Annotated in this window: 50 protein-coding genes (2 of these 50 cut by a window edge); 16 read left to right on the top strand and 34 right to left on the bottom strand. The window is 36.5% G+C overall.

Features of this window, described 5'->3' with window-relative positions:
* The 8 genes from AC4BB7_RS06380 to AC4BB7_RS06345 all read right to left on the bottom strand — a co-directional run.
* Positions 1-433: the beginning of a WxLIP family cell surface protein gene (locus AC4BB7_RS06380; protein ID WP_490484788.1), read on the bottom strand. 617 nt of this gene lie to the left of the window's left edge; 433 of the gene's 1,050 nt are visible here — the first part of the coding sequence; its start codon is at positions 431-433; its stop codon lies off the left edge, out of view.
* A 177-nt stretch (positions 434-610) separates the two neighbouring features.
* On the bottom strand, positions 611-1,411 hold the full coding sequence (locus tag AC4BB7_RS06375; protein WP_086312437.1) for a WxL domain-containing protein: 801 nt from the start codon (positions 1,409-1,411) through the stop codon (positions 611-613).
* Positions 1,412-1,441: 30 nt separating this feature from the next.
* The gene (locus tag AC4BB7_RS06370) at positions 1,442-2,239 is read right to left on the bottom strand and encodes a WxL domain-containing protein (protein ID WP_490484787.1); all 798 of its coding nucleotides are present in this window, start codon (positions 2,237-2,239) and stop codon (positions 1,442-1,444) included.
* A complete protein-coding gene (locus AC4BB7_RS06365; protein ID WP_490484786.1) occupies positions 2,236-2,577 on the bottom strand; it encodes an LPXTG cell wall anchor domain-containing protein in 342 nt (113 codons plus the stop codon). The genes AC4BB7_RS06370 and AC4BB7_RS06365 overlap by 4 nt, the downstream gene beginning before the upstream one ends.
* 21 nt (positions 2,578-2,598) lie before the next feature.
* A complete protein-coding gene (locus tag AC4BB7_RS06360) occupies positions 2,599-5,049 on the bottom strand; it encodes a hypothetical protein (RefSeq protein WP_490484785.1) in 2,451 nt (816 codons plus the stop codon).
* Between the two features lie 233 nt (positions 5,050-5,282).
* A complete protein-coding gene (locus tag AC4BB7_RS06355; protein ID WP_490484784.1) occupies positions 5,283-6,614 on the bottom strand; it encodes a pectate lyase-like adhesive domain-containing protein in 1,332 nt (443 codons plus the stop codon).
* Positions 6,615-6,797: 183 nt separating this feature from the next.
* Entirely contained in the window at positions 6,798-7,508 is a 711-nt protein-coding gene (locus tag AC4BB7_RS06350) for a winged helix-turn-helix transcriptional regulator (protein WP_490484783.1), read from the bottom strand.
* 367 nt (positions 7,509-7,875) lie between these two features.
* Positions 7,876-9,000, bottom strand: coding sequence for a tyrosine-type recombinase/integrase (locus AC4BB7_RS06345; protein ID WP_490484782.1), 1,125 nt, complete (start codon positions 8,998-9,000; stop codon positions 7,876-7,878).
* Positions 9,001-9,590: 590 nt separating this feature from the next.
* Between AC4BB7_RS06345 and AC4BB7_RS06340 the strand changes: the two genes are divergently transcribed.
* Positions 9,591-10,334 (top strand): TraX family protein, encoded by a 744-nt coding sequence (locus tag AC4BB7_RS06340; protein WP_490484781.1) that lies wholly within the window; start codon positions 9,591-9,593, stop codon positions 10,332-10,334.
* A gap of 135 nt (positions 10,335-10,469) precedes the next feature.
* On the opposite strand, the gene AC4BB7_RS06335 is transcribed toward AC4BB7_RS06340, so the two are convergent.
* The 3 genes from AC4BB7_RS06335 to groES all read right to left on the bottom strand — a co-directional run bounded on the left by AC4BB7_RS06335 (position 10,470) and on the right by groES (position 13,166).
* A complete protein-coding gene (locus tag AC4BB7_RS06335) occupies positions 10,470-10,856 on the bottom strand; it encodes a RidA family protein (RefSeq protein WP_490484780.1) in 387 nt (128 codons plus the stop codon).
* 334 nt (positions 10,857-11,190) lie between these two features.
* Positions 11,191-12,819 carry a chaperonin GroEL gene (gene groL, locus AC4BB7_RS06330; protein ID WP_490484779.1) on the bottom strand — a complete coding sequence of 543 codons (1,629 nt, stop codon included), beginning with the start codon at positions 12,817-12,819 and terminating at the stop codon, positions 11,191-11,193.
* Between the two features lie 62 nt (positions 12,820-12,881).
* Positions 12,882-13,166: a co-chaperone GroES gene (groES, locus tag AC4BB7_RS06325; protein WP_086312420.1), complete on the bottom strand. Its 285-nt coding sequence runs from the start codon at positions 13,164-13,166 to the stop codon at positions 12,882-12,884.
* A gap of 270 nt (positions 13,167-13,436) precedes the next feature.
* Between groES and AC4BB7_RS06320 the strand changes: the two genes are divergently transcribed.
* A complete protein-coding gene (locus AC4BB7_RS06320; RefSeq protein ID WP_086312418.1) occupies positions 13,437-13,619 on the top strand; it encodes a hypothetical protein in 183 nt (60 codons plus the stop codon).
* 87 nt (positions 13,620-13,706) lie between these two features.
* Complete coding sequence (locus AC4BB7_RS06315) at positions 13,707-14,375, top strand: CPBP family intramembrane glutamic endopeptidase (RefSeq protein ID WP_490485124.1); 669 nt, start codon at positions 13,707-13,709, stop codon at positions 14,373-14,375.
* Between the two features lie 71 nt (positions 14,376-14,446).
* Here AC4BB7_RS06315 and AC4BB7_RS06310 read toward each other — a convergent pair whose 3' ends face one another.
* The gene (locus AC4BB7_RS06310; protein ID WP_086312414.1) at positions 14,447-15,112 is read right to left on the bottom strand and encodes a redox-sensing transcriptional repressor Rex; all 666 of its coding nucleotides are present in this window, start codon (positions 15,110-15,112) and stop codon (positions 14,447-14,449) included.
* Positions 15,113-15,328: 216 nt separating this feature from the next.
* Here AC4BB7_RS06310 and AC4BB7_RS06305 point away from each other — a divergent pair, with 216 nt between their 5' ends.
* The 5 genes from AC4BB7_RS06305 to AC4BB7_RS06285 all read left to right on the top strand — a co-directional run bounded on the left by AC4BB7_RS06305 (position 15,329) and on the right by AC4BB7_RS06285 (position 22,141).
* A complete protein-coding gene (locus AC4BB7_RS06305; protein ID WP_490484778.1) occupies positions 15,329-17,269 on the top strand; it encodes an ABC-F family ATP-binding cassette domain-containing protein in 1,941 nt (646 codons plus the stop codon).
* Between the two features lie 20 nt (positions 17,270-17,289).
* Positions 17,290-17,925 carry a GntR family transcriptional regulator gene (locus tag AC4BB7_RS06300; RefSeq protein ID WP_086312410.1) on the top strand — a complete coding sequence of 212 codons (636 nt, stop codon included), beginning with the start codon at positions 17,290-17,292 and terminating at the stop codon, positions 17,923-17,925.
* A 583-nt stretch (positions 17,926-18,508) separates the two neighbouring features.
* Positions 18,509-19,699 carry a quaternary amine ABC transporter ATP-binding protein gene (locus tag AC4BB7_RS06295; RefSeq protein ID WP_490484777.1) on the top strand — a complete coding sequence of 397 codons (1,191 nt, stop codon included), beginning with the start codon at positions 18,509-18,511 and terminating at the stop codon, positions 19,697-19,699.
* Entirely contained in the window at positions 19,692-21,407 is a 1,716-nt protein-coding gene (locus AC4BB7_RS06290) for an ABC transporter permease/substrate binding protein (protein ID WP_490484776.1), read from the top strand. The genes AC4BB7_RS06295 and AC4BB7_RS06290 overlap by 8 nt, the downstream gene beginning before the upstream one ends.
* Positions 21,408-21,553: 146 nt before the next feature.
* Positions 21,554-22,141: a YcxB family protein gene (locus AC4BB7_RS06285; RefSeq protein ID WP_490484775.1), complete on the top strand. Its 588-nt coding sequence runs from the start codon at positions 21,554-21,556 to the stop codon at positions 22,139-22,141.
* A 275-nt stretch (positions 22,142-22,416) separates the two neighbouring features.
* Here AC4BB7_RS06285 and AC4BB7_RS06280 read toward each other — a convergent pair whose 3' ends face one another.
* From AC4BB7_RS06280 to AC4BB7_RS06255, 6 genes are all read right to left on the bottom strand, one after another.
* Positions 22,417-23,733, bottom strand: coding sequence for a glucosaminidase domain-containing protein (locus tag AC4BB7_RS06280; protein WP_490484774.1), 1,317 nt, complete (start codon positions 23,731-23,733; stop codon positions 22,417-22,419).
* 528 nt (positions 23,734-24,261) lie between these two features.
* Positions 24,262-24,969 (bottom strand): TasA family protein, encoded by a 708-nt coding sequence (locus AC4BB7_RS06275; RefSeq protein ID WP_490484773.1) that lies wholly within the window; start codon positions 24,967-24,969, stop codon positions 24,262-24,264.
* Position 24,970: 1 nt separating this feature from the next.
* On the bottom strand, positions 24,971-25,522 hold the full coding sequence (locus tag AC4BB7_RS06270; RefSeq protein WP_490484772.1) for a signal peptidase I: 552 nt from the start codon (positions 25,520-25,522) through the stop codon (positions 24,971-24,973).
* Positions 25,519-25,842, bottom strand: coding sequence for a hypothetical protein (locus AC4BB7_RS06265; protein ID WP_490484771.1), 324 nt, complete (start codon positions 25,840-25,842; stop codon positions 25,519-25,521). The genes AC4BB7_RS06270 and AC4BB7_RS06265 overlap by 4 nt, the downstream gene beginning before the upstream one ends.
* A 22-nt stretch (positions 25,843-25,864) precedes the next feature.
* Positions 25,865-28,912, bottom strand: a complete 3,048-nt coding sequence (locus AC4BB7_RS06260) for a family 43 glycosylhydrolase (protein ID WP_490484770.1) — start codon at positions 28,910-28,912, stop codon at positions 25,865-25,867.
* Between the two features lie 326 nt (positions 28,913-29,238).
* A complete protein-coding gene (locus AC4BB7_RS06255) occupies positions 29,239-30,057 on the bottom strand; it encodes a helix-turn-helix domain-containing protein (RefSeq protein WP_490484769.1) in 819 nt (272 codons plus the stop codon).
* A gap of 119 nt (positions 30,058-30,176) precedes the next feature.
* On the opposite strand from AC4BB7_RS06255, the gene AC4BB7_RS06250 reads away from it, so the two are divergent.
* Positions 30,177-31,931, top strand: a complete 1,755-nt coding sequence (locus AC4BB7_RS06250) for a glycoside hydrolase family 35 protein (protein WP_490484768.1) — start codon at positions 30,177-30,179, stop codon at positions 31,929-31,931.
* Positions 31,932-31,956: 25 nt separating this feature from the next.
* Here AC4BB7_RS06250 and AC4BB7_RS06245 read toward each other — a convergent pair whose 3' ends face one another.
* Both AC4BB7_RS06245 and AC4BB7_RS06240 read right to left on the bottom strand, forming a co-directional pair.
* The gene (locus AC4BB7_RS06245; protein ID WP_490484767.1) at positions 31,957-33,672 is read right to left on the bottom strand and encodes a sensor histidine kinase; all 1,716 of its coding nucleotides are present in this window, start codon (positions 33,670-33,672) and stop codon (positions 31,957-31,959) included.
* Positions 33,669-35,195, bottom strand: a complete 1,527-nt coding sequence (locus AC4BB7_RS06240; protein WP_490484766.1) for a response regulator transcription factor — start codon at positions 35,193-35,195, stop codon at positions 33,669-33,671. Before AC4BB7_RS06240 ends, AC4BB7_RS06245 begins: the two co-directional genes overlap by 4 nt.
* A 181-nt stretch (positions 35,196-35,376) precedes the next feature.
* Between AC4BB7_RS06240 and AC4BB7_RS06235 the strand changes: the two genes are divergently transcribed.
* From AC4BB7_RS06235 to AC4BB7_RS06225, 3 genes are all read left to right on the top strand, one after another.
* Positions 35,377-36,681, top strand: a complete 1,305-nt coding sequence (locus AC4BB7_RS06235) for an ABC transporter substrate-binding protein (protein ID WP_490484765.1) — start codon at positions 35,377-35,379, stop codon at positions 36,679-36,681.
* 86 nt (positions 36,682-36,767) lie between these two features.
* Positions 36,768-37,646, top strand: a complete 879-nt coding sequence (locus tag AC4BB7_RS06230) for a carbohydrate ABC transporter permease (RefSeq protein ID WP_490484764.1) — start codon at positions 36,768-36,770, stop codon at positions 37,644-37,646.
* Between the two features lies 1 nt (position 37,647).
* On the top strand, positions 37,648-38,469 hold the full coding sequence (locus AC4BB7_RS06225; RefSeq protein WP_490484763.1) for a carbohydrate ABC transporter permease: 822 nt from the start codon (positions 37,648-37,650) through the stop codon (positions 38,467-38,469).
* 249 nt (positions 38,470-38,718) lie between these two features.
* Here AC4BB7_RS06225 and AC4BB7_RS06220 read toward each other — a convergent pair whose 3' ends face one another.
* The 6 genes from AC4BB7_RS06220 to AC4BB7_RS06195 form a co-directional block, all read right to left on the bottom strand.
* The gene (locus tag AC4BB7_RS06220; RefSeq protein WP_490484762.1) at positions 38,719-39,792 is read right to left on the bottom strand and encodes an ABC transporter substrate-binding protein; all 1,074 of its coding nucleotides are present in this window, start codon (positions 39,790-39,792) and stop codon (positions 38,719-38,721) included.
* Positions 39,789-40,625: an ABC transporter permease gene (locus tag AC4BB7_RS06215; RefSeq protein WP_490484761.1), complete on the bottom strand. Its 837-nt coding sequence runs from the start codon at positions 40,623-40,625 to the stop codon at positions 39,789-39,791. The genes AC4BB7_RS06220 and AC4BB7_RS06215 overlap by 4 nt, the downstream gene beginning before the upstream one ends.
* Complete coding sequence (locus AC4BB7_RS06210; protein ID WP_490484760.1) at positions 40,622-41,431, bottom strand: ABC transporter permease; 810 nt, start codon at positions 41,429-41,431, stop codon at positions 40,622-40,624. The genes AC4BB7_RS06215 and AC4BB7_RS06210 overlap by 4 nt, the downstream gene beginning before the upstream one ends.
* Positions 41,432-41,442: 11 nt before the next feature.
* On the bottom strand, positions 41,443-42,528 hold the full coding sequence (locus AC4BB7_RS06205) for an ABC transporter ATP-binding protein (RefSeq protein WP_025868447.1): 1,086 nt from the start codon (positions 42,526-42,528) through the stop codon (positions 41,443-41,445).
* Between the two features lie 137 nt (positions 42,529-42,665).
* Positions 42,666-43,208 (bottom strand): helix-turn-helix domain-containing protein, encoded by a 543-nt coding sequence (locus tag AC4BB7_RS06200; protein WP_490484759.1) that lies wholly within the window; start codon positions 43,206-43,208, stop codon positions 42,666-42,668.
* Positions 43,209-43,401: 193 nt separating this feature from the next.
* The gene (locus tag AC4BB7_RS06195; RefSeq protein ID WP_086312368.1) at positions 43,402-43,920 is read right to left on the bottom strand and encodes an FUSC family protein; all 519 of its coding nucleotides are present in this window, start codon (positions 43,918-43,920) and stop codon (positions 43,402-43,404) included.
* A gap of 268 nt (positions 43,921-44,188) precedes the next feature.
* Between AC4BB7_RS06195 and AC4BB7_RS06190 the strand changes: the two genes are divergently transcribed.
* Genes AC4BB7_RS06190 through AC4BB7_RS06175 form a run of 4 tightly spaced genes read left to right on the top strand, consistent with a single transcriptional unit; the run spans position 44,189 to position 47,169 of the window.
* Positions 44,189-45,181, top strand: a complete 993-nt coding sequence (locus AC4BB7_RS06190; RefSeq protein ID WP_490484758.1) for an oxidoreductase — start codon at positions 44,189-44,191, stop codon at positions 45,179-45,181.
* A gap of 14 nt (positions 45,182-45,195) precedes the next feature.
* Positions 45,196-45,969: a phosphopantothenate--cysteine ligase gene (gene coaB, locus AC4BB7_RS06185; protein WP_490484757.1), complete on the top strand. Its 774-nt coding sequence runs from the start codon at positions 45,196-45,198 to the stop codon at positions 45,967-45,969.
* Positions 45,966-46,508, top strand: coding sequence for a phosphopantothenoylcysteine decarboxylase (gene coaC / locus AC4BB7_RS06180; RefSeq protein WP_490484756.1), 543 nt, complete (start codon positions 45,966-45,968; stop codon positions 46,506-46,508). Before coaB ends, coaC begins: the two co-directional genes overlap by 4 nt.
* A 16-nt stretch (positions 46,509-46,524) precedes the next feature.
* A complete protein-coding gene (locus tag AC4BB7_RS06175; protein ID WP_086312360.1) occupies positions 46,525-47,169 on the top strand; it encodes an ECF transporter S component in 645 nt (214 codons plus the stop codon).
* Positions 47,170-47,377: 208 nt separating this feature from the next.
* On the opposite strand, the gene AC4BB7_RS06170 is transcribed toward AC4BB7_RS06175, so the two are convergent.
* From AC4BB7_RS06170 to AC4BB7_RS06135, 8 genes are all read right to left on the bottom strand, one after another.
* Positions 47,378-47,776: a hypothetical protein gene (locus AC4BB7_RS06170; RefSeq protein ID WP_490484755.1), complete on the bottom strand. Its 399-nt coding sequence runs from the start codon at positions 47,774-47,776 to the stop codon at positions 47,378-47,380.
* 316 nt (positions 47,777-48,092) lie between these two features.
* Positions 48,093-48,308: a hypothetical protein gene (locus tag AC4BB7_RS06165; RefSeq protein WP_490484754.1), complete on the bottom strand. Its 216-nt coding sequence runs from the start codon at positions 48,306-48,308 to the stop codon at positions 48,093-48,095.
* Positions 48,309-48,465: 157 nt separating this feature from the next.
* On the bottom strand, positions 48,466-49,116 hold the full coding sequence (locus AC4BB7_RS06160; RefSeq protein WP_490484753.1) for a hypothetical protein: 651 nt from the start codon (positions 49,114-49,116) through the stop codon (positions 48,466-48,468).
* A 53-nt stretch (positions 49,117-49,169) separates the two neighbouring features.
* Positions 49,170-50,507 (bottom strand): DUF4474 domain-containing protein, encoded by a 1,338-nt coding sequence (locus AC4BB7_RS06155; protein ID WP_490484752.1) that lies wholly within the window; start codon positions 50,505-50,507, stop codon positions 49,170-49,172.
* Positions 50,497-50,871: a DUF3958 family protein gene (locus tag AC4BB7_RS06150; RefSeq protein WP_490484751.1), complete on the bottom strand. Its 375-nt coding sequence runs from the start codon at positions 50,869-50,871 to the stop codon at positions 50,497-50,499. The genes AC4BB7_RS06155 and AC4BB7_RS06150 overlap by 11 nt, the downstream gene beginning before the upstream one ends.
* Positions 50,868-51,182, bottom strand: coding sequence for a TIGR04197 family type VII secretion effector (locus tag AC4BB7_RS06145; protein ID WP_490484750.1), 315 nt, complete (start codon positions 51,180-51,182; stop codon positions 50,868-50,870). The genes AC4BB7_RS06150 and AC4BB7_RS06145 overlap by 4 nt, the downstream gene beginning before the upstream one ends.
* A 368-nt stretch (positions 51,183-51,550) precedes the next feature.
* Positions 51,551-51,856, bottom strand: coding sequence for a hypothetical protein (locus tag AC4BB7_RS06140; RefSeq protein WP_490484749.1), 306 nt, complete (start codon positions 51,854-51,856; stop codon positions 51,551-51,553).
* 331 nt (positions 51,857-52,187) lie between these two features.
* On the bottom strand, positions 52,188-57,671 hold the 3' portion of the coding sequence (locus AC4BB7_RS06135; RefSeq protein WP_490484748.1) for an isopeptide-forming domain-containing fimbrial protein. It continues 1,602 nt past the right edge of the window; the window shows 5,484 of its 7,086 coding nt (coding positions 1,603-7,086); its start codon lies beyond the right edge, outside the window — the gene reads right to left on this strand; the stop codon is at positions 52,188-52,190.

Genomic DNA, 57,671 nt, shown 5'->3' with positions numbered 1-57,671 from the left:
TACCTCCAACGATTTTCCCATCATAACTTGCTTGAGGCATCGTTATTTCGATCTTTAAAGGTTGGGTTTCTTTAGGAGCTAAGGTTATTTCTTTAGGTCCTTTCACTAGATCTTTAAAATCATATTTCAAAGAAGCATCATTTTTTATTGCACTTGGCCCAAATTCTAATACCCCATTAGAATTCGTTTTAGCACCATTTAAGCCAACTTCGATTGTTTGTTCTTCATCTGCACGATTGGATAATAGTACTTCTACCGTTTGCTTTTGGCCGGGCTGCATAAGTAAATTAAAATATTCAAATTCTCCTTGTTGATTTTCTGGTTTCACTGCTTCATATGTAAACTGTAGATTTGCATATGCAGGAGTAGAAAATCCAAGAAGCACTACTATGTATAGACACAAAAATAGGCCTAATTTGATTCTTTTCTTCATCTGATTGATTTGTCCTTTCTTGTTCCTTCACTAACTAGAGAATAGAAGTAGTTCCCCTTAGGAACACCGTCCTTGCATTCTTTATTGCGATTCAGAGCAATTCAAGCTTCTTTCCAAAGGGGTTACTTCTACTGTTTATTCAACTCATTTTTTTTATTAAAAAATCAGTGATTTACTTTATGGTTTTGGTGTTGCTTCAAGAGTCCATGTAATTTTAGCAACATATTTACCATTCATGATTTCTTCTGCTTGGTTAGCTGGAAGTTCTAATTTAACGGACTCTTCTGGTTTTTGAGTCGCATCTTCTGCGTCACCAAAGTAAACAGCATAACGTCCACGACCTTTTGTTTCCTCTGTGTTTTTAAAGATTAATTCTGAACCTGTTTCATTAACAGTCGTTGCTTTGTTAAGACCTGTTGAAGAAGGTTTCAATGATTCATTGTCTTTATCAGCAACTAAATTGGCATTTCCGTAAGTAATTTGAGCCCCATTGATATTTCTGATTTTGCCTTTTGCTGTATCGTTAAATTGGAAGTTTTGAGAAATAACGGCTTTCAATTCATAACCATGGTCATCTACTTGACGATCATCTTTGAATTGAACCCAGTTTGCACGACCATCAACTTTGTCTGTTGCACCAACTGTATTGGCATTCGCTGTTGTCGGCTTAGCCCATGATGTTACAGAACCTGTTGTAGCAGATTGTGAGTTAAAGACTAATTTAGACATCCCTTGCACTAAGAAAGGTCCATCTAATAACGCTGTACTATCTGTGTCGATTGTTGATTGGCTCGTATAGTTTGGCGGTACCACACCAGAAGTATCATAGGTGCCGTAAGTTTTACTTGTGAATTCAATTTCTCCTTCTCCAACACCTGGTGCTGCTGGATCTGCGGCTTTTGTTACTCCTGGAGCTGTTGCTGCTACTGCGATTGCTGCTAGTAATGCTGTACCAGCTAATTTGTGTGTTAATTTCATTTGTATTTCCTCCTAGTTTTTGTGTGATATCTATGGTAACTCGGCTAATATCCAAGTTAACACCGTTGAGTAAGCACCTGCTTCTTTTTCTGTCTCTTTTGGAACAGAAAGTGTAATCGCTTGATTACTATAAACAGGCTTTTTAAAAATCGGATCTTCTATTTCTTTTCCGGAAACATCTAAGCGCTTTTGAAGTGAATTTGGACGACCATTTTCATTCTCTTTTGATGCACCAAATATGATGCTCCATGTCCCAAAGCCTTTTTCTGGCTGTGCTTGCGCCAAATTATAGGTGTCTCCAATGTTACTCATGTGAATAACTTCTTTTGAAACACTGGGTGAAAGGGATGGATTTTTTGTTGAATTGGTCCAGATTTGATCTAAAGAGATCACTGCACCTTTTAAGTCGGCTCCTTGTTTTGTCGTATGTTTAAATTGCTGTTCCTGTCTAACTTGCAGCGTCCAGCCAGTCGAATCATCACGATAATCTGACACTTGAATAAAATTTCCTCTCGCCTCAGTTTGATCATGAAACAATTGGGCATTAACTGGGAATACAGCAGTTTTATCGGAAATCATCACTGTACTAAAGTTCAACTTTGGTACAAAATCGATTCGTAAATCGCCTTCTGTCTGCGGTGTTTCCCCTGGATCGACTTGTATTTCAGGATGTTCAGGATCACGAATCACAGAATCAGTTTCTTTAAAACGTTTAAGATCTATTTCAGCTCCACCAACACGAGAGTCTACTGCTTGTACTTGGTCAAATTGTCCAGACAAAAATAAAGCGACGCCCAAAAATAGAATTAGACATGTTCTTTTTTTCATTGGCTTTGGCCGCCCTTCTCATCAGTCTTTTTTTTCCTTTTGAAAAGGTAAAAAGCGAGTACTAGTATGACTAGAGCCAGTCCGCTTACTGACAAACTTTTTATGATCAATTCTCCAGTTGAAGGAAATCTTCCATCAGGCTTTTTTATTGGTATTTCACTAGAGTCACTGGACGATTCATTCGTTGGCACTGTACTTTCTTTGGTAAAAACAATTTCCCCATTTGTCTGTACAGCTGCTTCTTCTCCATAAACTGGAGTAAAGAACACAGTAAAAATAGAGCCTACAAAAACAAGGAAAACCAGAGCAACATTAACTTTTACTTTTTTTATGATCAATTGATTGTCTCTCCTTTGCTTTTAAGGCGTTGCATTTACTGTAAATTCAATTTTTGCTTGATATTTTCCTAGTGTTTTAACAGCATCTCCTGGCACATCTAGCTTAAATCCTTTGCCTTTTGGATTCCAAGTTTTACTCACATCATACTCCGTGCTTGTTGTATGTTCGTCTACCAATAGCTCACGATTTTCTGCAAGATTGAATTTTTTTTCTTCATCTGTGCCGTCGTTATAACGTAAAATACCTGAAAGTACTTTTTTGGTACCACCTGTCTCAGTCAAAGTAAAATCTTGCGTAAGCTTTGCAGAAAGTGTCCATTTCTGTTTAATTGCTCGCGTATCTTTGATGATCAAGGCTTTATCAAGCTTTGCTTCATTCACACGAATCGCTTTATAACTCGCCTCTTCAATTCCAAAATCTAATAAACTTGGGCTAGATGCAAGGAATAATGCTCCTTCAAATTCATAAATGACCGTATTACCGCTAACTGAAAGAGTAAATTCTTCCGTTGGCGTATTTGTTTGTGTATAGCCAGCTTCTGTGATAGCTGCAAGTCTATCTGTCACTTGCTTGATCTGCTTTAAGTTGATTGGAGCACCGATCATTTGAGTCGAATCAACATAATCTGGGTATTTATCAGTCATATAACTGCCATTAATTTTGTATTTAACACGTAATTCAGCTGCTGTCGGAACAATGGTTACTTTCACTTCAATATCTTTTGTAACATTTTTAGCAGTTGTTAACGTTAACCATAATGTTGTTTCGCCAAGAACGGATGTATCAGGTAATGCTTTTCCCTTAGTGTAGGTGACAACAACTGGCTGATCTATTAGATTTTCAGTGTCCACACGAATATTCTCTAAAAATGAATCTCCTGGATCAGGATAGTCAGTTGTCAAATTTGCCCCGACTGGTATTTTGATATTTTCTTTGGAATCCGCATTGGGCACACCTTCATAAAGAACTTTTGATTTTGTTTGTCCATCAATAATTTTTGATTCTAGCGTATCGCTTAAAGTACCTCCACTTGAAGTTGTATACGTATAGGATGCACTTGTTTTGGGACCTGCAAGTTCAAAAGTCATATAACCATTGTCAGCTCCACTCCCCTGATATCCATAAGCCGTATCATTTTTATTAAAATTAAAGGAAGTGTTTGTTTTTGCTTTTATCTTAATATCAAAGACTTTCCCATTAAAGTTCTCTGCATTGGCAGCAGTGGATAAATCCGCTTTTAAGATTAATTTACTTGCGTTGCTTGGATCTTTTTCTATTTTGAATAAGCTAGTCCAATCGCTATCTGTACCATATTCAAAAACCTTAATAGCAGATACATCAATATCGTAAAAGCTTGGTACTTCCGTTTCGATTTTGAATGAGTCATCTCTATTTTCAATTTTATTATCAGGAATTGTTTGTAGGATTGAATACGTTAAATCTAGATAGCTCGCGTCGGTATGCGTTGCCTCATTTTTTACTCCATAGACTATTGGAGTAGCTGGTGCTATTCTGGCAAGAGACTGCGTTCCATACATTACCACCATCTGACTTGGTCTTACGCTCGTTGTTGCCGCTCTACGTTCTAGACTTGTATAAAAAGTTTTCCCTGAAAATAGCTGGGTCAAAAGACTTCTTTCACTATTAACGGTTGTATTCGTACCGTAAAGTTCAAGTTTTCCTGCTGTTGGTGTGTCTTTCAAATAACCGATCCACGTATCTTTCAGCACATATAGATTACTAAAATCCCCGTCAAAATCCGTTGTGACTGCTTTCAGACCATTAATATTATTAAAGTTCCAAGTGCCGTGAAAATCGACTTTAGCACCTGTTTCATGATCAAAAAATTCATAGTGGTAGTCTACCTTGTCACCAATGGCGTACGCATCATTAAATCCTGAGCTGCTTCTTGTCGCACTACCAAACATCAAAAACATTTCGTTCCAGACCTTTATATTGGTTGATGGAAACTCATCCGTTTTATCTTTATCGTTATAATTTACCGCCATAAAGTTTACATATGGGTATTTTCCAGTCGTCTCATCTGGGGAAATATCCATTTTATCGATCACTAGCTTTAAATCAATACTTCGCCCATTGTAAAGTCCAGCATTTTTTACCAAAACACTTTTTTCAGAGGCAATATTATCAGGACTAAATCTAAATACTTTGGATGCTTTTGGATCATTTATTCCTGAACCTGTTTTTACGAGTACATCATTAACCGGATCTTTTAATCCTTTTACTTCATAACTAACGTCTTTAGTCAGTTTGAACATTGTACCAAAATCTCCTGGAATTTCAGTCTCAGTTCCTACTCCATTTGCGATATTAATACCTGGAGCTAATAAGATATCGTTGTAATTTTCTGGGGCAGCCAATATAGCCTTATCTTTACTTGAATTTATATAGTAGATTCCAAGTAACATGAACCCTATGGCTATGGAAGCTCTCCACTTATTTTTTTTCACTTTTCCACCTCCTTAGCAAACAAACTAAGTTAAACTAACGATAAATTACAGTTGACGTATGCTTATTCTATAAGACCGTTGGGAAGATTCTCTGTTGACTCGCCAGAGAAATTCATTTTCCAGTGAAGTCATTCAAAAAATTTCCCCAACGTCCTCAATTCGTATTTCATTATTTATACAAAACTTTACCTTAAACTATACTTGTTGATAGCTTCGTATTTTGAACAGAAAAATTATGCACCGCCGCCAACTAAAGAAATTTTTCCATAATTCTCTAAAGCAAAGTTAGGTGATAAATCGCCTGTAATAGATAATGTTTTACTGTTGCAAATTTTACCAAAGTTCAGTGAAAAATCTCCGGCGTCTAAATAAACTGGTGTGTATTCATATTCGCCGCCAGTTTGAGCCCATGTTGCTACTTCACTTACATCTGTTGCATTGATTGTTGTATTTGTTGAATAGAACAGTTTTGAATTTGCTTTTTTATTTGTTACTTCAAAGTTTTCAGGCGCATTTAAGTTGATTACCGCACCTTTATATTCACTTTCAATAACAGCTTTTGAACTGTTACCAGTAACCACTAATTCAGCACCTTCAGAAACATTTACTTCTGATCCGTAGTATTGTAATTTCATCGTTGCATAGTTTCCACCACCACGGCCATTCAAGTGAACTTTACTTCCAGCAGCTAAATTGAACGTTGGTACTTTGTTCACGTAATCTGCACGAGGAATAAATTGGAAAGCAACCCCAGCTGCATCAACATCAAGTGACGCATCTGTCCCAACATCTACTTTTTGAACTTTGTCATAAAAAACTGGATAGTAATGGTTAACATTACTTTGTGGTCCGATTTTTACATTTACTTTTGCTTTATCACCGATAATTGCTTCACCAGTTGCTTTGCCTTTAATCAAAGCACCGTTGAAGTAGAATGCTGAAAATTGACCATGGTCTTTATTCGCAGCAATACCATTATAGGTAGAACCAGCTTTGAATTCTAAATCGTGAACCCAAGCATTTTCTGCGCGAGTAGTAATATTATTTGTTCCGTCAAATGTTAGTTTTCCTTCACTAAGGTGAACAAAACGAGCACCTGTATACGTAACATCTTTTGCTAAAACATCCCAACCATAACTTGAAGGTCCATTACCAGATCCTCCTGTAAAGAAACGTCCATCGCTATCAGCACCAACGATGTTCGCGTTAGTGATTGTTACTAGATTTTTACCCTTTGTGTTTTGTTTCCCGTAGATAGAGTTGTGAGCTGAATTAATCACGACACCTTTATCCGCATTTCCGTTGATCGTTAAATCACGATTAGGAATATTTGTGATGTTTTTAGTGAATTGAATGCTCTGATTCACATTGATCACAGTGATCGTTGGATTTTTTAAAGCTGCTTCAAATTCGGCAATCGTTGATACTTCAGCTGTTTCCTCCGCTGCATAAGCCACAATTGGGCTTCCTGAAATTGTTGTTGGTACTGTTAATACTACTGCTCCTAGTGCAAGAGTCGCTGCCAATGTCAGTAACCCATTTTTCAATACATGTGTTTTTTTCAAATCTTTTTCCTCCTAAAATTTTATATCGTTTACGAAACGTTCCACTCTTTCCCTCCTTTCCAGACAAACGAGCAACAATTGACTTAGCCCGTTAATTCTAGCCTGTTTCGCAAATGACCTTCTTAACTAAAATCAAATATCTACGCATGTCTTTTCCTCCTAAATCATTACTATCTTTTTACGCTAAACATTCAGCATATACCCTTTGGAACGGATTGTTTTGATGTATTTTGGTTTTTCAATGTCTGACTCCAGTTTTCTTCGTAAATGAAAGACTAAATTAGATACGCGATACTTTCTATTTCCATAACTGTCATTCCAGACATTTTTATAAATGTCTTCGTACGTCATTGTTTTTCGGGCATGTTTATGTAAATACTCAATAGTTAAAAATTCTAATTTCGTTAAGTTGACTTCCTCTCCATCATCTAAGCTGACACTTAAATTCTGCGGTATCAGTTTAAACTCGACAGGTTCACTGATCATTGGATTTTTTGGTGTTTCCTGCCGCTTATGCCGCTGCAATAGATTTCTCATCATTAAAATAGGTTCATCTAATCCATGTTCTTTATTGAAAATGCCATCTACTCCAAGCTGCAAATAGACAATTCGATTCGTTCGATTTGTATAATCAGATGATGTTAAAATCCAAAGTGGTACTGTCGTTTGCTTACGTAAGTTCATGATCAATTCACAAACCAAATTAAAATCACTTAGACTATTTTCTTCAATGATCAACGTTTCTATATGTTGTAATAGGTTATTATCTTGTTCAAGGAGTTGAACGACTTTTTCTTTTTTGATCATTTGAACCTGACAGCGAAGCAATTCAAATAGGTCTGTATGTTGCTCACTTATTTCATTATTTGATGCAATGTACCCAATCACATACATTGTTGATGCCCTCCCTTACCATCATTTTTCTATGTTTTTTGTTGATTTAATCTTTGGACCTTAACTTTCTGCAAACATTGAAGACTTTAGAGTTTAGAAATTCTAAATTTACGATTATAATAGGTAATGCGTCTATTCATTAAGGGCTTAATAAATGGACAAAACGGCGATGTATCTAAAAATGACTAAACTTTTTTCTTGAATGTAGCAGTTATAAGAAAAAGACAATTTTATGGTGATTTAGCTAGACTTTAGAATGATATTGACCATTTTTTGACGGCTTAAAAAACATATAATCGTGCAACGTCAATTTGTAAAAAAGTTCCAGAACAAACGAGTTATTCGTTTGTTCTGGAACTTTTTGTATTTATGAAGTAACAGAATCCATGCTAAGTTTGTTATCAATCACCGAAACAGCTGCTTTTCTATTTTCCCAAAGAGAATCTGTATACGTATCTAAGGTCAATTTTATAGAAGCATGTCCCAATAATTTACTTAATGTCGCAATATCAATGCCCTGTTCTACACATCTTGTTGCGAAGGTGTGACGTAAAACATGGAAATGAACAGATCTGATTCCCGCTTCTTCAATGCTTTTGCTGAATCGATAACTAATGACCCTTGGTTCAGCATAACTTCCTTTACAAGAGATTACATATTCAGAAGTTTTACTTTTTTGCTTATTTAATAGGTAGCTTTTTAAATTTTTGGCCAAAGGAATAGAACGCTTAGAGCTCTTTGTTTTTGGTTCTGCTAGTATAATTTCTGTTTTATTACGGCTTGTTGTACTAGGAATTCTATAAAGTGTCCTTCTTACATAAATGATATTCTTTTCAAAATCGATATCACTCCATTTTAAGCCACTGATTTCGCCTATTCTCAAACCTGTATATAAAGCTAAAATAACCGCTGAACAGTTTTTTTCCCTTAACGCAACTTGTTCGATTTTATCCTGTTCTCTTATACTTAGTGCTGATATTTCAGAACTTGTGGTCGCTGCCAAGAATAGATTTTTGCATGGATTAGACAGAATGTAATTTTCAATACAAGCCTTGTTCATTGCACTTTTTAATACAGTTATGATCGAACGAATAGTCGAAGGGGATAAATTTATATGAGTGAGGTAATTGGCAAATTCTTCGATATCTCGACTTTTCAATTGGGTTAATTGCTTTTTTCCTAGAAAGGGAATAATGTATTTGTCTATGCGCAAACGATAACTTGAATAAGTGGACATTTTGATTTTTTTACGCATCAATACATTCAGCCAATGATTTAACCATTCCTGAACCGTTCCTTTATATAAATTAATATTTTTGTGAGTAAATGAATACTGAACTTTCAATTCAGCTAATTTTTCCTTTACGTATCTGTATCGTTTCCCATAAATATAGCCATAAATAATTTTGCCATGCTCATTTCTCGCTTTCATATATCGACCTTCCCACCGACCATCCTTTCTTTTATAAATGTTCTCACCTTTTCTACTCAAAACACGACACCCTTCCCCAAAAAAATTGACGGCTTATTTGACGGCTAAAAAATATAAAGCTATTTTCCAATATGCACTCACTGCTCTTTACTGAAGCAAATAGGATATATAGAATAAATATCAGAATAAAATCCATCTATTTTCCATATTTCGTCAAAAACAACAACTAACGTTTCTCATTTTTTTATCAATTTTATTAAAAAAATGATAAAAAACAGATGTTTTACTTATAGACTGCTTCCTATTTTTGATATACAATGAATTAGTAGCTAGAAATCAAAGCTATTAGACAATTTTCAGTATTATTATTTTCTTATAACTGCTACATACAAGAAAGATCTTCATTACTTTAGCGCAGTTTTATTATAACAATATATCTTATTTTTTTCACCATTTAATTAAAATATATCTAATTCCGATATTATTTTTATATAATATCCAAAAACTGTTGATGATGAGTTTACTATAACTTTTATTGACAGTTTTTTATTTATTTGTTTCAAGGAAATTCTTCAATAATCAACTAATTTATAGAACTATCTGTGGTAAAATAAGACAACAAAATAACTTTTAGAAAAGGAGACACACGATTGGAAACTCCTCACTTTCTCTCTGGCAGCCAATTGAAATGGATTGCCATTTTTGCCATGTTACTTGATCACACGGCGAAAATCATTTCTTTTCAGCCTTCTCTAGCGATGTCGCTTCCTTTTGCTTCTGAACCTGACCCTTTGGCTGAATCACTTCAGGCTATTTTTCCAGTATTTATTCTAATTGGCAGACTTGCTTTTCCGATTTTTTGTTTTTTACTAGTGGAAGGGTTTCTCCATACTTCAAATACGAAACGGTACCTAGTACGTTTAGCACTATTCGCTTTAATTTCTGAGGTTCCTTATGATTTAGCTTTTTCGCACCAACTTATTGATTTAAGAAGCCAAAATGTCTTTTTTACGTTGTTGATTGGGTTGATTGTGATTATTGGGTTAAAAAAATTAGCTACACGATCTATGGCAACGACCATCCTTTCTTTGGGGCTGATCGGAACTGGTATTTTCTTGGCGGAATGGCTCCATACGGATTACGGTGGTTGGATCGGGGTTTTATTGATTGTCGTTTTGTATCTATTTAGAGATTTTCGTTTATTAAAATGTCTTTTAGGAGCAGTAATTCTTTTACAAAATAGCTTGTTTGGTCCAATCGCTTTCTTTCTAATCTATTTTTATAATGGCAAGCGTGGCAAACAGTGGAAGTACTTTTTTTACTGGTTTTATCCGGTTCATTTGTTCGTATTAACAAGCATTCAGCAGTTTTTGATTATGCCTTACTTCAATTAATGAATACATCTTTGTTAATAAAAAAGTAACCTAACATCGTTATATGTTAGGTTACTTTTTTCTGTTTATCCAATAGTTTCGCAATTGATCAGATAGCAATATTATCATATTTTTGGCGATTCTATTTGGGCACAATTACTTAGATTTTTTATAAACTACTACTTCTATTTCAATATCTGCACCCAATGGTAACTCCTGAACACCGACACATGTTCTAGCTGGAAAAGGTTCTTTGAATATTTTTCTATAAACTTCATTCATATCCTCGAAATACTTCATTTTCGTTAGATAGACATTAACTTTCACCACATCATCTAGGGCTACAGATGATGCTTTCATCACTTCTTGTAAATTAATAAAGCATTGTTTTGTTTGTTCTTTAATACTACCAGTTTCTTCAACATAAGTTGTGCTGTTTTTAGCAACTTGCCCTGAGAAAAAAATATAGTTTCCAGCATCAATAGCATGTGAATATGGTCCTGAAACCGATACATTTTTTCCTGTATAACTTTTTCTGTTCATAAGTATTCTCCTTATCAATCGTTTTGTGACTATCCTTCAAACCATTTGTTATAGAAACAAGATTAAGTTGCAGTTTTTTTAAATGTTTGATTCACAAAAACCACCATCTTTTCTTGTCCTTTAGGATTTGACTTTCCTTCGGTAACATCATCTGACTATATCGAATTCAGTCTAAATAAGGATGTAAATAACCTAAAAAAAATCGTCAAAAACCTCCTAAGTAAATATTTTTTAAACAAGTTCTATTAATTTGGCTCAGTTGCACCCCTTTGAACACTACACTTTTATGTATATAAAAAAGAACCTTGGATTATCAAGGTTCTTAATTTAGTACCTACATCATGCCGCCCATTCCCATTGAAGGGTCCATTGGAGGCATTGCAGCACCTGCTGGTTCTGGTTTATCTGCAACGACTGCTTCTGTTGTCAATAACAATGCAGCAACCGATGCCGCATTTTGTAATGCTGAACGAGTAACTTTTGTTGGGTCAACGATTCCTGCTTCCACCATGTTTACCCATTCGCCATTAGCCGCATTAAAGCCGATACCTAACTCGATATTTTTTAATTTATCTACGATTACTGAGCCTTCGTATCCAGCGTTTTCAGCAATTTGACGGATTGGTTCTTCTAAAGCACGAACAACGATTTTCACACCAGTTGCAACATCGCCTTCTGCTTCTAAAGCAGTGACTTTGCCGATAACATTCACTAGTGCAGTACCGCCACCAGAAACCATTCCTTCTTCAACAGCTGCACGAGTTGCGTTTAATGCATCTTCAATACGTAGTTTTAATTCTTTTAATTCTGTTTCAGTTGCAGCTCCAACTTTGACAACGGCAACTCCGCCAGCTAATTTTGCTAAACGTTCCTGTAGTTTTTCACGGTCAAAATCAGATGTTGTTTCTGCAATTTGGTTTTTGATCAATTGAACACGAGCATCGATCGCAGCTTTTTCTCCTGCGCCTTCAACGATGGTTGTATTGTCTTTATCTACAACAACTTTGCTTGCATTCCCAAGGTTTTCGATTGTCGTATCTTTTAATTCAAGTCCTAAATCGTCAGTGATCACAGTACCGCCAGTTAAAATAGCGATATCTTCAAGCATTGCTTTACGACGATCACCAAAGCCTGGTGCTTTAACTGCTACTACGTTAAATGTTCCACGAATTTTGTTCAATACTAATGTTGGTAAGGCTTCTCCATCAACATCATCCGCAATGATCAATAGTGGACGGCTTTGTTGTAAAATTTGTTCTAATAAAGGCAAGATATCTTGGATGTTTGAGATTTTTTTATCCGTGATCAAGATATATGGATTTTCTAACGCCGCTTCCATCTTATCATTATCTGTCACCATGTATTGTGATAAATAACCGCGGTCAAATTGCATTCCTTCAACTACATCAAGTTCTGTTTCGATACCTTTTGATTCTTCGATTGTGATGACACCATCATTGCCGACTTTTTCCATTGCATCAGCAATCAATTGTCCAACACGGTCAGAACCAGAAGAAACAGCTGCAACTTGAGCAATTGCTTCTTTAGAATCAACAACAGTTGAAATATTGTGTAATTCTTCAACAGCAGCTTTTGTAGCTAATTCGATCCCACGGCGAATTCCTAATGGATTAGCACCAGCGGTAACGTTTTTCAATCCTTCACGAACGATTGCTTGTGTCAAGACTGTCGCAGTTGTTGTACCATCACCTGCGATATCATTTGTTTTTGAAGCAACTTCAGAAACTAATTTCGCGCCCATATTTTCAAAGTGATCTTCTAATTCGATCTCTTTAGCAATCGTTACACCATCATTTGTGATCAATGGTGAACCAAAAGATTTTTCTAAAACAACGTTACGACCTTTAGGACCTAATGTTACTTTTACTGTATCCGCTAAAATATCTACTCCACGAAGCATTGCTGCACGTGCATCTTCTGCAAATTTAATTTCTTTTGCCATAATTCCTTCACCTCAAAATTTTATTTTTTCTATTTAAAATGCTTGATTACGTTAAACAATAATTATTCGACGATTGCAATGATGTCTTTGCCTGAAACGATCAGATAGTCGTTTCCTTCATATTTCACTTCTGTTCCTGAATATTTTTCAAACATTACTGTGTCGCCTTCTTTAACATCGGCAGGAACTTTTGTACCGTTTTCTAATACACGGCCTTCACCTACTGCGATAACTTTTCCTGTTTGAGGCTTTTCCTGAGCAGCAGATGCTAAGACGATGCCTCCTACTGTTTTTTCTTCTTCTTTCGCGACTTCAATAACGACGCGATCGCTTAATGGTTTTAACACAATAAATCCCTCCATAAAAAATATTTTCCTTTATTAGCACTCTTCATAACCGAGTGCTAACTCACACTATTTATAATACTCATTTCCCTTTCGTTTTGCAAGTCTTTTGACTAATTTTATAAAATAATTCTTTCATCATTTTTGAGTAACTCCCAGTTTTTGACAAGTTAAAAAAATCAGTATATTTCGTCCCATTGAACTTAAATAGCTCAATTTCTTCGCTATTCTTCATTTCGTGGTAAAATAAAAACAGAAAGAGAGGCGATTGAAATGAAACAACGGATCACTGGAGCTTTAACGATAACTGGACTTTATTTAATTATTGCGAATGTTGGTAATTTCTTCTTTGGGGTAAACCGACGTTTTGACTGGACAACTACTTTATGGGAAGCGGCCTTTTTCTTCGTATTTATCTTTCTACTACTAGGGTATCGAAATAATCATAAGAAATAATCATCTGCTAAAACAGTGGTTAGCTATGGTATACTTTTTGTATTCTGTAACTTTCGAAAGGAGTTTTGTTTTTATATGCCAAGAAATATGTCTATGAAGAACTTGAGTATTGCAACGATTTTACTGTATGGACTTGTGTTTTTTTCTCCATTTATTTTCAGACCATTTTCACCAGATATCATAATCGGAGGTACAACCTTCACTTATATTTTTGGTGCGAGCTTGATGATCTGGCTTTATTTCAAAAATAGAAGTTCTGCTACGACAATCGTTGAACAAGAAGCCAAACTAACTTCTCCAGTCTTCACTGCATTACTAGGTTTCAGCGGTATTTTAATCGCTATGATCATTCAAGCAGTTGTCTTTAGTATCGAAACAGCAATCACTGGGGCTAAACCTAGTTCAGAAAACACTCAAAATATTATTGCAATTATTCTGACTAATCCTCTGTTCATTTTAGCAACAACTATCGGTGGCCCTATTATGGAAGAATTTGTTTTCCGCCGTTCTTTGATTGGTTTGACAGAAAAATATACTGGCTTTTGGATTGCAGCAATCATTAGCTCTTCCTTATTTTCTGTTATCCATCAAGATGGCCATTTCTTTGTTTATTTTTTCATGGGTTTCTTTTTTGCCTATCTTTATAAAATAACTGGAAAAATCTGGACGTCGATCATTGCCCATTGCGGAATGAATACGCTGGTTGTGATCGCTCAGCTTGTTTTACACTATGGAAATATAGAACTACCTAAATAAACAATAGTACGAACAGAAAAAAAACCTGAGATCGCACTTTTAATAAAAGGTGAAATCTCAGGTTTTTCAAACTATTCTTTTTCTTCTTCAACATCCGTGTCGATTAATTCACTGTCATGGTGTAAGAAGTAAATCAACGTTTGTAATTCATTCGTCAAATCTACATTTTGAATCAACACATCAGGTGGTGCAACTAAACGAGCAGCGGTAAAGTTCAAAATCCCTTTCACTCCTGCATCCGCTAGCTGACTCACAACTTCTTGCGCTTTTCTAGCTGGCAAAGTCAAAATCGCTACTTCGATTTGCTGTACCCGAATTTGTTCCATCATATCACTCATTGGATAAACCGGAATCCCGTCGACAATTCTACCAACAATGTCGTCGTTAACATCAAATGCGCAACTCACTCGAATACTGTTGCTTTGATGGAATTTATATTTCAATAAGGCACTTCCTAAGTTACCCACACCAATCAAAGCTACATTCGTAAGCTCATCATCATTCAATGTTTTTGCAAAGAAGTTCATTAGATTCTCTACATCATATCCGTAACCACGTTTACCTAATTCGCCAAAATAAGAAAAATCTCGTCGAATCGTCGCGCTATCTACTTGCACTGCATCACTGAGCTCAGTAGATGACACTTTATTTTTTCCTGCATCATGCAAGATTCTCAAATAACGATAATATAGGGGAAGGCGTCGTGCCGTTGCTTTTGGAATAATTTGGTCTTTCACAATCGTACCTCCAATACTCTAAATATAGACAAATATCCACCTCTCATAATATCAGTTGTTCTAGATAAAAAGCAATCTAACAGCTCAGGAAAAGAAATATTTTTCAAACTTTCTTGAATTGTCCTAGAAAAATTTGTGCTCTTACTGTAGGATAGGTGCTTTTTCCAACCAATTTATGCTACACTAAAGGCATTGAAATAGAAATGAGGATGCCCCATGATTTTACTCCAAGCAAACCAAATCGCCCGTTATTTCGGCGCTGATACTTTGTTTGAAAACATACAAATGGAGATCAGCACAAATAGCCGGATCGCATTAGTCGGCCGCAACGGCGCTGGTAAATCTACTCTTTTAAAAATAATCGCTGGTATTGATGCACCTGATGCTGGTACGATTGCTAAAAATAAAACGGCAAGTCTAGGGTACTTAGCTCAAGATACTGGACTTGATTCTGATAAAACAGTTTGGGATGAAATGCTTGAAGCCTTTGTTGACGTGATCACAATGGAAAAACGAATGCGTGAACTAGAATTGATCATTAGTGAACTGTTGCCAGATGCGACAAATTATGAATCGGTCATGAAAGAATATGATCGATTGCAACACGAATTTTCAGAAAAAAATGGCTACGGTTATGAAAATGAGATCCGTTCTGTCTTGCACGGATTTGGATTTCAAGAAGAATTTTATTCTAAACATATCAGCACATTATCTGGTGGTCAAAAAACCCGTTTAGCTTTAGCTCGCATGTTGCTGCAAAAACCGGATATTTTAATTCTCGATGAGCCAACGAACCATTTAGATATTGACACTCTTTCATGGCTGGAAAATTACTTACCTAGCTATTCTGGTGCCCTTTTAATTGTCTCACATGACCGCTACTTTTTAGATAAAGTTGTTACTGAAGTCTATGAAATCAGTCGTCATAAAATGCGTTATTACAAAGGAAACTACTCTAAATACCTAGAATTAAAAGCAGAACAATTAACCAGTGAGTGGAAAGCGTATGAAAAACAACAGACTGAGATCAACAAGCTGGAAGATTTTGTTGCCCGAAATTTAGTTAGAGCATCAACCACAAAGCGTGCTCAAAGTCGTAGAAAAACACTGGAAAAAATGGAACGTTTAGATCGTCCTCAAGGGGATGAAAAATCTGCGAATTTCCTATTTGCTATCGAAAAAACTTCTGGAAATGTTGTTTTACAAGTAGAAGATGCTGCTATCGGATACGATGCTCGTATTTTATCTGAACCTGTATCTTTAGATGTTCGTAGACAAGAAGCCATTGCCCTTGTTGGACCGAATGGAATCGGTAAATCAACCCTACTAAAATCGATTATCGGAAGTATTCCTTTCATTAAAGGGAGCGCAACACTAGGTACGAATGTTCAAATCGGCTACTATGACCAAGAACAAGCGAACCTTCATGGAACGAAGACTGTTTTAGCTGAGCTTTGGGATGAACACCCCACGACTCCTGAAAAAGACATTCGCAATGTTTTAGGTAGCTTCTTATTTAGTGGAAACGATGTGGAAAAAACGATCCCTCTCTTAAGTGGTGGTGAAAAAGCCCGTGTCGCTTTGGCAAAATTATCGATGGACAAAGAAAACTTCTTAATTTTAGATGAGCCGACCAACCATTTAGATATCGATAATAAAGAAGTCTTAGAAAATGCTTTGATCGATTATGAAGGAACGCTATTATTTGTTTCACATGACCGTTATTTCATCAATCGAATTGCAACGAAAGTCATTGAACTTTCCGAAACTGGCAGTAAATTGTATTTAGGCGATTACGATTACTACTTGGAAAAGAAAAAAGAAGAAGAAGAACTCGCTGCACTATTGGCTGAACAATCCACTATTAAACAAGCCGAAACTGTAAAACCTAAAAATGAGTTTTATCAAAATAAAGAACAACAAAAAATACTCCGTAATCTAAATCGAAAAATTACACAAATCGAAGAAAACTTAGCAACTTTAGACACAACGATCGCCCAATTAGAACAATCAATGACCGATCCAGCACTTGTTGATGATCACGTAAAATTGATGTCATTAAATGAAGAGCTAGAATCGCAAAGAACACAACAAGAACAATTACTATCTGACTGGGAAAATCTTAGTTTAGAACTTGAAGAATTAGAAGATAAATAACTGATGAAAGGCGGTCAAACATGACTTCAAAACGTATGAATGTGACGAAACCAAAGTATCAGCAGATTGCTGTAGATGTCGCCGCTAAAATTGCTGATCAAACATTCCCAGTTGGCGATAAGATCCATGCTCGTTCTACTCTAGCTAATAAATATAGTGTTTCTCCTGAAACAGCCCGCAAAGCAATCAGTGTGTTAGTTGATCTTGAAATCGTTCAGGCGAAACACGGCAGCGGATTTTATGTTCATTCAATGGAAAAAGCCAAACTCTTCGTTGAACAATACCAAGATGTTCAATCGATCCACGACCTAAAAGACGATCTGATCGATAGTGTAAAAAAACAAAAAGAAGAGTTGAGCCATTTCTCAGAAATTTTAGATAAGCTTGTTGATCAGACCAAACGTTTTGACTCATTCAATCCGTTAAATCCAGTCACTTTTACATTAACAAACGATGCCGCTCATCTTGAAATGACGATCAGTGAGTTAAATTTATGGCAAAGCACTTCTGCTACTTTGATTGCAATCAAACACGGCGATGAATTGCTTGTCTCTCCTGGTCCCTATGCAAAATTAACTGCTGGCGATACGATTTATTTTGTTGGTCATGAATCCACATTGCAACGGGTCCAAAATTTTTTCTATCCGAATTCATAATACAAGAAGAACAATCGAACGAATATGTTTGACTGTTCTTCTTTTCTATTCTCTCATTCCTATGCCCCTAATTTGACAAAGTGACTACACGATGTTAACCTAGAATGGTCACTTTTTTTACAGAAAAGAAAATGATTTTCTTTACATGTGAATAAGTTTTAGCACTGTAGCTGATAAAAAGAGCGTTTGTAGCTATTTAGTTTTGTAGGATAACTTCGACTGAACGAGCCTATTATGCTTTTGCTTTGAAACACAATGAATAAAGTGAATTGATGTTGAAAAATACAAGGTGTAGCAAAGCGGAACGTTGTTAGCGTATGTTGTCTAGCTTCGCAGGCTAACTCCGACTGAAAAAAGATAAAATCCGATTGTGGCGAAAAGCGCCACCCTCTGATTTTCCTATTTTTCAGTCGGAGTTGGACGAGCCTGTTATGCTTTTAGTGTTATCTAGCTTCACGAGCTAGTCTCTCGGGAAAAAGATAAAATAAGGTTGTGGCGAAAAAACGCCACCCTCTGATTTTCCTATTTTCCTGTCGAGACTGAACGAGCTCGTTCAGCTTTTAAAATAAGGAGGAATTTTGTTTTGCCCAAAGTAAAAGTTTCGCATTTAACAAAAATATTCGGTAAAAAATCAAAGCAAGCACTGGAAATGATCAAGGAAAACAAAGATAAAACTGAGATCTTGAAAAAAACCGGTGCTACAGTCGGTGTTTACGATGTCAATTTCGAAGTAGAAGAAGGAGAAATCTTCGTGATCATGGGACTTTCTGGTAGTGGTAAATCAACTTTGATTCGTCTATTGAATCGTTTGATCGAACCAACTTCTGGAAATATTTTTATTGATAATCAAGACATTTCAAAATTGGATAAAGAAGGTCTTAGAGAAGTTCGTCGGAATAAGATGAGCATGGTCTTTCAAAATTTTGGCCTCTTCCCACATCGCACGATCTTAGAAAATACAGAGTATGGTTTAGAAGTTCGTGGTGTTCCTAAAGAAGAACGGACTGCAAAAGCAGAACAAGCGTTAGAAAACTCAAGTTTGTTGGCTTTTAAAGATCAGTTTCCTAATCAATTGTCTGGTGGAATGCAACAACGTGTTGGTTTAGCTAGAGCCTTGGCAAATGACCCAGAAATCTTATTGATGGACGAAGCCTTTTCTGCTCTTGATCCGTTGATTCGTCGGGAAATGCAAGATGAGTTAGTTGATTTACAAGAAAACGTGAAAAAGACGATCATCTTTATTACCCATGATTTAAATGAAGCCTTACGCATTGGCGATCGCATCGCTTTAATGAAAGATGGGCAAATCATGCAAATCGGTACTGGTGAAGAAATTTTAACGAATCCTGCCAATGATTACGTTCGTACATTCGTTGAGGATGTTGATCGTTCTAAAGTCCTAACCGCTCAAAATATCATGGTTCCAGCATTAACAACGAATATTGAAATTGATGGTCCAACGGTTGCCTTAACTCGTATGCGTCAAGAAGAAGTTAGTATGCTTTTAGCTGTAGATAAAAAACGTCAACTAAAAGGAGTCGTTAGAGCTGAACGCGCATTAGAAGCTCGTAAAGCTGGTAAGCCTTTAACGGATTATGTGGATACAGATATCACTTCTATCGACAAAGATATGTTAGTCAATGATATCTTCCCGATTATCTATGATTCACCTACGCCAGTTGCTGTAACTGACAACAATAAATTGCTTGGTGTTGTAATTCGAGGCAGTGTTCTTGAAGCATTAGCAGAAACAGAGGTGAACATCAATGAATAATTATCAATTACCTGTAGCAAGTTGGGTCGAAACGATCACAGAATGGATGACGAATACATTTTCTGGTGTTTTCAGTTTCTTCCAATCAACGGGTCAAAGTCTAATGGACGGAATCACTTCGCTATTAGTTGCGATTCCTCCCCTACTATTTATTATTATTTTAACAGCCATTGCATTTTTTATTTCAAATAAGAAAATTGGTTTAAGTTTATTTACACTGATCGGATTACTTTTCATTTATAACCAAAATTTATGGACAGATTTGATGAGTACCGTGACTTTAGTCTTACTTTCTAGTGTGGTATCGATCGTTATTGGTGTACCTCTTGGAATTTTAATGGCAAAAAGTAACAAAGCCCAAAGCATTATCACACCTATTTTAGATTTCATGCAGACGATGCCAGGTTTTGTTTATTTGATTCCTGCCGTTGCATTTTTCGGAATCGGCATGGTTCCTGGGGTATTTGCCTCAGTGATCTTTGCTTTACCACCAACCGTTCGTTTTACCAACCTCGGCATTCGTCAAGTTCCAAAAGAACTTGTTGAAGCGTCAGATTCATTTGGTAGTACAGGTTGGCAAAAATTATTCAAACTTGAGTTACCTTTAGCTAAAAACACGATTATGGCTGGTGTCAATCAAACGACTATGCTAGCACTTTCTATGGTGGTTATCGCATCCATGATCGGAGCTCCTGGTCTTGGCCGCGGCGTTCTTTCTGCCTTACAACGTGCCCAAGTCGGAAATGGTTTCGTTAATGGTGTTGCTTTAGTGATTCTAGCGATCATCATCGATCGTTTTACTCAGAATTTAAACAAGAAAAAAACAGCTCCAACAAAATCTAAACTATCAAAAAATCAAAAAATTGGCGGGATCGTGATTGCTGCTGTGGCAATTATCGCGTTGATTGGCGGCTCTACTCTTTTCTCTTCTGCTAAAAACGAAGAGAAAAACATTTCGCTTTCTTATGTAGAATGGGATACAGAAGTTGCCTCAACTCATGTGGTCGGCGAAGTATTAAAAGATATTGGCTACAATGTCTCACTAACACCATTAGATAATGCTATTATGTGGGAATCAATCTCAAAAGGCGAAACTGATGCAATGGTTGCCGCATGGCTTCCTGGAACGCACGGTGAGCAATACAAACAATACAAAGACAAAGTAGATGATTTAGGTGAAAACCTAAAAGGTGCCAAACTTGGCATCGTTGTTCCACAATATATGGATGTCAATTCAATTGAAGAGTTGAAAGATCAAGCAGGTAAAAAAATCACTGGGATCGAACCTGGTGCAGGCGTTGTGGCTGCAGCTGAGAAAACACAAAAGGCTTATAATAACTTATCAGATTGGTCAGTTGAAACCTCTTCTTCCGGTGCCATGACTGTCGCACTTGGGCAAGCTATCAAAAACAAAGAAGAGATCGTGATCACTGGTTGGTCTCCTCATTGGATGTTTGCGAAATATGATCTTAAATATTTAGAAGATCCAAAAGGCACGATGGGTAAAGAAGAATCTATTCATACAATGGCTAGAAAAGGCTTAGAAAAAGAAAACCCTGAAGCCTACAATATCTTGAAAAATTTCCATTGGACAAAAGAAGATATGGAATCTGTTATGTTAGAAATCAACAATGGAACAGATCCTACACAAGCGGCTAGAAATTGGATCGATAGTCATTCAAAAGAAGTTGCTGAGTGGAAAAAATAATTAAAAGTGCTGACCGTAAAAATTACGGTCAGCACTTTTTTTCAACATCGTTGAGATACTCACCGCTAATTTTACTTTTGACTATCAAGAAATCCTCTTTCTTTTCAACAGAGCAAACGTTATAATCCATAAAAGGAGATGATAAAATGGAATTAAAATTAACACAAACCTTGACTGAAAATAGTTGGTTAGAGTTCAATAGAATGTATATGAAAAAGAAATACAAACATCGAAGATATTTACTTGTAAGTTTATCTATTATTAGTTTTTTCCTGTCTATCAATTCTATTTATTTAATCTGGAAATTCTTCCAACAAGATACATTCAAATTTATGTCCATCAGCTTAGCTGACATACTGCATTATTGTCCGATATTTTTTTATAGTTCATTACTTTTTTTGTTGATAGGCGTAGAATTGCTGATTATCTATTATAAAGAAATTGATTTCAGACTCAAAAAAAGTTTAAAAGACCCCTCAAATAAATCTTTTTTCATCAAAAAGGACTTTATTATTACAGATGAGGCTGTTGAAGTAAGAACCCCATTATCTGTTTCCACTTATGAATGGTCTGTATTCATCCGATGTATTGAAACGAATGATTTTATTGTGCTACAACTAAACTCGATGTCTGTTTTATTCATTCAAAAAAAAGAGTTACAGCAGGAAGAACTTTCTAAATTAAAACAAATAATTTCTGAAAAAATGGCTGATTTATATGAATTTTGGCGCTAGTCAAGTATTAACTGTAAACAAAAAATAACCACCGCTGGGTAGGCGGTGGCAAGGAGTTCTTTTTTACTTGAGGAGTAAAAATGAAAAAGTGTTTTGTTTGGGTTTGTTATTGGGTATATACACATAATAACCCGAAGTTTTGAAGAAACTGTGCCTAAATCATTTAGGTTTTCTATAGAATAGTTAAGAAAAAGTAAATTGGCATCTGGGACAAACAAAAAAGTTAATGATAATGCTGAGTATTTCAACTCGACATCATCATTAACTTATTTTTTTTATTTTGGTGTCACGTAAGCTAAAGTATTTGCTGTGTCTTTATCAATCACTCTAAATGAAACCACACCTAATCCAGCAACATTCATTTCTGAGATTAGAATAGAACCATCATCATACACATGTTCTACAAACGCTACATGTCCATATGTCCCATCAGCTCCTGCAACAGTTGGTTGGAAACTAACGGCCGTTCCTGCTTTAGGTTTGTTAGTAACCTCATAGCCGTTGGCTTTACCTGTTGAACCCCAGTCCATTCCGTTACCCATTGTCGTTTCAACATAGCCGTCTAATTGGACGATACGGTTATAGACATATTGTGTACAGTTTCCTGCAGCATAAGCTTCTGAACCTGAATAGCTCTCACCTGTGTATTCTTTAAAATCACTATCTGGATGGCTGTCTGTAACAATGATTCCACTGGTTGAAGTAGATGGTTTTTCTTTGTCATATTCCGTCAAGTCATATTCTTCGATAAAAGCATTCAGTTTTTGATCATAGCTAGTATCTGTTGCATAAACACCTGTTAACGATTTTGTTGCTTCGCGATAGCTTACGGCATTTGACTTCCATGTACCTGAATAAATTGTTTTATTTGAATCAATGCCTTCTTTCATTAGCTTAGCATAATCCTCAAATGATTCTTTGTATCCAGGATATTTCTTGAAAGCAGCATCGATTGTATACCAGCTACCAGAGCCGTCATCTTCTTGTGTAGAGAAGACGACTTTTTCACCTTTATACTCCCCTTTGATTCCAAAGAGATTATGATAAGGTTGTTGGCTTAAATCACTGTTGCCAGAACCTGTTTCTAAAATGGCTTGGGCAATCATAACAGAAGCATATAAATCATTTTTTTGCCCAACAGCACGCGCTTTTTCACCAATTCGGCGAATGAACGTTTCTGTTGGTTCATTTTTTACAACCTTGATATTTTGATCCAATTGCGCTTCAGTAGGTGCATGATCGACTGTTGGTTGTTGAACAACAGGTTGTTCCGGCACTGTTTCAATTGGTGTGCTTGGTTGCGGTGATACAGGTACTTCCTCATGACTACTTTCTGGAGGTTGTACTTCCTCTGAAGATTCTGTACTGGTATTGGTTGTTTCTGATGTACCAGTTTCTTCTGTTGAAGATGAATCTGTGGGTGTAGTTGTGTCTTCAGTTGAAGAACTTTCGGTTGTTTCCGTCGTTCCTTCTTCGATGTTGTTTGACTCTAACTCTGTTTGTGTCAATTCATTGGCATGACCAATTACTGGCACTAAATTAACACTGAGCAGTACACAAATCATCTGGAGTGATAATAGTTTTTTCTTCATTCATTTTAGTTCCTCTCACATGTTTTGACGATTCAGATATTTTCTCAGTCTTCTAGAACCTATCACTTATTTTTCGGATTGATTCCCTTTGTAAAACAATCAGGCAATCTTGTGGTAATGTGGAAAATCGTTCATAAAGCATTTTGATTATGAAAATATCAAAAATTCCCGATTAAGATCAGGGTTCTTTTCATATCTCTTCATAGACCCACCTGCCCTTTACCTTTAAAAATCGCGTTTAACCTTCTATAAGTTGAATTTATTTTACCATAAGTATAGGTGAAAATCTTGTACTTCACTCAAAATATTGGAAAGTTTCGAAAAAAATTCATGATTCAGGCAAAATATGTTCTATTTTTAACGATTGCTTACACAGTTAGAAAAAACCTCTTAATTGATCACAATGTTTTGTGCTGATCAATTAAGAGGTTTTAGTGTTCTTTGTTTTATTGAGATGTAGACTTTTTAACTTATTAAGTCATTAACATCTTAGATAACATTTCCTTTATTAATATAATTCACCTATTTTTACTTTCCACGAGCCATTAGCTCTTGTAAACGCGCTTGTCCATTTGAAATTGTCCGTTTACTGCGTCCATTTTGTGTATTTGCTTGAACATCAGTCAACTCTTTAAATGATAGCCCAAACTCTTGACTCAGCGCTCCGTCAATAACTTGAGTTGCTCTTAAAAGTGCACCAATTTTAATTTCAGCTTCTTGGTATTTATTGCCCATAATTTCGCCATCATAGTCTGCTCTTGTATTGACAGCTAAACTAGCTCCAGCTTCCATTAACACGTATAATTGTCCCAAAGTATCCTTGAACCAATAAACATCCTCATTATCAGTATAATCGCCTGAAGTTGGTGCTAAAGATAATTTAATAGCATTGGGAGTATCGCTAATAAACTGACGATCTTCAACTGGAATGACAGTGAATTGATCATCAGCATAAGCAAACTTAATTTGGGAACTATTGTCGATTTTTACCATCGCAGGAATATCGCCTTCATTGCGAATCTCCCCATTAATTTCTGAAAATGTACCTGGCTCAAAGCCTTTAGGATCAGATAACTCTTCAAAGCTAGCGGCAATTCTTAATTTTCCCATCGTTACATCTTGTTTCATTTCTATCCGAGCTGTCCACCATGCATAAGTTGCCCCAAATGCCACTAGCACTATCGCTATGCCTGTCAACACTAGTTTTGTATTCTTGTTTTTTAACCAATTATCCATTTTACCCTTCATTTTGATTCCTCGTTTCTAATTTTATCCCTTTCTCACTCGAAGGTGAGTTTTCTCTTAATAATGTGAAAAAATATCTTAGTAATATCAATAGAAGTAAGCTCAATATAAATGCAGTCATTCCACGAGATGTTCCTATCAGTAGAAAAAATGTTCCAAGGCTGGGAATTGAAAAAATAACTTTCCCAACAATTTCTTCCTTACGTCGTTGTCTTTCATCCGAAAACTCATTCGTATCTCCTTTGGTTTCATAAACAACCCCTTGACTATTTTCGGTGATAGCAACAACACGGTGTGTGACATATTCCCCTGCAAATTCAAGAGTCACAACATCACCAACTGCTACTTCTGCTCCAATTTCTTTAACTAAAACAAGACTATTTTTAGGTATTTCGGGTGACATACTATCACTCATCACAACACGCAATTGATAACCAAAATAGCTAATACCATTATTAAATCGCAAGATAACCGAAAATATAATAAACACAATGATCACAAATAAATAGACTGTAGCAAGAAATCGTCTAATTTTTCTCATCATTGTTCTCCTTCCTGTTGCAATTCAACATCGGTTTGCTCTTTTGGATCCATAATAGTTACCTCAAGCGAACTACTAACAGTCTCTATAGAACGTTTTGTCGCCTTTATTGTCACTTCAGTTGATTCACTGGATATCGAGTCTTGGCTAGTTGATGATTGCTCAATATCTAGTGAATCCGTTGTTGTTTTGGACATAGTTGTAGTTAGCCCAAACTCAAGCGGCAAATAAACTGTGAAATAACGGGAATCCCCAAGTGCACCTAACGGAAAAATAAAACTTAATATCAATACGCTAAGGATAACTTTCCATTTTCGGTTCATTGGTCCCCATCCTTTCAATTTTTTAACGTGTCACTCTTAAAGTAAAGCGAGCTTCTTTACCATTTGCTGCTTTAGCATAAATATAAGTTGTCCCAACTTTTTTACCAGTTATAACCCCATTTTCATTAACACTAGCAACTTCATTTTTTTGAACAGACCATGTTAAGTTGGATGACGCAGTTTCTGGTAAAACATGACTTACCACAGTTAATTGTTTTCCTACTTTTAGAACTTCAATTGCGTTTATGTCCAAAACAATGTTTTCAACTTCTGGTTTTTCCTCTACCAAATGATTCATTAACTCAACAATCGCTTTTTCTAAATCAGTTACTGCTTCATCAACAAGTGTTTGAGTTGCTTTGGGATTATCTTTAACAGTTGTCGCAGCATTACGTGCGATGACAAAATTTGCCCAAGCTTCTGCTTGATAATCTGTTTCAATTAAATTATTGGCTTTTGCTATCTTATCGACTAAGACACTGAAGTCAACTTCTACTTCATCCTCTTTTGCAAAAATTGATAACCAACTTAACACTGGATCAGGACCCTCTTTTTTCGTAATGCTAACAATGACTTTGCCAGCTTTAGCTAAATTAAATTCTTTTTTAACAATAGATTCTTGATTATCAGAACTTAATGCAACTGTTTCTTTACCGAGGAGTTCATCCTCTATTTTAATTGTTAATTCCATTTGACGATTTGCATTCCACCACTCTTGGAAACCAGCACCAAGTTCATAAACGCCCGCTTCTAAATCAAAAGCATACTCAATACTCTTGTCTTTATTAGCCCACCAACCACTTTCTAAGATATGCTTGCCTTTATGGCGATCAAAATCAAAGTCTTCTGCATTTTCATCTTTCGTCGTTCCTAAATAACCTGCTTTGTTTTCTTCCGTATATTTTTGATCTGCTTTTGTATTTAGTAATGTGTTTCCAAGTAAATCTTTAGCAGCATCAAAGTATGGTGATTTTTCGGCCCCACTATCAAAGAAGTATCGCAACCCTTTTGGCGCAACATGAACGTCATGCCATACATTTTGATCTTTTTCTGGTAGATACCCTTTAATAAAAACTGTCCCTAATTCTTTACCGTTATATTGTTCATATTGCCATTCAACTGGTGTTACTTCGGTTTCAGTGCCATAGGAAATTGTGACTTCGTTTGGCATTAAATCTGCAATACCGTCCATCGATAAGACACTTTTGGGTAGTCCTTTGGAAGTTAAATCAAATAGTCCTTTGCCATCAAGTTGATCTAGAGTCCAATGCTCAGCTCTTCTAATTGCTAGCTGATTACCAGGTTTAAATTCGATCGGCAACCAAACATATCGAGATTCACTTAGATCCCAAGAATTCCAACGATCCCCCATATAAATAAATTTGCCGTTTTCAGGATCTACAGGAATAACATGCGTACTTTGAGTATCATACGTAGTATTTGCCCCCCAATCTACGGACGGATCGCCCATACCACGCCAAGGTCCCATCGGACTATCAGCAACGGCATATTGTGCTGGATTTGGACTCCATCCTGTCTGACCTGAGCTAATCATGTAATATTTATCCTTATAGTTGAACATTGCAGGTGCTTCACGTGACCAGTGAATAAACTCCCGAGTGAAATCTACGCCTTCAGTTGCTTGGTCACGATCTACAGCTAAATTTGTATAGTCATCATTTAATTTAGAAATAATGGTTGTTTTATTTCCTTCTGAGGAATAAATAACATACGCTTGACCGTCAGTATCTTTAAATAATGTCATATCTCGCACTGAACCACGACCAGCCCAACCATCGAAACCATAATCGCCATTTGGATCGTTATGATAATTCAGTTTATAACTACCAAGTAATTTAAAAGGGCCAGTCGGACTGTCACTAATCGCAACGCCAGCTTTAGCTTTACCATAGTCAGCATCACTTCCAGGGAAGCGACCATCGGCATGGAACCAAATCACATATTTGCCTGTTTTATCGTTATAAAGCATTTTGGGTCGTTCGATAACTGTATTATTCCGGTCTAAATCGATAAAAATGTCATCCTTTTTTTCTTCTGAATAATCACCATAAAGAGACTTAAAGTAATCATCCGTTTCAAACTGATTCCGTGTTTCCATTGGTTTTAAAACGACACCTTCATCTTTCCAATTGTATAAGTCTGTTGATGTATAAAGATGAATCCCACCAACCGGACGATAGTCATAGGTCTTATCTTCACCGATCCAATAATACTTGGTTTCACCATCAACGGTTAATTTTTGAACTTGGCCGCCATGAGCTTGGATGGTATTTCCATTTGTATCATACATCAAGTCTCCTGCAGTCCCGCTAAACGATGTATAAGGTGCCATCGGTTCTTTTTCTGCAACTGCTTGAACTTTGATATAATTGATGATTGGATCGCCTTCTGGACCAGATCTCCGCGGAGCCTTAACCGCTACATTCAATTCACCATCCGTCACAGTTGTAACAAAAGTTTTGCTTACCCACTCGTTATACCCAACTTCTCGGTCGGCATCTACCGTCTGCCCTTCAAGCATAACGTTAAGCCAACGCGTTTCCCAGTAGTGCTTAAAAGCTACGGTAACCTCATACGTTTGTTCTTTCATCCCAGGAATTTTCTCTTTTGGTAATTCAAATGAATAACCCAACATACTTTTTTCTTTATCAAAAGTCACTTTATCTGACATATAGACAAAGCTTTCGCCAATATCTGTGGCATCATTGCCTGATTTGAGCATGACAGAATAGTCATTGTCCGGATCCGCTCCCCAAGTCATGCCCGTTTTTGAATCTTTTTCAAATTTCTGATCGACATTTGATTGTAACAAGCCCATTTTTTCTGTTTTGGGTACCACTGACGGATCTGGCGTACCTGCATTAACAGAATACAAAACACGATCGTTATCGAGAACTGCTTCTTCAGTAAGTACTATCTCTTTTTCCGTTTCAGCCTCCATCCTTTCAGTCGCTAGAGCAACTCCTGATCCAGTAATAGATAAACCTAACATAACACTCGTTACAAACATTAAAGAAACTTGCGGTAATTGTTTCACATCATCCTTCATTTCTTGTTTGTTCTCCTTTCAAAACCATTGTTTTATCAATATCATTAATTCTTTCGTCCTGCACCTCACTTTCACTCAATGATTACCGCATCATTATATCTATGATCTCTCTTTTTTGAAACCGCTTACTAAAAACCTCTTAAAATAATCCGAAAATGTGTAAAAAGTACAAAAAGTCAGATGTTGTTGCAATCATTGAAGGTGTAACAAAAGAAAAGCAGCAACCAAAAGGTCGCTGCTTGAAATCCGGTTTCTATTCCACTAGGGAATCATCATGCATCAACTAGCTGCTCAACATGCAAATAACCGACTGATTTTTTGTCATCTTAATTTTGTGTGGCGCGATATAAACGACGAAATTGATTCGGTGTGTACCCTACATTCTGTTTAAACATTGCAATAAATTGACTTGGGGATTGAAATCCGACTCTTAAACTAATCTGCTGTACTTCCAATTGAGGGAAATTGATCAGCAACTCCTTTGCTTTATTGAGGCGCCAGGTCATTAAGTATTGATAAGGACTTTTCTGGACAAAGCGATTAAACAAACGATTTAAGTACTGTGAGCTAATATAGATTGACTGAGCTAATTCTTCAATCGAGGTGATTTCACTATAGCGTGTTTCAATTTCCACTATTGTTGGTGCAATATATTGTTTGTATAAAGGGTGTTCACTAACAATATTCGTCTCATTTCTTTGGCTTAAGTGAAGAAAAAAAGAATAACATTGTTGGGAAAGTTCGATTGGTTTTAATTGCTGGTTGATATGACGTGAAATAATCTGATCAATCCAATCTGAAAAAGAAAACTCCACCGTATCCATTGCGGTAATAAATGCGTTACTTTGTAGAATTTGATGGAAGCTTTCCTTAATTTCTCCTTCAAAAGTTGCGAATTTCGTAACCCATTTGTCAAGTGGATAATAAGCATGTGAAACAAAAGGCGGAATTAAGATTCCCTCTCCTTGTCTTAAAATTACTTGTCGATCGTTAATTAAAACTTCTCCTGATCCTGATTCTGTCTGGAGCCAATGGTAACAAGGATAACCGTGTTGGCGCTGAATTGAAACTTGTTCCCAGTGTTGCCCAACACTTTCTAAGGTGATCGGTAAGGGGCTTGTGCTTAATTGAAAATAAATTGGCATTTGCTTCTCCTTTTGTTTCGTATTCTTATATTATTTAGTTTAACATATTATACTATAAAAAATTGAAAACGTTATACTAAGTAAAAAGAAAGTAAAAACAACTAAAGGAGCAATGCAATATGAAAACATTTGATATTAAAGATGACTTTTATTTAGACGGTCAGCCTGTGAAAATCATCTCTGGAGCTATTCATTATTTTCGAGTTGTACCGGAATATTGGCGTGATCGCTTGGAGAAGTTAAAAGCTTTAGGCTGTAATACAGTTGAAACATATGTCCCTTGGAATTTCCATGAAACTCATGAAGGTCAATTTAATTTTAGTGGGCGTTTCAATTTACGTCAATTTATTCAAATCGCAGATGAATTAGGCTTATATGTAATCTTGCGACCTGCTCCGTACATTTGTGCGGAATGGGAATTTGGAGGCTTACCTTACTGGCTGATGAAGGAAGCTGATTTAAAGGTTCGGTTTGATAATCCAATCTTCCTTGAAAAAGTGGATAATTATTTTGCTAGATTGTATCCAGAGATAGTGGATTTACAAATCACTCAAGGTGGGCCGATCATCATGATGCAAATCGAAAATGAATATGGCGGTTTTGCAAATGATAAAAGCTATATGGGGAAAATTGCAGATTTGATGGAAAAACATGGCACAAAAGTACCTTTTGTAACATCAGATGGTCCTTGGGGTGATATGCTTGAAAACGGATCAATTCAAGAGCGTGCCTTGGCAACCATTAACTGTGGATCGAAAATTAAAGAACATTTTAAAGTTTTAAAAGACTTCCATCAAGAAAAGAAGCCACTAATGGTAATGGAATTTTGGATTGGATGGTTTGATGCATGGGGTGATGAAGAACATCATACAATGGATGGCGAGACAGCTGCCAATGAATTGTCAGATATTTTAGAGGAAGGTTCGGTCAATATTTACATGTTTCATGGTGGTACTAACTTTGGTTTTAGTAGCGGAGCCAATTATTATGAAAAGCTAGCGCCAGACGTAACGAGCTATGACTACGATGCACTGCTAACTGAGTGGGGTGACATTACGCCGAAATACCGTTTATTCCAAGAAGTCATTGGGAACTATCGAGAAATTCCGACAGTAGAATTCACAACTGACATAAAAAAAATAGCCTATGGGGCATTGCAAGCTAAAGCGAAAACGTCATTATTTCATAACATTCAAAACTTAGCACAAAAAATCACACATAATTACCCTCTTTCCATGGAACAATTAGATCAAGGATTAGGCTATGTTTATTACGAAAGTAACCTTGGCCGCGAGCGACCTATAGAAGATTTTCGTTTAATCGGCTGCATGGATCGAGCCCAGATTTTTATCAATGATGACCCTATTGCAACTCAATATGATTTAGAATTAGGCACGCAATTGGCATTTGATTTAGAGGCTGAAACAAATAAACTAGGTATTTTAGTTGAAAATATGGGCCGTGTCAATTACTCAATCAAAATGAATCATCAAGAAAAAGGTATTCGTGATGGTGTAATTATCAATGGTGCATTTCAAAGTGACTGGGGGATTTATAGCTTGCCTATGGATAACCTAACACAACTGGACTTCTCTGAAAAATGGACCGCAGGACAGCCAGGATTTTATCAGTTTACTTTTGACGCTGAAGAAATAGGCGATACGTTTATTGAGTTACCAAATTGGGGGAAAGGTTTTGTCACAGTAAACGGTTTTAATATTGGACGATTCTGGGAGAAAGGTCCACAAGTGAGACTTTATATCCCTGGTCCTCTCTTAAAAATCGGTGCAAATACAATCATCATATTCGAGTCAGAAGGAAAAGTGGGCACAGAAATCATCTTAACAGATGAGCCAAAACTAAATAAAGACTAAAAAAAACGACTTGAGTCTTTTAGACTCAAGTCGTTTTTTCGGGATAATTGATTGGTAATAGTAGTTTAATTGAGGTTCCCTCTCCCGGAGCTGTTTGAATTTTCAAACCATACTTTTTACCATAAAGAAGTTGTAAACGTTCATGGATATTTCGTAACCCAATCCCCGAATAATGCTGTTTTAAGGTTGACTGACTATGGAGAGGTCTACTAACATCAAACCCAACGCCGTTATCGATAATTTCAATTTGTAATTTATCCTCTACCGTGGTGGCGAAAACTTGAACATAGCCCTCTTGATGTTCAGAGAAAGCGTGAAGATACGTATTCTCAATAATAGGTTGAATAATCATTTTTGGCACGAGTAATTCTTCAGCAGCTTCATTAGCAAAAATATTCGTTTGAATTCGCTCACCATACCGTAATTGCAAAATGTTAATATAGGCTTCTACCCCAGTTAACTCTTGCTTCAAGGGAATAACTTCATTCTTATTGCTAAGAGTATGGCGCAACAGTTGAATAAAATTATCAATTGCCAAACCAGCCTTGTCCTGTTCCCCTTGCCAGATTAGAAACTTAATTGCGGTTAGCGTATTATAAATAAAATGAGGTTGGATTTGCATTTGTAATGACTGAATTTCAGTCAGTCGTTTTTCTTCTTCAATAGTCATTAAGTTATCAAAATAGCCTTGTAAATCTTCCAGCATCAAGTTATATGCTTTCCCTAATTCTTGTGTTTCATACGTTCCTTCAATCGCAACACTATTAGAAAACTCCCCCTGGGTCACACTGGGTAAGGTATCAATCAAGCGATAAATAGGTCCTGTCATCCGTCGAATCACAAAAAAGGCAATAAGGCTTGCTATCATAATTGAACAAATAACAATAGTGACGGTTGGACGTATCAAGTTCATATTTTTAATTAAGATGTCTTCATTGATAAGATTGTAGAGTCTAAAATTGTAAGAATATAGCTTTAATGAATTCGTATAATTATTATCCATTGCTATAATTTTGTCACTTAAGGTGGTACCTAATTGTGATTTTTGATTGGAGGAGATAATAGTATTTTTACTATCAATAATGTAAATAGTATGAATATTTTTTGCTAGGACTTGCTCGTAAATCGAGGCAAAATGTTGCTCCGGAACAAAAATCAATGCATAACCGATAATTCCTAAGTCATCAGTAATTTTACGAATATAAAGTAATCCCGGTTGTTTTTCAGTTGAAATAGTTAACCCATTTTGTTGATAAAAATATTGGCTCAAGGCAGGATTGCGATCGATTTCTTTCATCAAATCACTCTTAATAAACACATCTAAAGCTTGGCTTCTGACTCCTTCGTTTTGAAAAAAAGTACGGCCATTCTTACCAATTAAAATCAAGTTTGAAGGAGTGTCATTAAATATCCAACGGGTAGAGGTCATTTCCTTTTTTAACTCGATAATTGGCTGAATTCCTTTCGATTGATCCTGTTTAAAATAAGCTTGCACGACTTGACTTTTGGATACCGTTTCGAAAATGCGGTTAATATTGTCATTTAATTGTTCATAATCATTTTGGATCTTATTCATCAAAATTTGGTTTGATTCTTCATATGAATATACATAAGCACTCTTTGAACGATTAAAAACAACCGCTACAGAAAGTAATGTAACACTAATAACACAAAAAATAACGATCATCAAAATCCGTGTAAAAAGTTCATTTTGTTTTATCCATAATTTTAAATGATTCATAAGCGGTTCTCTCTTCTATAAACAGAGGGAGTAACATGATATTCTCGTTTGAATAAGCGAGAAAAATAACTTAGATCTGAATATCCTGTAGTCGCACTAATTTCTGATACATTATAGTCTGATGTCAGGAGTAATTTCCTAGCGGCCTCTAAGCGCACTGTATTTAAGTAATCGGAAAATGTCATCTTAAAGTGAGTGGAAAAGAAAGTAGAAAGATAATTATAGCTAAAATGAAATTCTGCTGCCAAACGTGCTAAAGATAGATCCGACTGATAATTATCGAGAATGTAGCGTTCAATACTATTAACTAATTCATGTTCTTTTATGTCTTGTCTAGGCTTTTGCAGTTGTAGTGTTTGGCGAATTTGATCATTCAACGTTAAAATAAGCTCTGAAAAATCTTCCAAATAACTCATCTTTCCTATCTGATTCAGGAAATAGGTTTTTAATTTTGAAAAGCTAGCCTCATTAGGATAGGCTTCTTCAAGACTAGATAAAAGTGTGTAAAAAATATTACTGGCTTGCTGTTTCAAATAAGAAGCACTAGCAAAACTTAAAATCATTTCATTAAAAAATTCCTCAATACGCGCAATTCCTAATAAGAAATCATTATTCACTAAGGCTCTTAGAAATTTCTTTGTGTCAAATCGTTCGTAGTGTTTTAGCATATATAATTCATTAAATTCAACAATAAAGTGGTGTTTAAAATAAAATCGTTGTTCTTTTGTCCCCGCCTTCAGTTGACTAAAGATGTTATTAAGTTGGCTTATCTGAGAGAATGGCTCACTTAAGGTAAAGAAACTACCGGCTTCGATTTGCCGCAAGCTGTAGAGTTTTTCCATAAGCATTGTCTGCCCATTCGTCTGAACGTTTCTAAAGGCAAGTAATAAACCGGCTTCATCATTACTCGTTGCATAAGCCAATGATTTTACCTGAGTATTGTCAAAGGTCAATTTGCTTAGTACACGTTGGAGGTTACCACGGTCTTGGTACCAAATGGCGTTAGTATAAACCAATTGATAACAATTGTATGTAAGAAAGTTTTCAACGGCACTTAGGTCCGTCTCTTTGTAACCGACTAAATAACGATTGAGGGTTTGACTTAATACTTCTTCCTCTGAAACAATTGCTTTTGTCACTACCAATTTTGTTGCGATTTTATTTAAGGCTTTAAGTAAGTTTTCTTTGGTCAGGGTTGGTTTTAATAAATAATCGACAGCACCGTTTTTAAAAGATTCAGACACATAAGTAAATTCGTCATAACTACTTAAAACTAAAAAATGAATCTGCGGAAATTGTTCTTGGATTATTTTAGATAATTCTAAACCATCAAGTTCAGGCATAATTAAGTCAGTAATAACAATATCAGGTTGGAGTTCAATGATTTTATCTAAGGCAATTTTGCCATTTTCTGCTTCACCAACAATGTGAAACTCGTATTTTTCCCACTCAAGTAAGTGTTTTAAACCATCGCGTATGGCGACCTCATCATCAACGAGTAAAATAGTTATTACATTAGTCAAGAAAACGCCTCCTTTCCCTTATTGACTTCATTATAACATTTAAACGTTTTAAATGAATTAGGATTATTTTATGATTTTTGGACAATTTTATCTAGTCACCTGAAACAACTTGTTAGCGCTTCCTTTTGATCTACGTAATGTGTATAGTATGAATGTAAATAAAAGAAAAGAGGGAATGAACATGAAAAAGTTTTTTGGCTCCTTATTAGTCTTAGTTTCAGTATTAATGTTAACAGCTTGTGGCGGATCTGGTGACAGTAAGGATGCTGATGTAGGGAATAAAGACGGTGGAAGCAGCGAAAAAATAACGCTTTGGGCTTGGGACGAAACGTTTAACATCAAAGCTGCGGAAATCGCGAAAGAATATTACGAAAATAAAGATATTGCTGTTGAGGTTGTGACTATGTCACAAGATGATATTGTTCAAAAATTAAATACTAGTTTAGCTTCTGGAAATAAGGAAGGACTCCCTAATATCGTATTAATTGAAGACTATCGAATTCAAGGTTATCTAACCTCTTATCCAGATGCATTTTCAGATTTAAGTTCAATTGTAAAAGAGGAAGATTTCTCAGAATATAAATTTGCTGTAAATAAAGTGGGTGATAAGATTTACGGCGTACCATTTGATAGCGGAGTCGCAGGTGTCTTCTATCGCCGCGATTACTTTGAAGAAGCTGGTTATAAGGAAGCTGACTTACAAGATATTACTTGGGATGATTTGATCAAAATGGCTCGCGTTGTCAAAGATAAAACTGGTCATGCGTTGATGACAATGGATCCAAGTGACTTAGGTTTAACACGCATCATTATGCAATCTACAGGTAAATGGTTTACTGATGAAACTGGCGAAAAGGTCACCTTAAAAGGAAATGAAGCTTTAAAATATGCCTTACAAATTCAAGCAACTATCTTAAAAGAAGGTTTAGCCGAACAAGTTTCTGACTGGGATGGCGGCGTAAATGGCGTTCAGTCTGGTTCAGTCGCAAGTTCTATTCAAGGATGCTGGTATGCAAGTACGATTCAAGGGGCTAAAGATCAAGCTGGTAAATGGGGTATTGCGCCAATTCCAGTAATCAAAGGCGATAAAAATTCTAAACATAGTTCAAACATTGGCGGCGGAGGCTGGTATGTTATCAAAGGCTTACCAGGCGAAGAACAAGCAAAAGAATTCTTAGGACAAACCTTTGCCTCAAATGTTGATTTAATGAATCAACTAGCAAAAGAAGTAGGCGTTATCTCTACCTTAAAAGCTGCTAGCGAGTCACCTATTTATCAAGAAGGTGTAGCATTCTATGATGGTCAAAAAGTCTTTGAAGATTTTTCAGATTGGTCTGCTGAAGTACCAAAAGTGAATTACGGTAAAGACACATATGCCATTGAATCAATTTTAACTGAGAGTTTACAAGAAGTGATTAATGGCGGAGATATAGATAAAGTCTTAACAAATGTCCAAAAACAAGCTGAAGACCAATTAGAAAATTAAAGATTTAATGCGAGTAGAGATTGTTAAACTCGTCCTCTACTCGCATTATTATTCATCGGCTGACAACAATCAGGAGGCATCAAGTTATGCAAAAAAGAAAGAAAAAATTCGACATCTTTGCTACTGGTGATGGTTTTATACTATTACCCGTAATTTTAATTACGATCTTAGTCTTTATTCCAATGGTAATAGCGTTATTAAATTCCTTTAAATCTGGAATTCCAACAAATATGACTTTTAATGGACTAGGTAATTACAAAAGAATGCTTTCAGACAGTACCTTTAGAAAAGCTTTTGGTAATACTTTTTTATACTTAATCATTCAGGTTCCAGTAATGTTAATGCTGTCACTCGCTTTTTCAAATATATTAAACGATAAGCGTTTAAAGTTTAAAGGATTCTTTCGTACAGCATTATTTTTACCTTGTATTACATCCCTAGTATCTTATTCATTAATTATGAAAAGTTTATTTTCTGCAACAGGTTTAGTCAACCGTGTCTTGTTGGATATGAATCTCGTGGCAGCACCGATTCAGTGGTTGACTGATCCTTTTTGGGCTAAAGTCTTAATTATAATTTCTATCACCTGGCGCTGGACAGGTTATAATATGATTTTCTTTATTTCCGGTATGCAAAATATTGATCCAGAAATTTATGAGGCTGCCGATATAGATGGAGCCAATAAATGGCAACAATTTTTCAAAATTACGATACCAAATTTAAAACCAGTTATTTTATTTACCACAATTACTTCTACAATCGGCACATTGCAATTGTTTGATGAAGTTCAAAATATTACTGGTGGTGGTCCTGCCAATGCAACGACCACTCTTTCACAATATATATATAACCTAAGTTTCAAATTCACACCGAATTTTGGGTATGCAGCAGCCGTTTCCTTTGTGATCGTGTTCTGTATAGTCATTTTAACAATTATTCAAAAACGTGTAGCTGGAGATGAGTAAGATGGAAAAAATATCAAAAATATTCAAATACCTCGTTTTAAGTATCGCTGCTTTTATTTCTATCTTCCCTTTTGTCTGGATGATTTTAGGAATGACCAACAAAACCATTGATATTACCGCTGGTAAAATTATGATCGGTGACCAATTGATACTCAACTTTCAAAATCTTTTTAATAGTGATTTAAACTTTCACAGAGCCTTACTCAATTCCGCCGTGATTGCCCTTCTCACAACCATATTTGCTTTATTCTTATCATCGATGGCAGGTTATGGCTTTGAAATTTTTCGTTCTAAACGGAATGACCGTATTTTTAGTTTTTTACTTCTATCGATGATGGTTCCATTCTCAGCAATGATGATTCCCTTATACACCATGTTTTCAAAATTAAGTAACACACCATTTGGGATCAACACATTGTTCAGCGTGATTATACCATCTGTCAGTACTGCCTTTTTAATCTTTCTATTTAAACAAAATATTAAAGCTTTTCCTCGCTCTTTAGTTGAGGCTGCTCGGATTGACGGGTTAGGTGAACTCGCGATTTTCTTTAAAATATATATGCCCACAGCAAAAAATATTTATGCTGCGGCTGCGATTATTACCTTTATGAATAGTTGGAATAACTATTTATGGCCACTAGTAGCCTTGCAATCTCCTGAAAAGCGGACAGTTCCTTTAATTTTATCAGCCATGGGTGCCTCTTATACACCAGACTACGGCATGATTATGAGCGGAATTGTGATTGCCACTTTACCGATTTCTATAATTTTCTTTGTTTTACAAAAACAATTTGTTCAAGGCATGTTAGGTTCAGTAAAATAGGACAAAAAGCTAGTTTTAGAAGTGTTAGCACTTGATTCATCGGGTTTTAAAAAATTTAAAAGGAATATCCCAATTAAAAAGGGGCTGAGACATAACTCTTTGAGTTATGTCTCAGCCCCTTAAAACCCGAATAAACGGTGGAAAAACATCTATTTTCTGAATGTAAAATCTTGGAAAACTGATGGCAAAAATGTGCGCTTATATACTTTTATGTTGTTGTTTTAACGCCATTTCCGCTGACTTTCTCTACTACTTTCGGTACATCTTAAACTCTAAAAACAGGTCATTATAAATCCCCAAATATTTCGCCCCTAAATCTTCATAAACTTCTAAATGTTTAATCACTTCATCACTTGGATAAAACTGTTCATCACTAGAAATTTCTTTAGGCAATAATTTTTTGGCTGTCTTATTAGGTGTAGAATATCCAATATATTCTGCGTTTTGAGCTGCATTTTCTGGTCTCAACATGAAATTGATAAATTCATAAGAGCCTTTAATATTTTTCGCAGTCTTAGGAATCACGATATTATCAAACCATAGATTGGAACCTTCTGATGGAATCACATAATGCAGGTGTTCATTGCCGTCTAGCATTTCAGAAGCTTCACCGGAAAACGTAACCGCTACTGCACTTTCTTCGTTGATCATATACATTTTGATCTCATCCGCTACGATTGCTTTGACATTTGAAGTAAGTTTGTTTAGCTTATCTGTTGCTTCACGTAGTTCTTGATTATTTTTACTGTTTAAAGAATAACCTAAACTATTCAATGAAAGCCCCAGCACTTCGCGTGCTCCGTCGATCAACATTACATTATCTTTTAATTTAGGATTCCACAAATCATCCCAATGTTGGATTTGCCCTTCGTCAACAAATTTATCATTGTATATGATACCTAAAGTTCCCCAAAAATAAGGAATTGAGTATTTATTTTGCGGATCAAAATCTAAATTCAAAAATCGTTCATCAATATTGTTCAATCCAGTCAACTTCTTATGATCGATAGGCAAAAGCATTTTTTCTTTCATCATTTTTTGAATCATATATTCAGAAGGAATCGTAATATCATACGCGGTCCCTCCTTGCTGGATTTTGGTGAACATCGCTTCATTTGAGTCAAATGTTTCATAATTGACTTTATATCCTGACTCTTTTTCAAATTTGCGCAGTAAATCAGGATCGATATAATCGCCCCAATTATAAATCGTCAATGTATCAGCACCAGCCATACCGCTGGCTTTTTCTAATTGACGAACTCCGAAAAACAGAATCAAGATGATTGCTAAAATGCCAATAAGCAACGATTGTAGTTTTTTCATTTGAGATTCGCCACCTCACTTTGTTCACGACGTAGTTTTTTCAGCCGCTTCGATGTATTGTCTTGGCTGATAAAATAATAGCCGATCACTAAAATCATAGAAAAAATGAAGACTAATGCACTCAATGCATTGATTTCTAAACTAATACCTTGTCTTGCTCTTGAATAGATTTCAACTGAAAGTGTGGAAAATCCATTTCCTGTAACAAAAAAGGTCACCGCAAAGTCATCTAGTGAATACGTAAAAGCCATAAAATAGCCTGCAATAATTCCTGGCGATAAAAACGGTAAAATAATATTTTTGATCACCTGAACATTATTCGCACCAAGATCACGAGCCGCGTCCACCATTGAATCATTCATTTCCTGTAATTTTGGCAGCACCATCAGTACGACAATTGGAATACTAAAAGCAATATGAGACAATAACACACTGGCAAATCCTAAGCTAATAAAACCAACAGCTGTAAAAAAGATCAAGAAGCTAGCACCAATAATAACATCAGGAGATACTAGCAAAATATTATTAAAACTCATTAAAGCTGTCCTAGTTTTTCTACGTCTCGTATAATAAATCCCCATCGCACCAAATGTGCCGATGATCGTTGCTAACAACGCAGATAAAAAAGCCAATAAAAACGTATTTAACACGATGATCAATAAGCGTGTATCTTCAAAAACAGCCGTATAATTCGCAAGAGTAAATCCAGTAAATTGATTCATCGTATCTGTATCATTGAATGAGTAGAAAATCAGATAAAAAATCGGCGCATACAATAAGGCAAAAACGAGGATCAGATAAAGATAAGACCACTTAAATTTTTTCTTTGTCATTTCACCCGCCCCTTTTTCTTCTTCTCACCAGTCAGCAGCATCACGACAAACATCGCCACAATCAAAATCACACCGATCGTTGAACCCATGCCCCAATTTTGTGTCACCATAAAATGCTCTTCAATGGCTGTCCCTAGTGTAATCACTCGATTTCCACCAATCAAACGGGTCAACATGAACAATGAAAGTGAGGGTATAAAGACCGCTTGAACACCACTTTTTACACCATTCAATGATAGCGGAAAGATCACGCGTTGAAACGTTTCAACACTGTTTGCACCAAGATCACGACTAGCACTAACTAGCGAAGGATTCAACTCTTCAAGCGCATTAAAAATCGGCAGAATCATAAAAGGAATTTCAATATATGTTGCAACAAATAGAAAACTAAAGTCCGTAAACAAAATTTGATGTGGACCGATCCCAAGAAAACTTAAAAACTGATTCACATTCCCATGTATACTAAAAATCCCGATAAAAGCATAAGCTTTCAGTAAGAGATTCACCCATGTCGGTAAAATCACTAACATCAACCACAATTGTTTATGCTTTAGCTTTGTCAAAAAGTAGGCCGTAGGATAACTAATCAAAAACGTAAATAACGTAATCAAAAACGCATACCAAACCGAATTCAACGTCATACTCAAATAAGTGCCCGAAGTAAAGTACGTTTGATAATTATCTAACGTAAATTGGCCGTTCATATCAAAGAAAGACTGATAAATAATCATCAAGACCGGGGCAATCACAAATAATAACAGCCACATCACATAAGGAATCGAATAAATCCGACGCATTGTTTTCATTATTATTCCCCCTATTCTTCGTAGCTTTCTAAACGAGCATCAAAGTCTTCTTCTGACTCATTAAAGCGCATGACATGAATATCCTCTGGTTCAAAAAACAAACCGACTTTAGCGCCTTCTGTTGCTTTTCTAGTTGAATGAACCATCCACTCATTATGATCCTCATCATGACAGATGATTTCATAGTGTACGCCACGGAATAATTGTGTATCCACCGTCACAACTAATTTCCCTTTATCTGCTGTCGTAATCGTCAAATCTTCAGGACGCAACATGATTTCAACGGGTTCCGCTTGGCGCATCCCGCCATCCACACATTCAAAACGTTTCCCAACAAACTCAACTAAATTATCTTCGATCATCGTACCATTGACAATGTTACTTTCGCCTACAAAATCAGCCACAAAATGATTGATCGGTTCATCATAAATATCTACAGGCGTACCGCTTTGCACGATGTGCCCTTTGTTCATAACAAAAATTTCATCACTCATTGCTAAGGCTTCTTCTTGATCATGGGTAACGAAAATAAATGTAATACCTAAGCGCTGCTGCAATTCACGTAATTCATACTGCATATCTGTTCGCAACTTCAAATCCAATGCAGATAACGGCTCGTCTAATAGCAATACTTTAGGCTCATTGACAATTGCTCGAGCAATTGCCACACGTTGACGCTGACCACCAGACATCTCACTAATTTCTCGCGTTTCATACCCTGGTAACTGAACCATCCGCAAAGCATCTTTGACTTTCTTTTCAATTTCTTTCTTTTGAATTTTTTTGATTTTCAACCCAAATGCTACATTATCAAACACATTCATATGAGGAAACAACGCATAATCTTGAAAGACAGTATTCACTTGACGTTTATTGGCCGGAATATCATTGATTCGCTGTCCATCAAAGTAAATATCCCCTTCTGTCGCATCTGCAAAACCCGCTAAAATGCGCAAAATCGTTGTTTTTCCACATCCTGAAGGACCGAGTAATGTATAAAACTTCCCTTGCTCAATTTCAAAACTAACATTCTTTAGAACTTTTTCATCTTCATATTGTTTCACAACGTTTTCAAACGTAATAATATTTTTCTTCACCCGCTGATACCTCCTCTATTAAAATTGTACTGGGCTTATTAAGCTCTGTTTGAAAAATAAGAAATTATAACTAACGCCCTTTTTGCCTCATTTATAATTTATCTTTTTTTCAAAGAGCTAGCCCAGAAAACTAACCATTATAAATATGACTCTGTCGCTACGATCAGCACACGACTTTTTCCTTTTGAATGATTGATCAGCTGATGACGTTCTGCAGCCTGATAATACATTGCTTCACCTTTTTTAGCAGAGTAAGTCGTTTCACCTAATATCAATGACACGGAGCCATCGATCACATAGATAAACGTTTCCGATAATGAAGGCTCAAAAGTCTTATACTGGCCGTTCTTATCAAAGGTCAAAACGATTGGTTCCATTTCTTTTTCATTTGATTCAGGAATCAGCCATTTCAATTCGTAGCCGTTCTCTTCATCATAATAAAGTGTACTATCTTCCTCTTTATAAACAATTTTTTGCGCCAAAGTTTCCTCACTGAAAAATTGTTCTGGTGTAATCCCTAACACTTCTAAAATATTAAAGAATGTCTCCATTGAAGGCGAGCTAAGATCACGCTCCAACTGAGAAATATAGCCTTTTGTTAAATCAGTTCGCTCGCCTAATTCCTCTTGTGTTAAGTTCTTTTGTACACGTAAATTACGCAGCTTCTCACCGATTTCCATCTGACCACCCCATTTCGATTTATTAAAAAGTTTGCTCCTACTAAACTACAAGTTTAATTTTACCTTTTCTAGTATACGAATTTTTCAAAAAATAGCAACAAATTTTAGTAATAAAATTTGATTTTTTTAATTTTACCTCATACTTTTATACTAGCACTGATTACCGATTTTTAACAAAATAAAAAAGCATCTGTTATTCAGACACTTCCTCATTCTTTATAAGTCTTACAATTCTTTCTTTGCCAAGCTTCAACGGGATCAAATAATTCACTAGCAAAGCAATTCCCATACCAATAAAACTATCCACTACTCGAGCAAACGCATAGCCATATGACTGATCCGCTGGAATCATAAAGACGATCGTTAACAATGTTGCACATGCGCCTACCGTTCCCTCATGATAGCCTAGACTTGCCAATAAGGCGATCATCAGAGTGATGATCACTGGAATAAAAATCAACTGAACAAGCTCTGTTCTGCCTAACCAATTAAATACTGCAATCACAGCGATTGACATGATTGCGCCCATCACATTTCCGATAATTCGATGCTTGCCATATTTGAGTGTATTTTCCATATCTTCCCGCAACGTAAAAACTGTTGTAATCGCCGCAACCACATAAGTTTCCCGTTTTAATAAAATACTGACCAAAATACAAAAAAAGACACTTAACCCTGTTTTAAATGTACGCATACCAATCTTAAATTTCAACAAACTGAATTCCTTTCACTGTCTAGCAAAGACCTTGACTCATTATTTTTTTCTTATTGTCCAATTAAACATCTCATCTTCTATTCTAACTTATTTTTCTTCTATTAAGAAGGGGTCTTCAAGAAGAATTTGCTAAAGATAAAAAGAGAATATGTTATGATAGTAACAATAAAACTAAAATTATTTGGTCTCAATCTGTTTTGTTGAAATGAAATAAAAAAAGCAACAGAGTGAACATTTGGACCTACACTAAAAAAGGAGAATCGTTATGGATATGTTTTCTGCATTTCGTGTCAAAGAAGAGGATGAAAAGATCACTACAATCCTCGAAAAAATCCCACTTACAGATTTATCTGACGGAGAGGTAATCGTCAAAGTAGCCTACTCTTCCGTTAATTATAAAGATTCATTAGCTGTTAAACAAAATGGCGGCGTTATTCGTAATTACCCTATGATTCCTGGAATCGATTTAAGCGGGACTATATTGTCATCCCAAGACGCTCGCTTTAAGGAAGGGCAACATGTTTTGGTCACAGGTTATGGTTTAGGCGTATCTCATACAGGAGGTTTCGCTGAAATCGCTCGAGTACCTGGCGATTGGATCGTTCCTTTGCCAGATAAATTAAGCTTAAAAGACGCTATGCTTTTTGGGACAGCGGGTTTCACTGCCGCGCTGTCTGTTCAAGCATTAGAAGATAGCGGACTCGCTCAAAATAAAGAAGCAACCATTTTAGTTACAGGCGCCTCTGGTGGGGTCGGAAGCTTAGCGATTGCCATGTTAAAACAATTAGGTTATAAAAATATCCTAGCGTTAAGTCGAAAAAATTCAGCGATCGATTCTCTTAAAAAAATTGGTGCGACTGATGTGCTTTTATTAGATGAATTTATGCCAGAAAAAATCAAACCATTAGCGAAACAAACGATCGATTATGCTATCGATACTGTTGGTGGTGACGTAACGGCTGCGCTGCTACCTCAACTTAAGTATGGCGGCAGTATCGCTATCTGCGGAAATGCTGCTGGCATCAAGTTAAACACAACGGTTTTACCTTTTATTTTAAGAGGTGCAAATCTTTTAGGTATCGATTCAGTCAATGTCCCTATGAAACAGCGGTTAGCGATTTGGCACCGTTTAGCCACTGATTTAAATGTAAGCCAGCATGAACTCGTCAATGAAATAGCTTTACAAGAACTACCGCAAACCTTAGATCAGCTACAGTCTGGTACACATATTGGACGAACGATCATTAAAATGAACTAAAGGAGCAACCTTACATGAATATTTTAATCACAGCTGGAGGAACATCAGAAAAAATCGACAATGTCCGTTCTATCACCAATCATTCGACTGGACGTTTGGGAAAAGCAATTGGTGAAACCTTTTTAGCTCAGGGACACCGCGTCACCTATGTGACTACTCCCCAAGCTGTCCGACCTACTCCAGACTCAAATTTAACTCTTATTGAAATCGAAACCACTAAAGACTTGGAAACAGCTTTACTTGATCAGTTTGAGCATCAAGTTTTTGACGGAATCATTCATAGCATGGCCGTTAGTGATTTCACAACTGAAACAACCTTGTCAGAAGATACTTTTATCGAAAAACTCGCAGCGAAGCTAGTAAAAGATGGTGACTTAACTGATTTAACCAATTTGACCGAAGCTCTTTACCTTAGTTTAGATGAAATTGGGAACACGATCCAGCAAGAAAAAAAGATTCCTTCTGGAACAGATCGTCTCTTGCTTTTTTTGAAGAAAAACCCTAAAATAATTGCAATGCTTAGAGAAAAACAACCGCAAGCAGTTCTTGTTGGTTTTAAGCTGTTAGTCGGTGTTTCTACTGAAGAATTAATTCAGGTTGGTCAAGCGATCCTCGCGAAAAACAAATGCGACTTTGTACTCGCAAATGATCTTGAAGCAATTCACGGCGACCAACATCAGGGAATCCTGATCGATGGCAAAGGACAAACCGAAACAGCTCAGACCAAAAACGAGATCGCTCAACTGATCGTTTTTAAAGTTGAAGAAAAATGGAGGATGCAAGGATGAAAACTATCTTATTAGGTGTTTCTGGCAGTATCTCTGCCTATAAAGCAGCTGACTTAACCAGCCAATTCACTAAACTAGGCTACAATGTCGAAGTGATTATGACAACAAACAGCACCAAATTTATCACCCCATTGACACTGCAGTCTTTATCTAAAAACCCTGTTCATACAGATGTTATGGAAGAAATCACGCCTGATAAGATCAACCATATCGAATTAGCAAAGAAGACAGATCTTTTCTTAGTAGCTCCGGCTTCTGCTAATGTTATAGGCAAACTAGCAAATGGCATTGCAGATGATATGCTTTCAACCGTTGCGTTGGCTTTAAAAGAAGAAATCCCTAAAGTGATTGCACCTGCAATGAATACCTATATGTATCAAAATCCGATCATGCAACGAAATTTAGCAACACTAAAAGAAGTGGGCTATCAAGAGATCGATCCCCGTGAAGCGTTATTAGCATGTGGTGATTTCGGGCGTGGTGCCCTTGCAACAGTTGAGGAGATTGTCGCTAAGATCAATGACATTTTAGCGAAATAATTTTGAGGAGTCATTTATGAAAAATACAAAAACATTTACATTAACGGCTATGTTTTTAGCAATCCTAATTCTATTATCGGCAGTACCATTTTTAGGATTTATTCCAATTGGACCAATCAATGCGACAACGATGCACATTCCAGTGATTATCGCTTCGATCGTTTTAGGTCCAAGGATCGGTGCTTTTTTAGGCGGTGTCTTTGGAATCATCAGTATGATTCGCAGTACGATCGTCGTATCGCCGTTATCCTTCGTCTTCTCTCCTTTCATACCTGTGATTGGAACCGATCAAGGAAGTTGGAAAGCAATTATTGTTGCGATCGTTCCACGTATTTTGATAGGGGTCGTTCCTTATTTTGTGTTTATGGGATTAAAGAAAATAACGAAAAATAAACCCAGTTCTCAACCTTTTAGTTTGTTCATTGCAGGTTTTTTAGGCTCTGCGACGAATACAATTCTCGTGATGAACTTGATTTACTTTTTATTTAAAGATTCTTATGCGCAAAGTATTGGTGTCAGTGGTGCAGCGATTTATACTGGTATTTTGACGGTTATTTTCACTAGCGGTGTGGTTGAAGCAATCGTTGCAGCAGTCGCTACAGTTGGTGTGGCTTCTGTGTTGCTGCGATTAGTGAAAAAGAATGCTACGCAGAAATTGTGATGGTAAAAGAGCGTGTAAATCAAACTCCTAAATCAGTTTGATTTACACGCTCTTTTATACTCATTTGCTTCAAAATACAAAATTGTTTTCAATTCTACAGCTGTTCGACACTAAATTTTTTTGTACTTCATTCGGTATCTAGAGTAATATATTGAAAAAGATAAAACTTAAAGTCAATAAATGATTTTCAAAACTTTTATAAATCTAACTAATAATATATTTTCTTTGCTACTTCTTCTATTTCATTTAGAGTTTCCTCTAAAATTTCTTTATCTATTTCAATGTTTTCTAAACAATCGTATCTTTCTACGAAAGAATCAAAAGATTCAAAACATTCCCCTTCCTCAGGATCATTATAATCCCAACGATATTCTGGGCTGATTTCAATATAACTTTTTTCCCCATCATTATATATCCATGTAGATCTAGCTAAATAACTTGGAGTAGTCCATAATCTGTAAGGACTTGTTATATCTTCTAATTCTATCTCTTCCTCCGCAATTGCATGAGAAATAACTACCCATTCATAACCGATGCCCTTAGGAAATTTTGAATAGTCAATTTTTAAACTATTTGCCAAAGCTTTTTGAAAAAGAGATTCTATCAAATTAAAACCAGTGACTACAAAATCTTTAAATAAAATATATTCATCTTCGCCGTTGATATATTTTATGATTAATTCATCATACGCATAAACTTTGCCATTTTCTATTTCATCGAAAGGTATGTCGATAATTATTTGCTTAGTTAAAGATAGTGGTTATTTTTTTTTCATTTGCATTATAAAATCTTCCCCTTCTTATTAACTAGTTTAGCTTTTCTAAGAATTGCTTGCATCTCATTACTAAGTTCCTTCCACGTTCTTACATGACCTTGGAACACCCCATCAACTGTTTTATCAAGAACAACAAATTCTCCATCGCTTATTCCGATTCTTCGTGGAGTATTAATTTCATCAATTGGAAGTGAGTTATCCAATGCTGATTGTCCATTTTTTGCTTTTTTACTTTTAACAGAATTACCTTATGAAAATAGCGTTTTTCTCCATCATTTTCACTATTTATTTGTAAATATTTATCATCTGCTAAATTTAAAGTTATCATCGTATCGTATGTTTTGCTGGAAAGTGGTGCATTCATAAAAATATTGCCCCTCTCTTCGGTGTCCCGCAAAATTGAATATATTCATTTGCCATTTGTTTGGCGGCGATGCTTTGAGATTTTACTTCACCTGCATAAAAATCATTACTCATAGCGCTTAGCCTCGTTATTCCCCTATAAAGGTATGTCTTAATAACTATTCTGATTCTGACATACTTGAAAATACTTCTTCCATATACTCACGTTCTTCTTTTTGATTCTTTAAATCTTCTAAAATTTCTATTTTAGATAAAGATTTTTTTTCTTTATTAAACTCATACATAAAAATCAACTTGTTATCTTGTTTTACTTTTAAATAGAAGTGATTAAGTGGTTCATAAAGTGAATGAAGAATACTCTCAATTTCAGAAGCATATTCGTCATCAGATAAATTTTTTCTTAACTCTATTTCCACCTCATAAAATGATTCCGTTTCTTGAAAATATTCTTCAAACTCTGTACTGTCTGTAAAATTTTTAGTCGTTTTCCCACCCACAAATTCAATAACTGAACTTGTTATAAAGTGTTTATCTTTCAACAAATCTTTCGTTCTTTGATCAATTGTGTCCTGATAAAAATAACTTGCATAGTTATCTTTGATCTCACCAGAATTACTAGCCCAAACTTCTACTACTCTTGAAGTATTCTCTTTAGGTGAAAAAGTCCCCATATAAATGCGTTTCGTTGGATATTTTTTGAAATATTCTGTCTCACTTTTTTTGTAAACAAATTCTTCATGATATTTATTTTCCAATTTTGATGTGATAAATTGTTTGGCAGTTTCTTTATCTTGAAACTTATTATCCAAGCTTGAACAACCTCCTAATAGTAGTAATAATGAACTGATGAAAAAAAAATTTTTTAATTTTTCCATGTGAATTCTATTACATCCCCTTTTTCTCTGACATTCCTTATATCTTTTTCTTTTCTCAAAGCTTCAAGCATTGCTTTTCGCATTTTAACATCGGGCACTTCTATCTCAGAATGTGTCATTAAAGCTTCTTTGTTAATTCCACTATCTGTTTTGATTACTAAATTCCAAAAATGTTTACCGTATTCTGCATAATCTCTTGTATCATTGGTAAGTAACTGTTCTTTAGTATTAACATCATAAACTGTTTGTTTCATTTTCAATTGATCAGCTTCTTCCACACAAGCATACCAATCTGGTATTGCCGTCTGAATTTGGGTAATTAGATCACTTGATTCTGGATTTTTATAATATAAACCAATTTCTGCTCCATATGCTTCCCCAAACCCATAAGTCCCTTTCCATAATTGTAAACGGTACTCTTTTCCATTCGCATTAAAAAGGATCACTTCTGTATCGAGATCCATTCCTAGATAAGGTCCAAATTCATCAAATAAATCCATGAATCCGCCCATACTTTGAATAGAATGCTTATTTGTATAATAATAATCTTTATCCATATTGTATTGAAACCCTAAGAATGGAGAAATTATAGGGGAAAAGAAGCTAAACAACGTTGTTTCTATTTCATTGATATCAAAAGAATTATCATTTTCAGATTTTGCCCAGCCGATTTTTCTATTTCTAAAAGATTTATCTAATTCTCTCTTAGCCCAAGCTTTCCCAATCGGTTTCGTCCATGCTAAATTCATCCTAGACACTTCAAACGTTCCAGAAGTCGGATTCCATGCCGCACCTTTTTCGACCTCCGCCAATCCTGCATCCAAATTAGCCAATTGTGCTTCAAAATCCGCAAATAAATTCGGTGAGCTTGCATTAAACTCGTATAATTTCTGTAGCTTTTCTTCATTCTTTTGAATCGAGCTTTGTACGCCCATATAGCGCTGCTCCATACGTTGGTTGGGTTCTTTTTCTTTATCCATCGTGCGTGCCATATTTTGCAGTAAGGCTTGTCCTTGAGCGATCTCTGCTTTTAATTGTTCTTCGATCACATCGCACGTATCTACAGATGATTGAAACTCTTCTGGGAATTTACTATGGGCTTCAATTAAGGCCTCACATGCTAGTATAAACCCACTAGCCAAAGATGGATAGACTGCTGAAAAATAAAGTTTCGCTGAATCGTAAGTTTTGCTGGAAAGTGGTGCATTCATAAAAGCATTGACGCTATCTTTCAATGTTCCGCAAAATTGAATATATTCATTTGCCATTTGTTTAGCGGCGGCGCTTTGAGATTTTACTTCACCTACATAAAAATCAATACCCATAGCGCTTGTCCTCCGCTTCGTCTCCTTCGGCAAACAGCTGGCTTCGCTCAGCGTATAATTCCTCTTCTTTGTCTCTCAGCTGTACTTCCTCACTTACTAAACGCTCAGCTATATCTTCTAGACGTTGGCGTTCATATTGGTGTAAGCGGTTGGCTTCGTCATCCAGCTCCATAAAATGACCTGTATAACGTGAACCTTGATTATTGCCGATCAAGTCTTGATAATAGCGTTGTTCCTGTTGATGGATCGAAAAATAATCTGATTCCAAATCCTCTAATTCTCGAATCTCACGCCGTTTATCCTCTTGATCAATACTTACTTGCCTTAGTTCTTGATTGATTTTTAGTTCTCTTTCTTCGCTCATGTATGCTTGCCACCTCCAAGATTTGGAGAAAATAGTGGTAGATCAAAACTTTTTTTGATTTTCTGATCGATTACACTGAATTCTTGTGCTACTGAATGAATATTATTGCCATCTCGAGCAATCGCATTTGAGACACGCTGTCCGCGACTATGGATACTCGTTAAACTATTTTTTGCATTATTATTTCCACTAACCGTGGTACGTTCTGCTTTATTTGTTGCTTCATTCACAGAAGAAAAACCACTAGCGGCTTGACTAAATTGTGCTGAAACGCTCCCTGCTACGGTTAGGCTGCTTTTGATCCCTGCCATTGTACAAACCCCTTTGTCTTATTTATCCACTTTAATTCTAAACTCCCCAATTTCCATTTTGCCACATTTGCATACCATATAGTTATCAATTATTTCTTTGTGACGTAAAAATTTTGCAAATTTAAGATTTAATATTAGCTTTTTTTGTAACATTAGACAAAAAAACAGATTTATCACTTTAATTAAGTGCTAAATCTGTTCAGACTGTAAATAAAAAGGAGTTGGAAATCAAACCAGCTCCTTTTTACTATCCTTTGTATAAATTTGAAACGAAAAGCTACATGCCTTTCTCGACAATTTTTTACATTCTCTATGATTTTACATACGTCACTTTATTCCCCAATTCGCTTGCTGCAAACTGATTAACTTCAAAAAATAATTTGATCATTTTTTTCATTCTTTAGTCGAATGACGATATGCGGTGATTTTCTAAATGAGATAAAACTTGTACTGATCCCTGCTAGATTCCAGTTGCTAGTGATCGTAAAATAGTGGATATCTTCGTACATCAGGACTTTCTTTCGATTAAAATGAACTAGATCCAAGCCGTTCTCATACAAATACAGTCCATCTTTTCTAAAGACAAATTGAAAAGCCGATAATACTGCAAAAAACGCGCCTCCGATCAACCCCAGCTGCATGCCCAGTCGATCAACATCCGCAAAAATAATCAATCCAAAACACAGGGCTACTGAAAATAAAAAGAATTCCCCAACAAGATTCTTCTGCGATACGCATCAGAATATAACCTTCCCAACTCCATTTATTTTCTCCTTTTTGCTTTGTTTGTACCTCTTTTATCGTATCATTTTTTGGTGGGCAGGAACAGAATAAATTGATTGATTCTGGATATTTTGACACTAAAAAAAGTACTGGGTACATAACATATAATGTTACATCCCCAGTACATGAAATTTGAATAATCGTTGAGTCGTAACGTACTTCGTTTTTCAGTTTCCTTCTCTCTTGAAGTTGAAAATTTCAAGTCTATAAAGTTACCTTTATTTATTGACTATTTTTTCTTTTTTGCTCCAGATTTACTAATAATGTCGCAGCAATCATAGCTATCCCTATAAACATGATCGCATTCGATACTGCTTCTCCTGCTTTTGGAAAATCTGGTTTTCCAGGAATGTCTCCTTCAGGAACCACAGGTACTTCAGGTTCATCTGGTGGATTGGTATGATCATCGACTTTTGCTTTGTTGATAATCGTTCTTCCTGCGATTGCTTCTTGATTGATTTTGACTTTAAAGATGATAGATCGTGTTTTTGTATCACTGATTTTTGGATATTCTGCAGTGACTTTTCCGTCTTTTACAGTGATATTCGTTGGTTTGGGGTCGTCCCCTTCACTTCTTAGACTGTTTTCCACATAAGTAACGCCTTTTGGTAGATTGTCGGTCACAGTGACTTGGTTTAATACTCCATTTTCTACTGTATTGCGGAAACTGATGCGGTATTCGATTTCTTCACCGATTTTCACTGTTTTTTTATTAACTGTTTTGCTGCTTTCTAGTTTTCCTGCTGGCTCTTTTGGAGTAACTGGTACTTCAGGTTCGTCAGGTGGCGTTGTGTGATCGTCGATTTTCGCTTTGTTGATGATCGTCTCCCCGGCAATTGCCTCTTTATTGACTTTGGCTTTAAAGACAATAGATCGGATTTTTGTATCACTGATTTTTTCGTACTCAGCGTTTATTTTGTCATCTTTTGCGGTTAAATTCGTTGGTTTTGGATCGTCCCCTTCACTGACCAAACTGCCTTCCACATAGGTCAAGCCTTTTGGTAGGTTATCGGTCACAGTAACTCGATTTAGTATGCCACTCGCAATTTTATTACGAAATGTGATACGGTACTCGATTTCATCGCCGATTTTTGGTGCTTGATTGTTCACCGATTTTGTGACTTCTAATTGCCCTGGCGTTTCGACTGGCGTCACAGGTACCTCAGGTTCATCGGGCGGATTTGTATGATCGTCGATTTTCGCTTTATTGACAATAGGTTGTCCAACTTTAGCTTCTTCGTTGACTTTGACTTTAAATACGATGGAACGGGTTTTTGTATCGTTGATTTTGCCGTACTCTGCGTTGATTTTACCTTCTGTCACCGTTAAGTTTGTCGGTTTTGGATCATCTCCTTCACTGGTTAAACTACCTTCTACATATGTTAAGCCCTTTGGCAGATCGTCAGTGATTGTGACTTGGTTTAAAATACCGTTTGTCACCTTGTTTCGGAATGTGATACGGTATTCGATTTCGTCGCCAATTTTTGGTGCTTGGTTATTGACTGATTTCGTGCTTTCTAATTCACCCGGTGTTTCTACAGGTGTCACTGGGACTTCGGGTTCATCAGGCGGATTCGTATGATCATCGATTTTCGCTTTATTGACGATAGTTTCTCCGACTTTAGCTTCTTCATTGACTTTGACTTTGAATACGATAGAACGCGTTTTTGTGTCGCTGATTTTTCCGTACTCTGCAGTGATTTTCCCATCTGTCACCGTTAAGCTTGTCGGCTGTGGATCGTCTCCCTCACTAGACAAACTTCCTTCCACATAGGTCAACCCTTTTGGCAGGGCATCCGTTACTGTCACTTGGTTTAGAACGCCGTTAGTTACTTTGTTACTGAATGTGATACGGTATTCGATTTCGTCGCCAATTTTTGGTCCTTGGTTATTGACTGATTTCGTACTTTCTAATTCACCCGGTGTTTCCGCTGGTGTCACTGGAACTTCGGGTTCATCAGGCGGATTTGTGTGATCATCGATTTTCGCTTTGTTGACGATGGTTTCTCCGACTTTAGCTTCTTCGTTGACTTTGACTTTGAATACGATAGAACGGGTTTTTGTGTCGCTGATTTTTCCGTATTCAGCGCTTATTTTCCCATCTGTCACCGTTAGGCTTGTCGGCTGTGGATCGTCTCCTTCACTAGACAAACTTCCTTCGACATAGGTCAACCCTTTTGGCAAGGCATCCGTTACCGTCACTTGATTTAGGATGCCATTAGTCACTTTGTTTCGGAAAGTGATTCGATACTCGATTTCGTCACCGATTTTTGGTGCTTGATCATTCACCGATTTCGTGACTTCTAATTGTCCTGGTGTTTCAACTGGCACAACGGGAATTTCTGGCTCATCTGGTGGATTTACATGATCATCGATCGTGATTTTATTGACGATTTTTTGTCCAACGACCGCTTCTTCATTGACTTTGACTTTAAAGACGACCGTTCGGATTTTGGTATCTTGAATTCTTGGATATTCAGCAATGACCTTACCATTTGTCATCGTTAGACTTGTTGGTTGCGGGTCATCCCCTTCACTTGTTAGGCTTCCTTCCACATAGGTCATGCCTTTTGGTAAATTATCAGTTACAGTGACTTGATTCAAGACACCATTTGTAATTTTATTACGGAAAGATAAACGGTACTCCACTTCCTCTCCGATTTTTGGCGACTGATTATTGACTGTTTTTGTACTTTCTAGTTCACCTGGTGTTTCTACAGGTGTGATTGGGACTTCTGGTTCATCAGGCGGGTTGGTATGATCATCGATTATCGCTTTATTGACGATTGGCTGTCCGATTTTCGCTTCTTCATTGACCTTTACTTTGAATACAACGGATCGAACGGTCGTATCATCGATTGTTGGATATTCGGCAGTCATTTTGCCATTTTCCATGAGTAAGCTCGTTGGTTTTGGCTCAGCACCTTCACTGGTCAAACTACCTTCGACATACGTCAATCCTGCTGGTAAGGTATCGGTCACCGTCACTTGATCAATTACACCATTGGTTACTTTGTTACGGAAACTAATACGATATTCGATTTCATCCCCAATTTTTGGTGCTTGATGATTGACCGATTTCGTTACTTCTAATTGTCCTGGTGTTATAACTGGTGTCACCGGGACTTCGGGTTCATCGGGCGGATTTGTATGATCATCTATTTTCGCTTGATTAATGATTGGTTGACCAGCAACTGCTTCTGTATTTACCGTTACTTTGAAAACGATGGTTCTTATTTTTGTATCTGTAATTTTTGGGTATTCGGCGACTAATTGCCCATTTTCCATTGTTAAGCTTGTCGGCTGCGGATCATCGCCTTCACTGGTTAAGCTGCCTTCGACATACGTCAGTCCTTTTGGCAAGGTATCCGTCACAGTCACTTGATTTAAAACACCATTTTGGATTTTATTGCGGAAACTAATCCGGTATTCAATTTCATCTCCGATTTGTGGTGACTGGTGATTCACCGATTTGGTACTTTCAAGTTCACCTGGTGTTTCTACAGGTGTGATTGGGACTTCAGGCTCATCGGGTGGATTCGTATGATCGTCGATTTTGGCTTTATTGACAATTGCTTCACCAACTTTTGCTTCTTCATTGACTTTGACTTTAAAGACGATGGAACGTATTTTTGTATCATTGATCGTTCCATACTCCGCAGTCATTTTACCATTTTCCATGTTTAAGCTTGTTGGTTTAGGATCATCTCCTTCACTTGCCAAGCTCCCCTCTACATAGGTGACCCCTTTCGGTAAAGTATCTGTAATCGTCACTTGTTTTAAGACACCGTTTGTTATTTTGTTACGGAAGGTGATGCGGTATTCAACTTCGTCCCCGATTTTCGGTGATTGATCATTGACTGATTTCGTAACATCTAATTGCCCTGGTGTTTCTACTGGCGTGATTGGTATTTCAGGTTCATCGGGCGGGTTCGTATGATCATCAATGGTAATTTTATTCACGATTTTTTGACCCACGATTGCTTCTTCATTGACTTTGACTTTAAACACAACTGTTCGGATTTTCGTATCTTGGATTTTCGGATATTCTGCGATCACTTTTCCATCCGTCATGGTCAAACTCGTTGGTTTGGGCTCATCCCCTTCGGTCGTCAAGCTTCCTTCCACATAGGTTAACCCTTTTGGTAAATTATCAGTCACTGTTACTTGCTTCAATATACCGTTCGCGATTTTATTACGGAAAGAGAGTCGATATTCAACGATATCACCGATTTTTGGTGATTGGTTATTGACTGATTTTGTGCTTTCTAATTCACCTGGTGTTTCTACAGGCGTGACTGGGACCTCGGGTTCATCAGGCGGATTCGTGTGATCATCGATCGTCGCTTTATTGACGATGGTTTCACCGATTTTGGCTTCTTCGTTGACTTTGACTTTGAAAATAATTGATCGAATTTTTGTATCACTGATTTTTGGGTATTCCGCCGTTATTTTCCCGCCTGTCGCAGTTAAACTTGTCGGCTGCGGATCATCGCCTTCACTGGTTAAGCTGCCTTCTACGTATGTTAAACCTTTCGGTAGTTGGTCGGTCACGGTCACTTGAGTTAACACACCGTTTTGGATTTTATTGCGAAAATTAATGCGGTATTCGATTTCGTCACCAATTTTTGGTGATTGATGATTGACCGATTTTGTACTTTCTAATTCGCCAGGTGTTTCCACTGGTGTGACGGGTATTTCGGGTTCATCAGGCGGATTCGTATGGTCATCGATCGTCGCTTTATTGACGATTGGCTGTCCCGCTACAGCTTCTTCATTAACACGAACTTTAAAAGAAATTGTACGTGTTTCGGTATCTGCGATTTTAGGATATTCCGCTTTTACCTGTCCATTTACAACGGTTAAGCTTGTGGGTTTCGGGTCTTGTCCGCTACTTGCAATACTGTTTTCGATATAAGTTAGGCCTTTTGGTAAATTATCGGTCACTGTTACTTGGTTCAAAACACCGTTTGGTATTGTGTTTTTAAATTGAATCGTATAGGTTAATTCATCCCCGATTTTTGGTGATTGATTGTTGACTGTTTTTGTACTTTCAAGTTGTCCTGCACGTTCTTCTTGCGCAATTTTCACTTCTACAACATTTGATTGATTATTGATGATCGTATTTGTTGCAGTATCTTGTCCTTGGATCGTTGCACTATTTGGAATTAGTTGATCCGCAACAGCCGTATTATTGATTTTTGCTTGAAATTGATAGACGGTTTCTGCTGTTGTTCCTTTGTAGCTACCGCCTTGAGTCCCGTTGGCTCCTTCACCGACACGAAATGTCATCATACGGTTAGCGGTTGTATATTCTCCTTGATCATCTCCAACAGCGTCAGTTTTAGCCCCTGCATTTGGACCGCTGACAATGGATAATGATCCTGGAACATAATCTAAGCGGCTATCTAGCACATCTTTCGATACGGTGTTCACCGCTTCTGAGTTTGCTTTAGTATTCTTTAAATGAACGCGATATGTTACGGTATCTCCAACCTTATATGTCTCTTTCGGATTCATGATTTCTTTGGAGATTTCTAATTCAGGTGTTTCAGCGTTGATAGAAAACCCAATCGCATTGGTTGAATAGTCATCCCCTGAACTCGTTGTTCTAAAAGAAATTTGCTGCTGCCCATTGGTAATGATTCCTTCTGGTAAGGACAAACGATCGACATCAATATCTAAAAAGTTTGGATAGCCTGGTTT

It is taken from the genome of Enterococcus sp. AAFC-DPL-5182 (assembly GCF_058216605.1).
The sequence above is the reverse complement of the archived record's forward strand: the minus strand, read 5'-3'. Positions and strand labels throughout refer to the sequence as shown.

Bases quoted from the DNA above. Each gene is read 5' to 3' on its own strand.
- AC4BB7_RS06235 (WP_490484765.1), top strand. From the start codon at position 35,377: ATGAAAAAGTTTTTTGGCTCCTTATTAGTCTTAGTTTCAGTATTAATG.
- AC4BB7_RS06245 (WP_490484767.1), bottom strand. From the start codon at position 33,672: ATGAATCATTTAAAATTATGGATAAAACAAAATGAACTTTTTACACGG.
- AC4BB7_RS06280 (WP_490484774.1), bottom strand. From the start codon at position 23,733: ATGAAGAAAAAACTATTATCACTCCAGATGATTTGTGTACTGCTCAGT.
- coaB (WP_490484757.1), top strand. From the start codon at position 45,196: ATGAATATTTTAATCACAGCTGGAGGAACATCAGAAAAAATCGACAAT.
- AC4BB7_RS06265 (WP_490484771.1), bottom strand. From the start codon at position 25,842: ATGAACCGAAAATGGAAAGTTATCCTTAGCGTATTGATATTAAGTTTT.
- AC4BB7_RS06230 (WP_490484764.1), top strand. From the start codon at position 36,768: ATGCAAAAAAGAAAGAAAAAATTCGACATCTTTGCTACTGGTGATGGT.
- AC4BB7_RS06260 (WP_490484770.1), bottom strand. From the start codon at position 28,912: ATGAAGGATGATGTGAAACAATTACCGCAAGTTTCTTTAATGTTTGTA.
- AC4BB7_RS06305 (WP_490484778.1), top strand. From the start codon at position 15,329: ATGATTTTACTCCAAGCAAACCAAATCGCCCGTTATTTCGGCGCTGAT.
- AC4BB7_RS06190 (WP_490484758.1), top strand. From the start codon at position 44,189: ATGGATATGTTTTCTGCATTTCGTGTCAAAGAAGAGGATGAAAAGATC.
- AC4BB7_RS06335 (WP_490484780.1), bottom strand. From the start codon at position 10,856: ATGAACAGAAAAAGTTATACAGGAAAAAATGTATCGGTTTCAGGACCA.
- AC4BB7_RS06145 (WP_490484750.1), bottom strand. From the start codon at position 51,182: ATGGCAGGGATCAAAAGCAGCCTAACCGTAGCAGGGAGCGTTTCAGCA.
- AC4BB7_RS06270 (WP_490484772.1), bottom strand. From the start codon at position 25,522: ATGATGAGAAAAATTAGACGATTTCTTGCTACAGTCTATTTATTTGTG.
- AC4BB7_RS06255 (WP_490484769.1), bottom strand. From the start codon at position 30,057: ATGCCAATTTATTTTCAATTAAGCACAAGCCCCTTACCGATCACCTTA.
- AC4BB7_RS06155 (WP_490484752.1), bottom strand. From the start codon at position 50,507: ATGGGTATTGATTTTTATGTAGGTGAAGTAAAATCTCAAAGCGCCGCC.
- AC4BB7_RS06175 (WP_086312360.1), top strand. From the start codon at position 46,525: ATGAAAAATACAAAAACATTTACATTAACGGCTATGTTTTTAGCAATC.
- coaC (WP_490484756.1), top strand. From the start codon at position 45,966: ATGAAAACTATCTTATTAGGTGTTTCTGGCAGTATCTCTGCCTATAAA.
- AC4BB7_RS06290 (WP_490484776.1), top strand. From the start codon at position 19,692: ATGAATAATTATCAATTACCTGTAGCAAGTTGGGTCGAAACGATCACA.
- AC4BB7_RS06320 (WP_086312418.1), top strand. From the start codon at position 13,437: ATGAAACAACGGATCACTGGAGCTTTAACGATAACTGGACTTTATTTA.
- AC4BB7_RS06215 (WP_490484761.1), bottom strand. From the start codon at position 40,625: ATGACAAAGAAAAAATTTAAGTGGTCTTATCTTTATCTGATCCTCGTT.
- AC4BB7_RS06165 (WP_490484754.1), bottom strand. From the start codon at position 48,308: ATGAATGCACCACTTTCCAGCAAAACATACGATACGATGATAACTTTA.
- AC4BB7_RS06300 (WP_086312410.1), top strand. From the start codon at position 17,290: ATGACTTCAAAACGTATGAATGTGACGAAACCAAAGTATCAGCAGATT.
- AC4BB7_RS06225 (WP_490484763.1), top strand. From the start codon at position 37,648: ATGGAAAAAATATCAAAAATATTCAAATACCTCGTTTTAAGTATCGCT.
- AC4BB7_RS06315 (WP_490485124.1), top strand. From the start codon at position 13,707: ATGTCTATGAAGAACTTGAGTATTGCAACGATTTTACTGTATGGACTT.
- AC4BB7_RS06275 (WP_490484773.1), bottom strand. From the start codon at position 24,969: ATGGATAATTGGTTAAAAAACAAGAATACAAAACTAGTGTTGACAGGC.
- AC4BB7_RS06210 (WP_490484760.1), bottom strand. From the start codon at position 41,431: ATGAAAACAATGCGTCGGATTTATTCGATTCCTTATGTGATGTGGCTG.
- groL (WP_490484779.1), bottom strand. From the start codon at position 12,819: ATGGCAAAAGAAATTAAATTTGCAGAAGATGCACGTGCAGCAATGCTT.
- AC4BB7_RS06375 (WP_086312437.1), bottom strand. From the start codon at position 1,411: ATGAAATTAACACACAAATTAGCTGGTACAGCATTACTAGCAGCAATC.
- AC4BB7_RS06200 (WP_490484759.1), bottom strand. From the start codon at position 43,208: ATGGAAATCGGTGAGAAGCTGCGTAATTTACGTGTACAAAAGAACTTA.
- AC4BB7_RS06220 (WP_490484762.1), bottom strand. From the start codon at position 39,792: ATGAAAAAACTACAATCGTTGCTTATTGGCATTTTAGCAATCATCTTG.
- AC4BB7_RS06350 (WP_490484783.1), bottom strand. From the start codon at position 7,508: ATGTATGTGATTGGGTACATTGCATCAAATAATGAAATAAGTGAGCAA.
- AC4BB7_RS06250 (WP_490484768.1), top strand. From the start codon at position 30,177: ATGAAAACATTTGATATTAAAGATGACTTTTATTTAGACGGTCAGCCT.
- AC4BB7_RS06150 (WP_490484751.1), bottom strand. From the start codon at position 50,871: ATGAGCGAAGAAAGAGAACTAAAAATCAATCAAGAACTAAGGCAAGTA.
- AC4BB7_RS06370 (WP_490484787.1), bottom strand. From the start codon at position 2,239: ATGAAAAAAAGAACATGTCTAATTCTATTTTTGGGCGTCGCTTTATTT.
- AC4BB7_RS06285 (WP_490484775.1), top strand. From the start codon at position 21,554: ATGGAATTAAAATTAACACAAACCTTGACTGAAAATAGTTGGTTAGAG.